Raw genomic sequence first — 44,400 nt, 5'->3', positions numbered from 1 at the left:
GCTGAATATCTATTCATGCAACAACGCTTATGCTGATGTGTTCCAGAATGACTTTGGATAACACCGGCAACTTATGGTCGTGATTTTGCGTATTGCCTCAAGTCGCATGGTGGGGTAAGGGGTATTTATATGTCTTTATGGTGACATTCGATGCACTGTGCCCCCTTTTTACTAACGATGCAGATTATTTTCGCTTCTGTATCATATTAGGCGCGTAGTTGCGGATTTGAGGTTGGAATGCTTCTCACCATTGTGGGAACACGACACTACACTCCAGCCGAAAAGCTTGGAGACTACCTCAAGGAAGTCCCTAATCACAAAATGATGCTTATGGCAGAGCCCTACAACAAAGAGGATCCGGATGCCGTAGCGGTGTTTGACATCGACCGCGCCTGCATTGTGGGGTACATCCGGTGGGAAGACCTGCCGAAGGTGCACCGGCTAATGACACTCCACAGCGGTACCACCATTTTGCTGCACGTCGTAGGCCTCGTACCCCGCCACCACACTTCGCTCATGGCGTACCCAGTGGTAGACGGTATGGAGATTACCGATCTCAGCGGTCCGGAGGCGGCAAGATTCATCAACTCAACTGATGTTTTTGGCTGCTTGGTGCGGTCGCTCCCCTCGATACATCCGAATGTCAAGAAAGTCATTTATGACTGTTTCAGATACTTGCGGGATCGTATCGGCATTAACATTCCGCAGCACATGCTCTCGGCTTTTTGCAGGAGCATAGAGTATGACAAATGTAACAACAATTCCACAACGAAAATCGACCAGCTTATTGCACAAAACACAGGAAAGGTAACTCATGAATAAAGAAAATTCTTTTACGCCCGATCAGCTGATGGACATGGTGAAGAGTATCACGTCGAATGCTCGTATAGGACAGTTCATCGTGGAGAATCACGGTACGGTCAACTACAACGAGAAAGAAGCCGCACCGCCTGACGATCGCCACATGAGACAGGTACTCCAAGAACTGTTAGTGGCGAAGGATGAAAACGGTAACAAGCTGATGGTAGAGCAGCAGCAATGGTTCGCTGTCTTTCGCGTGCTTGTGGAGTATGGCAACTATCCCAGGCAGATGTCCGACTTCGCCCGCGCCATGGCGCAGTTGGGCATGGACCGGGCTACCCCTGCTTGCAAGCACGACAGCCTGCGCAAAGCCAGCCAGACTTTTCCCCGCCTTGCCTGCAAGGTCTCGCAATGGCAGCAATACAGTTCGCTCAGCGAAGCCTATGCCAAGCAGTGCAAGGTCGCCGACTGGCTCATCAAGAGGATGGTATAGATTTTCTATAGCTTCTATAGTATCTATAGCTTCTATAGTTTCTATAGTATCTATAGCATCTATAGCATCTATAGCCCCCCAAAAAAATAATAATCTCTTAAAATCATAAACCATGGAAACGGATTCTCCGCAAAAAGTCTTGAAACAAGTCGTCAATTATAAGACTCTACATTTCTATCAAAAAAGCGATGTGCTCTACCAGCTCACCTGCATCTTCTGCCAACGCTTCCTGCCCCTGTGCGGTGACCGCACGGTGGACCAAATGGTGCAGGCGGCACGGTCCTGCAAACAAAACATTGTGGAGGGCTCTGAAGACGGTGCCACATCCTCCGAGACAGAGATCAAGCTCATCAACGTGGCACGGTCCAGCAACGACGAGCTCCGAGAGGATTATCTCGACTTCATCAAGAAACATAATCTGCCGCTTTGGGCTCCTGGACATAAGCGCTTCAAGCCCATGCAGGAATATACGCGCCAGCACAATGTCTTGGAAGATTATCTCCCTTATACCGAGAAGTGGTTGCCTGGGGAGTTTGCCAATACCTGTCTGACACTATGTTATCAGGTCGATGCGATGATGAACCACTATCTCCAGCGGCTGGAGAAGCAGTTCGTCGAGCAGGGTGGCATCAAGGAGCGCATGTATGCCGCCCGCACCGGCTACCGCAAGCAGCAGGATGAAAAGATGAAGAATCTTGAATCCGAAAACGCCAGCCTCAAAACTGAAAACGCCAGCCTCAAATCCGAAAACGCCAGCCTCAAAGCTGAAGCTGACCAATGGAAGGCCAAATACAACGATCTCCGCATCCGCGCGCTCAACGCTTACAACAAACAACAGGAGGAGATAAAAGAGCTTAAAGACAAGCTGGAAAAGCAACAGACTGCTGGATAGCAGCTATGGCCTCTATAGCTTCTATGGCTTCTATAGCCTCTATAGCCTCTATGGCTTCTATAGTATTCTATCGCTTCTCTCGGCTTTAGTTCTTACCTTTCCTCAAATCGTTCCTTTTTTCCCAAAATTGTTCCCAACCGTGAGAAAACTCCCGGTTGGGATTTTTTTTACCTTAACTTTGCCACAGAAAACAAACCGGAGGTGGCCACCTTCCTATTTCAAAACTTTTTAATAAATACAAGTCTATGAAGAAAGAATTCAAAGTAGTTAAGCTCCTCGCCCTTCGTCAGGGCACTTCGGAGCGCACTGGACAAGAGTGGAAAAGCCGCGAGGTCGTGCTCGAATCAACCGAGGCCGTGATGTATCCCGACCTTATCGTGGCCACCCTGCGCGGCGACTGGGCTGAGAACCCAGGAGTCGAGGAAGGCGACATCGTGGAAGCAGGACTGAGCTTCTTCGCCCACGAGAAGGACGGGAGATGGTACAACAACATTAGAGTAATCAAAATTGAGAAGAAATGAACAATGGATTGATAAACTTTCATCACGAGATGTTCGGTGATATCCGGGCAATAGAAAAAGACGGGGAACCGTGGTTCGTGGGAAAGGACGTGGCTGAGGCACTGGGATATTCTGTTGCAAGAAAAGCTATTCGTGACCACGTAGACGAAGAAGACAAGCAAATCCTAACGTTCCAAAACTGAACCTTTGGAAGCCAGGACATTCCGAACAGAGGGCTTACCATCATCAACGAGTCGGGTCTCTACTCTCTCGTCCTTTCCTCGAAGCTCCCTTCTGCCAAGAAGTTCAAGCACTGGGTCACCGCCGAGGTGCTGCCCTCCATCCGTCGCCACGGTGCCTACGCCACGGCACCGACGATAGAAAAGATCATCGCGTCTCCGGAGTTCGGCATCGCACTGCTGAAGAGTCTCCAACAGGAGCAGAACATGCGACGGGAGGCTGAGCAGCGGGTGAGAAAGCTGCAGCCTTTGGCCGACTACACCGCCCTTATACTGGCCTGCCCCGAAACGGTGAGCGTCTCGCAGGTGGCGCAGGACTACGGCATGTCGGCAGTGGCGTTCAACCGCATCCTCAACCGCGCCGGCATACAGTACAGCGTCGGCGGACAGTGGGTGCTCTACGCGGCCTACAAGGACCGGGGACTGGTGCAGAGCTATACGTTCAACTACCGCCACAACGACGGCACCGACGGCTGTCGGATGTACACACGATGGACGCAGCGCGGACGGCTCTTCCTCTACGACATTTTGAAAAAGATAGGTATCATCCCTATGATTGAAAAAAACAAATGACTATGAAGATTAATTTGATATTATCCGACGACGACTACCGTCGCATCCTTGCCACGCCGAAGCGTGTGCGTGGCACTATCTGCCAAAACTCGCCCGAGGAGTTCTGCTTCCGGGCGTACAGTGAGAGCAATGAGTCTGAGCAGCTGCCCAAGCGGCAGTTCAAGACCAAACACTCCACGACCACGGTCAACAAGAAGCGCATCCGGCTCTATATGAGCATTCCGCGCGAGGAGACCACCGACCCGACAGAGATCATCTACGACGAGGTGGACGACGCCGCCAGCTTCGTGGAACAAGCCCTTCCCCTTTAATCCCCTCCCCAAGGGGAGGGGAGAGAGCCTCACCCCCAACCCCTCTCCAAGGGAGAGGGGAGTGATATGCTTCAAGACACCCATGCATCCACTAACAACGCGTCAGCCCAAACGCCCGCAGAGCATTCTACTCCCCTCTCCTTTGGAGAGGGGCTAGGGGGTGAGGCTGATATTAAATTTTACAATTATGTTTGACTATATTCAAAACATTCGTTCGCACCATACGGTGCCATGCACCGCCGAGATTCTTCACACGGTGATGCGCTCGACGATCGTCGGCCAGACCTGCGCCGAGATTGCCGACTGCCATGAGCAGCTGCTGCGGGGCGAGATGAGCCGCGAGGACTTCGAGACGAAGAAGACCGAGTTGAAGAAGCGGCTCCCTGCCTTCTGCTTCCACGCTCATTTCAAGAACGGACGACGGCTCAATGCTGAGGCTATTGCCTCGGGTCTGTCGATACTTGACATCGACCACATCAAGGGCTCGCCCGAGGTTTTCTTCCATGAGAAAGTCAAGGACCGCGTGAAAGAGTTGGGCATCGTCCTCGCTCATAAGACACCCAGCGGTGAGGGCCTTCGCTTAGTGTTCATTATTCCGCAGGGCATGGGACTTGTGGAGGCGCAGCAGTGGCTGGCGAAGCAGATAGGCTTGGAGGCTTTTGATGAGGCTTGCAAGGATTTGGCGCGCTGCTCGTTTGCAGTGCCGGAGGAGTATGTGCTGTTTCTTGATGAGGAGGAGCTGTTCAAGGAGCCTCAACAGCCTCACCCCCAACCCCTCTCCAAAGGAGAGGGGAGTGATATGCTTCAAGACACCCTTGCTACCACTAACAACGCGGCAGCCATAACGCCCGCAGAACATTCTCAGCCTCACCCCCGCCCCCTTTCCCAAGGAGAGGGGAGTGATATGCTTCAAGACACCACTGCGTCCACTAACAACGCGGCAGCCATAACGCCCGCAGAGCATTCTACGCCCCTCTCCCTCGGAGAGGGGTCGGGGGTGAGGCTTCTTTTCGTCTTCGACCTCTGCCGTGAGCAGGCGGGGCTGAAAGACGTGGACATCAATGCGCGCGGCTCCCGCCACAACTCGCTGCTTGCCATCCTCAGCGTCGGTGCTGCGCGGCTGCTCTCCGAGGCGGAGGCGATGGCAGTGGTGGAGCGGCGGATGCCCGAGTTCTATAAGGAGCCCGACTGCCGCCAGCTCATCCACGACTTCTACGCCAAATATCACGACGACTCGAAGATCATGTCAGCCACCGTGCAGCGCATCAACGCTCGCGCCGAACAGCTTGCACAGAGAGCCAAAGAAAAGCAGGAGGATAGCGAGGAAGAAGAGGAGGATAGTGAGGATAGTGAGAATAGTTTCTATAGCGGCTATAGAAGCTATAGCGCCTATAGCAGCTATAGCAACGATGGCAACGACAAGAGCCATGACAACATTCCCGCCGACATCCCTCCCATCCCCGGCTTGAAGCAGAGTCTCACTGGTGTTCCGGAGCAGATGCGGATGCCGGCCCTCTGTGCCCTGCTGCCGATGGCTGCCGCCTATGCCGACGACGTGACCTTCCGCTATTGCGACGGACGTGAGCAGCGGCTCGGACTGATGAGCATCGTCGTCGGTGAGCAGGCCTCGGGCAAGAGCGTCTGCAAGGACATCATCGACCTGTGGCGACAGCCCATGGACGAGGACGATGAGCAGGGGCGGCGCAAGGAGGACGAGTGGAAGAAGAAGCGCAAGAACCGGCGGGCCAACGAGAAACTCGACCCCGAACCGGAGGTGCTCATCCGCGACGTGCCCATCACCATCTCGTGCTCCACGCTCTTGAAGAGACTCAAGAACGCGCAGGGCCACACGCTCTATTCCTTCTGCTCGGAGCTCGACACATTGCGCAAGACCAACGGTGCGGGCTCATGGTCGTCGAAGTACGACATCTACCGCCTCGCTTTCGACCACGATGAGTGGGGTCAGGACTACAACAGTGACCAGGCCGAGAGCGGAATGGTCAGCGTGGGTTACAACTGGACCATCCTCGGCACCTACGGAGCTCTGGGCAAGTGCTTCAAGGGCGAGAATATCGAGAACGGACTCTCCTCGCGCATCATCGTCAGCGAGATGCCCGACTCGGCTTTCGCTCCGATGCCCACCTTCCAAGACCGCCGGGACCGTGATGCCCAGGCGATTCTCGATGCCGTCGGCACGCTGCGCGCCAAGCACGGCTATGTCGACACGCCTCGGCTGCGCAAGGCCATTGCCCAGTGGGTCGAGGACAAACGTCAGCAGGCGCTCCAGCGCATCGACCGGGTCATGGATACCTACCGCCGCCGTGCAGCCGTCATCGGCATGCGCTGTGGCGTGGTGGCGTGCCTGCTCTCGGGTGAGAAGGAGACGAAGCATGTCATCGACTTCGCGCTGATGATGGCCGAATACGTTCTTCAAGAGCAGTGCCGACTCTTTGGCGACGTCCTCCGCAAGCAGTATGCCGCCGACGCTGACGACACCCGTCGCAACTCGAAGAACCGAGCCGTCTTTGACCGCTTGGCCGACACCTTCACCTCCCACGACATCCTCGCACTGAAAAATGATGTCTCCGATGCCGCTGCCCGGATGATTATCAAGCGATGGCGTGAGGCGGGGTGGGTCGAGACACTGCCAAGACAAAAAGGCGACAAAGGACAAAGATACAAAAAGGTGAAGCGTAACACCGTAACAGCGTAACACCGTAACATTTATAGGTATCGGAAGCCCCTCTCTAACTCTCCCCAAGGGGAGAGAACCGCGATACCCGTCAAAAACCATTCAATTGTTTAACTCATTAAAAAAATCCCTCCCTCCTCTTTGGTAGGGCTATTCTCCTCCCTTTAGGGAGGCCGGGAGGGTCTTGTAATCATGATAGAACTCCATCTGAAACGCATCGCGAAGCGTCCCACCTACACCATCGGCCGCCTCAGTATCCGCCGCCGTGAGCGCGGAACGTTCACTCCTTGGACCTCTTTCTGTGACACCCTTGAGCCCCATTGGGTCGACTTCCACCACGGCGGCCGCAAGACCAAGGGCAAGACCGCCATCCCCGAAGGCCGCTACCCGATAGTGGTGACGATGAGCCCACGGTTCAAGCGCTGGCTTCCGCTGCTCGTCGGCGTGCCCCACTACAGTGGCATCCGCATCCATAGCGGCAACACCGCCGCCGACACCGAGGGCTGCATCCTCGTGGGTCGCAACACCGAAGTCGGCAAGGTCACCGACAGCCGCCGCACCCTCTACCGCCTGATGCAAGTCATCGACCACCGCGACGAGGGCGAGCCCGTGTTCATCGAAATAGAATAAACACAGCCTCACCCCCAACCCCTCTCCAAAGGAGAGGGGAGTGATATGCTTCAAGACACCCCCTTCATCCACTAACAACGCGGCAGCCAAAACGCCCGCAGAGCATTCTACTCCCCTCTCCCTCGGAGAGGGGCAAGGGGGTGAGGCTGTTGGCGTGAGGCTGTTGGGTGATGAGGCTTTTTTTACCACTTTCTGAACAGCTCGAAGCCGAACTTGCAGCCAAAGACGCGGTTGCCCCGTCCGTTGCTGGTGAAGAGTCCCACGGAAAACACTCGAGTCGTGAAGCCGTAGCCCACCTCGATGTAGGGATGGATATGATGGGCGTCGAGTGCCGAGACGTAGAAGCGCTCCATCTCGATGTAGTGGCCAGCCCATGGCACCCAGGAGAGAAAGAGCAGCGGGGACTCGTAGGTGAGGTTCATGCGGAGATAATAGTCAGAACTCTCATAGGTGGAGGAGCGCAACAACTCGAACTGTCCGCTCCAGTCGTCATTCCATCCGCCGGGGATATTGTTTTCCCTAAAGTTTTCATAGCTGAGGAAATAAGCTCTCTTTCCCTTGGAAGAGTAGAAGCCGAGTCCGCCATGGGCTTGCAGCGACTGCAGTCGGTTGAACCGGTAGATGTATTCTCCGTTCATCTCCCAACGCTCATAGGCCGTGTTGGAGCGTAGAATGCCTTTGAAAGACCGGTCATAGTCAATGGTGAAGATGGGGCCGTCCCATCCGCCGGGCCGGTATTGCAGTTGCACGGCAGGGGCAAAGGATCGGTAGGTGTCCGTCCATCCAAACCGTCGGAATTCCAGTTTGTTGACGGCCGTGCGCTGCTGAAAGAGCAATCCCAGCTGTATGCCGAAAATGCTGTTGGCGTCGTAGTTGAGCACCAGTCGTCCGTCGGCTTGCCGGAATTCATGCAGGCGGTCGAGAATCGTGGAGAGTTGGCTGGTGTCGGGCAATTCTTTTTGGATGTCATTCCGCACCTTGTCGCTATGGATGTTGTTGCCGTTTCCTACCTCTAATTTCAAGTAAGCATTTTTGCGTTTATGGAAATAGTAGTAGAGCGGCACGCGCCAATAAAACCGGTGCTGCTTGAAGGCGTAACCGCCTCGGAATCTCAAAGAGATCTCCTTCTGATCAGAGAACTGGTAGTTGCCACGGAGATCAATCTTATAGGTGATGCCGCGGTTGTGGTCGTAGCTCATATAAAGAGGATTGAGCACAGGGTTAAGTCGGATATAGCCTTGGTTGTTGACGCCAAAGTTTGACTTGAAGCGGTTGAGGGCGTTGTTGCCGATGACATCCCACAGCACATCCTTGACAAAGTCGTGTTTCTTGGGCATATTGACCTTTGTGAGCTCCACGGAATCTCTTTTGTATTTCTCGGTGAACATCTGGGTATAGAGCTGCAGCTCTTTGGGTGAGAGCGTGTCGGGTCGCAAGGACGACATGAGCTCATAGTCATCGCGCTTGGGGAAGGAGTCCACGGGAGGCTTCGGTCGTTGATAGCAGGCCAGCGCTTGCGCCCTGAGTTTGTTGCCGAGCAGGGCGAACCGGGTCTCAGCCTCACAATGCTGTGGCAACAGGGTGGTGAAGCCCTTGTCGCCGGGTGTGATGTTGAGCGTGAAGTCGATCATGTCGTATTCGCCTTTCAGCGTGCAGCGGAGGACGCGGCCGGTGTAGTAGTCGACCAGTGCCTCCCCGCTGACCAGTTGCGTGTTGTCGCGGCGTGGGCGAAAGGTGATGCGTGCGGTGCCGTTGAGGAGAAAGGCCACCCGATAGTGATAGAACTTGCGGTTGTCGGCATGGAAAGGCGAGAGGAGATAGTTCTCGATGATGGTCGTGTTGTAGATGTTGGGGTAGAGATAGCTCAGCACCCGGTCCCAGGCCTGGCGTCCGCGCGGTATCGTCGTGGTGTGCAAGAGCACTTGAGTGTCGGATCGTCTGCGCTTGTAGATGTTGTTTGAGAAAGTCTCGCTGATATAGTGGCGGTTATGTCCATGAGCGATGACATAGAGCGATGGCACCAGCATGAGCAGCGGGTTTTTCTTGTCGATGTCTATCGTGAAGCGGTTGTAAGCATAGGTGGCGTAGCCCTGCATGTGTGTGGTGTCCACTGTGGCGGCATAGTGAAACACCCGATGCAGCAGTGCTGTGTCAGCGCGCTCTCTTGCCCTCAATGGCAGTGCCATGAGAGCGAAGGAAGCAAGGATCAGAATCTGATGCCAGCCACGATGAATGTTCATAACCGATTTCTTTTCTCTTTCCGGTCGAAAAATGTTTAGTTATCCAATTCGCTCAGTTCCAGCCATCTCATGCTCTTCTCATCAAGTTCATCTTTAAGCTTAGGCAGACGTTTGCTTTTCTCTGTGAGCTCCTCTACGGAGAGCTGTCCGCTGCAGAGTTGCGTCTCCAGCAGCTTCTGCTCGTTTTCGAGTTGCTCGATGTCGGCGGTGAGCTGCTCAAACTCTCGTTTTTCCTTGTAGCTCATGCGGCGTCGGGTGTCGTGGTGATAGTCTTTCTTTGCGGGAGCTTTGTCGGCCCTGGTCTTCTCTTTGTCGCTGTCCTCTTTTGATTTCAGCGCGCTCCATTCGCGATACTGCGTGTAGTTGCCGGGGAAGTCCTTGACGACGCCCTCTCCCTTGAAGATGAGCAGATGGTCCACGACCTTGTCCATGAAGTAGCGGTCGTGGCTGACCACGATGACGCAGCCTGGGAAGTCTTCGAGATATTGCTCCAGCACCTGCAGGGTCTGGATGTCGAGGTCGTTGGTAGGCTCGTCGAGCACCAGGAAGTTGGGATTGCGCATGAGCACGGTGCAGAGGTAGAGCTTGCGGCGTTCGCCACCGCTGAGCTTGTAGACATAGTTGTGCTGCTGCTCCGGTGTGAACATGAAATAGTTGAGAAACTGCGAGGCCGTCATGTGTCGTCCCCCGCCGAGATCGATGTAGTCGGCAATGTCGGTGATGACATCGATGACCTTCTCGTCATTGTTGAATTGCAGCCCCTCTTGGGAGAAATAGCCGAAGCGCACCGTCTCGCCAATGTCGAACTTTCCGGAATCTGGCGGCACGATGCCCAAGAGCATCTTGATGAAGGTAGACTTGCCGGTGCCGTTGTTGCCGACGATGCCCATTTTCTCGAATCGGGCAAAGTTATAGTAGAAGTTGTCGAGGATGATCTTCTCGTTGCCCTTCGAGTCGGTGAATTTTTTTGAGACATATTGGCACTCAAAGATTTTCGAGCCAATATATACGTTGCTGGCCTTGAGTCTCATCTGGCGTTCCTCGATGCGCTGGTGGGCTTTGGCCTGCAGGTCGTAGAAGGCCTCCTCGCGGTAGCGTGCCTTGTGGCCACGGGCTTGTGGCATACGCCGCATCCACTCCAGTTCGGTGCGATATAGATTCTTTGCTCGTGCTATCTCAGCTGTCTGATTTTCAATGCGTTCCTGCCGCTTCTCTAAATAATAGCTATAATTGCCGTGATAGGAATAGATCGTCTCGTTGTCGAGTTCCAGGATCACTTGACAGACATGGTCGAGGAAATAGCGGTCGTGTGTCACCATCAGCAATGTGAGCGTGGAGCGTGACAGATAGCCCTCCAGCCAAACGATCATCTCAAGGTCGAGATGGTTGGTCGGCTCGTCGAGGATGAGGAAGTCGGGCTCGTTGAGCAGTGCATTGGCAAGCGCCACCCGCTTCTGCTGTCCGCCGCTGAGTTGTCCCATGGGCTGGTCGAGATCGGTGATGTGCAGTTGGGTGAGGATTTGCTTGGCTCTGAGGATCTTGTCGGGATTTCCCTCGTGATTGAAGCAAGCGTCGAGCACGCTCTCCTCAGCGTCGAACTTAGGGGTCTGCTCCAGGAATCCGATGCGTATGTCGTTGCGATAGATGATCTGTCCCTCGTCATAGCCTTCTTTTCCTGCGAGAATCTCCAGGAGCGTAGACTTTCCGGTGCCATTCTTGGCGATGAGTCCTACTTTCTGCCCTTCGCCTACCGAGAAGCAGATATTGCGGAACAGCACCTGCGCGCCGAAGGATTTGGTGAGATTTTGTACGTCTAAATAAGGTGTCATGATTTTTGTGAATTTCAACCTTTGATTTCCTTGAGGATCTCGTCGATGTAGTTGAGGACCTCGTCTTTTCCCGTTTTCTTTTCCGAGCTGGTGATGAAATAGGGTGGGAGCGTCTCCCATGTGTCGAGCAAGGCGTCCATCCACTGCTTGGCATTGCCCTTGGCTTTCACTGGTCCGAGCTTGTCAGCTTTTGTGAAGACGATAGAGAAGGGGATGCCACTCGCGCCGAGCCAGTCGACAAACTCGCGGTCGATCTTCTGCTGCTCGTGGCGGATGTCGATGAGCACAAAGACATTGCAGAGCTGCTCACGCTGAAGGATATAGGAGCGTATCATCTTGTCGAGCTTGTCCTGCACGGTCTTGGAGCGTTTGGCATAGCCGTATCCGGGGAGGTCGACGAGATACCATTCGTTGTTGATGATGAAATGGTTGATGAGCAGTGTCTTACCGGGAGTGGCGGAAGTCTTTGCCAAGCCTTTGTGGTTGCAGAGCATGTTGATGAGACTCGACTTGCCGACATTGCTTCGTCCGATGAAGGCAAACTCCGGCTTGTTGTCTTTGGGGCACAGCGACACTGTGGGTGCTGAGATGACAAATTGGGCTTTCTTGATGTCCATAGCTGAATGTTTTTGTGCAAAGATACTCATTTTTAACTAAAAAGCAATGATAGTTTTGTGGGAAACCTATTTTTTTACTACCTTTGCGCAAGAATATTAATACAAGGTAAAGAAAGAGAATCATTTATGTCTAAGAGATTTGCCGAACATACCGGTCTCGATCTGACGAAGATCAACGACGAGGTGTTGAAGGAATGGGAGAAGAACGACATCTTCCACAAGAGTATTGATGAGAGAGAGGGCTGCCCTCAGTTTATCTTCTTCGAGGGTCCTCCATCGGCCAATGGTCATCCCGGTATCCATCATGTGCTGGCACGCAGCATCAAGGATACCTTTAACCGCTACAAGACCATGCAGGGCTTCCAGGTGAAGCGCAAAGCAGGATGGGACACACACGGACTGCCCGTGGAGCTCGGTGTGGAGAAAGAGCTGGGTATCACCAAAAAAGATATCGACAACAAGAAATCAGATAAGTATATCTCGGTGGAGGACTATAACCACAAATGCCGCGAGAACGTGATGAAGTTTACGGCTGAGTGGCGCGAGCTGACCGAGAAGATGGGATATTTCGTCGATTTGGATCATCCCTATGTCACTTATCACAATAAATACATTGAGACCTTGTGGTGGTTGCTCAAGCAGCTCTACAACAAGGGGCTGCTCTATAAGGGCTACACCATCCAGCCGTATTCCCCCGCTGCCGGTACCGGACTGTCGAGCCATGAGCTCAACCAGCCGGGATGCTACCGCGACGTCAAGGACACCACGGTGACGGCGCAGTTCCTCATCACGGATCCGAAAGAGAAGTGGACAAAGTGGGGCAAGCCTTATTTCATCGCTTGGACCACCACGCCCTGGACACTGCCTTCAAACATCGCACTGTGTGTGGGACCCAACATCGACTATGTCGCTGTGGAGACCTACAACCCCTACGACGGTGAGCCGATGACGCTCGTCATGGCAGAGGCTCGGCTGGGCGCTTACCTCAAGGCTGACCAAGAGTGCAAAGAGGGTGAGCTGCCTGCCTTTGACAAGGAGAAGAAGATCTGCCCTTGGAGAGTCGTTGACCGCATGAAAGGCAGTGAGCTCGTCGGAATGCACTATAGCCAGCTGATGAAATGGGTGAAGCCCTGCGAGAAAGTAGGAGAGTATCAGCCCGAATTCGTCAATGCTTATGCCGAGGCTCATCCCGAGAAAGTCTTTGTCGGCGAGAATGGCAAGGATCATTTCGTGGAGATGGAGAGCGAGGCTTTCCGTGTCATCCCCGGTGACTACGTGACCACAGAAGACGGTACCGGTATCGTGCATATCGCCTCTACCTTTGGTGCCGACGATGCCAAGGTTGCCAAGGACGCCCATGTGCCGGCACTCTACTTGATCAACAAGAAGGGCGAGACACGCCCTATGGTGGATCTACAAGGAAAATACTATGTGCTCGATGAGCTCGACAAGAACTTCATTGAGCACTGTGTCGACACGGAAGCCTACGGCCATCACGCCGGTGACTATGTCAAGAACTCCTACGACCCGAAATTCAATCCCAACGGCGTGTGGGACAAGAAAGCTTCGGAGAAAGCCGATGACCTGAATGTCATCATCTGTATGGAGATGAAGATGGAGGGCACCGCCTACAAGATTGAGAAGCATGTCCACAACTATCCCCACTGCTGGCGTACCGACAAGCCCATCCTCTACTATCCGCTCGACAGCTGGTTCATCCGTGACACTGCCAAGAAGCAGCGCATGGTGGAACTCAACAAGACGATCCACTGGAATCCTGAGTCCACGGGTACCGGCCGCTTCGGCAACTGGCTGGAGAACCTCAACGACTGGAACCTCAGCCGCTCACGTTTCTGGGGCACGCCGCTGCCTATCTGGCGCGACGAGAACCGTGGCGAGAAGTGCATCGGCTCGGTGGAGGAACTCTACAACGAGATCGAGAAATCGGTCGCTGCCGGGGTGATGAAGAGCAATCCGCTCAAGGACAAAGGCTTTGTCGTGGGCGACTACTCTGAGGAGAACTACAACAAGATAGATCTCCACCGCCCCTATATCGACTACATCGTCCTCGTCAACGATGAGGGCAAACCCATGTATCGTGAGAGCGATCTGATCGACGTGTGGTTTGATTCCGGCTCCATGCCGTATGCTCAGCAGCACTATCCCTTTGAGGGAGAGATCAATGCCGAGGGATTGAAGAAGACGGGTAAGAGCGAAAGCCAATACCGCGACGAGCTCATTCACAGCACCTACACGGGAACTCCCGTGCCTCCGGCTTTCTTCCCTGCCGACTTCATCAATGAGGGCGTTGACCAGACACGCGGCTGGTTCTTCACGCTCCACGCCATCGCTACGATGGTCTTTGACTCCGTGGCCTTCAAGAATGTCATCTCCTCAGGCCTCGTCCTCGATGCCAAGGGCAACAAGATGAGCAAGCACGTGGGCAATGTCACCGACCCCTTTGAGATGATCAACAAATACGGTGCTGACCCCGTGCGCTTCTATATGATGACAAACAGCGAGCCGTGGGATAATCTGAAGTTCGACCCGAATGGCGTAGACGAGGTGCGCCGCAAATTCTTCGGCACCTTATATAATACATATAGCTTCTTCGCCCTCTATGCCAATGTCGACGGCTATGATCCTGAGAATACTTCTTTGGAGGCTTCCAAGGAGCATCTCGTGGAAATCGACCGCTGGATCCTCTCCAGCCTCAACACGCTCGTGAAGGGAGTGCGCCGTGAGCTCGACGGTTATGACCCGACACGCGCCGGACGTCTGATCGATGCCTTCGTCAACGACCACCTCAGCAACTGGTATGTGCGCCTCAACCGCAAGCGCTTCTGGGGTAAGGAGATGAGCGACGACAAGCTCGCCGCTTACAACACGCTCTATACCTGCTTGATGACTGTGGCTAAGGTGCTTGCGCCCTTTGCCCCCTTCTCTGCTGACCAGCTCTATCACGATTTGGGCGGAAAGATGGAGAGCGTGCACCTCGAGTCGTTCCCCGTGGTCGACGAGAGCCTCATCGACACGGATTTGGAGCAGCGCATGGACATGGCACAGAAGATCACCTCGATGGTGCTGGCACTGCGCCGTAAGGTCAACATCAAGGTGCGTCAGCCGCTGCAGCAGATCCTGATCCCTGCTGTCGACGACAACCAGCGTAAGCATATCGAGGCTGTCAAAGACTTGATCATGAATGAGGTCAATGTCAAGGAACTCAACTTTGCCGAGGGACAAAGCATCTTGGTGAAGAAGGTGAAGTGCAACTTCCGTGTCATGGGCAAGAAGTTTGGTAAGCTGATGAAGGGTGTCGCTGCCAAGATGAACGGTCTGTCACAAGACGACATTGCGGCATTGGAGCGCGAGGGTAGCTTGAGCTTTGATGTTGACGGACAAAATGTCACTGTCGATGCTGCTGATGTGGAGATCATCTCTGAGGATATCCCTGGATGGCTCGTCAGCAACGAGGGCAATCTGACGGTAGCTTTGGAAGTGGAGTTGACGCCAGAACTTCGCAATGAGGGTATGGCCCGTGAGCTTGTCAACCGCATTCAGAACCTGCGTAAGGAGACGGGCTTGCAGATCACCGACCGCATCAACGTCACCGTAGCCCCCAATGCAGAGGTAGAGACTGCTGTGAAGTCTTTCGCTGACTACATCAAAGGCCAGGTGCTGGCCGACAGCATCACCGTGGCTGACAACGATGGCGTGGAGACAGATTTCGACAGCTTCAAGCTGAATATTAAAGTAGAAAAGGCAAATGCCTGATAATCAGATGATGATTCATCTGTGAATACATCTGACAGTCTATATCATTTTATAATGAATAGCAAAAAGAAAATTCTCACCGACGGCCGTTTGGCGTGGATCATCGTCCTCGCCATTCTGGTCGTCGATCAGTTGATAAAGATCTGGGTGAAGACCCACATGACATTGGGTAGCTCCATCGAGATCACCAACTGGTTCTACATTGCCTTCATCGAGAACAAAGGCATGGCCTTCGGCATGACACTCGGCAGTAAAGTCGTCTTGAGTGTCATTCGCATCGTGGCTGTTTCGGCGATTGGCTGGTTTATTTGGCAAACCGTCAGACAACACGGCCGCACACGCTATGTCGTCTTGCTCTCGCTGATCGCTGCCGGTGCCGCCGGAAATATCTTCGACTCCATGTTCTATGGGCTCATTTTTAGCAACTCTTCACCCGACTATGTCTCTTATTTCGTGCCCTTTGGCACAGGCTATGCAAGTTTTCTGATGGGACGCGTGGTGGATATGTTCTATTTCCCTTTGATACATGGCACTTTCCCGATGTGGTTCCCACTTTGGGGTGGTGAGTCTTTTACCTTCTTCTCTCCGGTTTTCAACTTTGCCGATGCCAGCATCACGGTGGGGGTCATCGCCATGTTGATTTTCTGCCGTAAGGACTTGGAGTCTTTCAACGCTACTGTAGACAAGGGGGTACACCATAAGCAGTCCGCATCCCCTTCGTCAACTGATGACGGGAAAGGAGGAAAACAATGAGGGGGCTGCGTCTGCTGTTGGTATTCTGCAGCATGGTCATGGTGCTGGCGATTACGGTGGGCTGCAAGCCCTCGGTACCCAGTACATTCATCTCACCGGGCGACATGGAGGATTTGCTCTATGATTATCATATGGCAGATGCTATGGCAGAGCAAGCGAAGGGCAACTATGCTGAGAATGTCATCGCTTATCGCACTGCTGTCTTGAAAAAATACGGTGTCACGCAGGAGAAGTTTGACACTTCGATGGTATACTATATGCGTCATGCCGATCAGCTTCACACTATTTATGAGCATGTTGCGCAGCGCTTGCAAGACAAGGCACAAGAGCTTGGCTCTTCGGTAGGAACGGCTGGAACCTTTACGGCCAACAGCGACACCACTGACATTTGGAAAGAGAGCAGCTCTGTGGTGCTCATCCCGAATGAGCCCTACAACCTTTACTCCTTCTCGGTAAAGGCCGACAGTTCATACCATAAAGGTGACTCTTTCGTCTTAAATTTCCAAAGTGATTTCATCTATCAGGATGGTACAAGAGATGGCGTCGTGGTGCTCTCACTGGTCTATCGCAATGACAGCGTAGCACAGCGCGTCATGCATTTCTCCAGCTCTTCAAAATATGACCTATCCATCGATGATCCCAATTCTTTGGGAATCAAAGAGGTGAAGGGCTTCTTCCTCTTGGCAAGAAACAATGACATGAACAGTTCGATGACTACACTGAAAATGGCTTGCGTCAGCCACATCCATCTCTTTAGAGTGCACGCTAAGAAGAGTGCTGACGAAAATTCTGCGGCAGGAGCTACAGGCCCCAATGGCCCCGATGGCTCTCCACAGCCTTTGCCGGCAAATGCGCAAATGCAGATGGCTCCGGATACAATGCGAAGGCAGTGATGCTTCTGAATTCATCATTCATCACTCAACATTCATCATTCATCATTCATCATTTTAATAATTCAACATTCAATATCATGTTATCAGTAGATCAATTAGAAGACAAACTCATCGACTTGGCTTTTGCTGAGGATATCGGTGATGGAGACCATACCACTTTGTGCTGTATTCCAGCGGATGCCATGGGCAAGAGCCATCTGCTTATCAAGGAAGACGGTATACTTGCCGGTGTCGAGGTAGCAAAGAAAGTGTTTGACCGTTTCGATCCTACGCTGAAGGTGGAGGTGCTCATTGGCGATGGGCAGCCGGTGAAGAAGGGCGACATTGCCATGATCGTTTCGGGTAAGACGCGTTCACTCTTGCAGACTGAGCGTCTGATGCTCAACATCATGCAGCGCATGAGCGGTATCGCCACGATGACACATAAGTATGTGGAACGTATCGCCGGCACCGGCTGTCATGTTCTCGACACGCGCAAGACTACACCGGGTATGCGTATGCTGGAGAAGCAGGCTGTAAAGTTGGGTGGGGGCATGAACCATCGCATCGGACTTTTTGATATGATTCTGTTGAAAGATAACCATATTGATTTTGCCGGAGGAATTGCCAACGCCATCGACCGTTGTCATCAATATTTGGCAGACAAACATCTTGATCTGAAGATTGAGATTGAGGTGCGCGACTTCAATGAGTTGCAGCAGGTGCTGGACAAGGGTGGGGTGAACCGCATCATGCTTGACAACTTCTCTGTTCCTGACACAAGGAAAGCCGTGGACATCATCAACCATCGCTTTGAGACTGAGTCCTCCGGTGGCATCACTTATGACACGATTCGGGACTATGCCGAGCAGGGAGTAGACTTTATCAGTGTAGGTGCGCTTACACACAGCGTCAAAGGCCTTGACATGAGCTTTAAGGCTTGTTGAAAATAAATAATCAGACTATGAAAATCAAATCTCGTATTTGCGGCATCACCGTGGCAGCACTTGCTATGTGCGCTACACAGGGTGAGGCTTGTACTAATTTTATTGTAGGAAAGAAAGCATCTGTCGATGGCTCTGTCATCTGCAGCTACAATGCCGACGACTACGGCATGTTCATAGGATTGGCGCATTATGCTGCCGGGACACATAAAAAAGGAGAGATGCGCGACATCGTAGATTGGGACACGCATAAATATATTGGTAAGATTCCTGAGGCTCCCGTCACCTATAATGTCATTGGCAACATCAATGAGTTTCAAGTAACCATTGGCGAGACTACCTATGGCGGCCGTGAGGAGATGGTCAATCCCGACGGAGGTATTGACTATGGCTCGCTGATCTATCTCGGCTTGCAACGCTCTCGGACCGCGCGCGAAGCCATCAAGGTGATGACAACGCTGGCTCAAACCTATGGCTACTGCTCCGAAGGTGAGACATTCACCATCTGCGACCCTAACGAAGCATGGATCATGGAAATGCAGGGCAAAGGAAAAGGAGAGAAGGGCGTCGTTTGGGTGGCACAGCGTATTCCCGACGATGCTATCTGTGGCCATGCCAATCAAAGTCGCATTGGTAAGTTCAACATGAAGGACAAAAACAATGTGATGTATGCCAAAGACGTTGTCGCCTTCGCCCGTAAAAAAGGATGGTTCAAGGGTAAAGATGCAGACTTCAACTGGAAGATGACTTACGCTAAGCCTGACTTCAGTGGCCGCCGCATCTGCGATGCCCGCGTTTGGTCGTTCTTCAACCGCTATGCCAAGGGCATGGACAAATATCTGCCTTGGGCTCTTGGCAAAGACTCCACAGCTGAGGATATGCCCTTGTGGGTGAAACCAGCTCGAAAGCTGAGTGTACAAGATGTGCAGGTGGCTATGCGTGACCATTACGAGGGGACGCCGATGGCTATTGACTCTACTGACATTGGTGGAGGTATTTGGCAGATGCCTTATCGCCCTACACCTCTTTTCTATGAGGTGAACGGAAAGAAATACTTTAACGAGCGACCGACAAGCACGCAGCAGACTGGCTTCACTTTCGTCGCTCAGATGCGTGCATGGCTTCCCCGTAAAGTGGGTGGCGTGCTGTGGTTTGGCAACGATGATGGCAATATGGTGGCTTACACCCCGATATATTGCGGAAATACTGTGCAACCCGAATGTTACAACACACCAGGTGCCGACGCGCTGACTTTCTCCATGAAGAACGCTTATTGGGTATGCAATTGGGTGAGCAATATGGTGTATCCACGCTACTCACAGATGTTTCCCAGTCTGAAAGCAGTCCGAGACTCTTTGGAGCAGAGCTATTTTGCCCGTCAAAAAGAAGTGGAGGACAAAGCTGTGGCAATGGCTGCTACCAACGAAGATGCTGCCGCACGTTATCTCAACGACTATAGCAACACAGTGGCTCAGCAGATGCTGGCCCGATGGAAGCAACTTGCTTTCTATCTGATTGTGAAATACAATGATATGACGGTGAAGCCGGAGAAAGACGGCAAGTTCCTGCGTACGCCGGAAGGCATCGGAGTAGCTGTGAAGCGTCCCGGCTATCCTGAAACTTATCGCAAGCAAATCGTTAAGCAAACCGGCGACCGTTATGAGGTCCCCAATAAGTAAAGGGGTTTTCTAAGGGAACAGACGAAATCTTTAGAATGTCAGTTCTCCCACATAAAAACAAACGTCTGAGATGTATTCCTTATAAGGAAATATCTCAGACGTTTGTTTGTTGGGTTGTTATGTATTGTTACAACTCAAAGTTTTCTTTGACAATTGAAGTTTTTAATTATTTCTCAGGAGCCAAAGGGATCTTATTGACGCGGCGCTCGTGGCGGCCTCCTTCAAATTCTGTAGAAAAGAACTCATCCATGATTTTCTTTGCCATGTCATTGTCGATGAAACGGCCGGGCATGACAAGGACATTTGCATTGTTGTGCTGGCGGATCAGGTGAGCCACTTCAGGAATCCAGCAAAGTCCGGCGCGAATGCCCTGATGCTTGTTGAGCGTCATGGCAATGCCCTCGCCGGAGCCACAGATGCCGATGCCCGGATAGACTTCGCCAGACTCTATGCCTTGTGCAAGCGCATGGCCAAAGTCGGGGTAGTCGCAACTCTCCTCGGTGAAAGTACCATAGTCTTTATAAGCCATGTTGTGCTCATCAAGATATTTCTTGACGTACTGCTTCAAGGCAAAGCCGGCATGATCACTTGCCAGTCCTACTGTTTTAATTTCCATCTCGCGTGTTTTTTTATCATTTAGAATTAACGAGTATATAACGTCAGATGAGCAATGGTATTGTCTACCATTGCTCATCTTTTATTTATATACAGCAGTTCATTACTTGCCCAAGAAAGCTTTCACCTGCTTGTAGACATTCTCACCGGTATATCCGAGCTTCTCATCAAGCACCTTGTAGGGTGCAGAGAAGCCGAAGCTCTTCATGCCATAGATACGGCTGTTGGGACCGATACCTACTAAGCCTTCGAGTGTGACAGGCAGTCCAGCTGTCATACCAAACTTCTTGACGTCGTAGGGGAGAACGCTCTCCTGATACTCTTTAGACTGACGACGGAAGAGGCCTTCAGAAGGAGCACTGACCACACGTACCTTGATGCCGTCAGCACGAAGGGCAGCACAGCCTGCTTCAAGCGTGGAAACCTCGGAACCGCTGGCAACGAGGATGACATCAGGATTCTCGTCTGAGCCTGCAACGATATAGGCACCCTTGCGAGCCTGCTGATAATCATTGCCCTCAGGCAGTTTGGCGATACCCTGACGGGAGAAAATCAGTGCAGTCGGAGTGTCCATGTTCTCCATTGCCATCTCCCAGCAAACGGTAGTCTCATCAGCATCGGCGGGGCGGAACACACGCACGCTGTCTTGTCCCTTATGGTTTTGCAGCTTCTCCATCAAGCGAATTTGTGCTTCCTGTTCGACGGGCTCATGGGTAGGGCCATCCTCACCAACACGGAAGGCATCGTGAGTCCAAATGAACTTCACGGGTACGCCCATCAGTGCTGCCAAACGAACAGCCGGCTTCATGTAGTCAGAGAATACGAAGAAGGTACCGCAAGCAGCGATGACACCGCCATGGAGCATCATACCAATGCACATATCGGCCATCGTCAACTCTGCCACACCAGCCTGGAAGAAGGCACCTGAGAAGTCGCCTTTCTTCAGCGAGTGGGTCTGCTTCAAGAAGCCGTCAGTCTTGTCAGAGTTTGACAAGTCGGCAGAAGCACAGATCATATTAGGTACTTGCTTAGCAAGCTCTGCCAAGCAAGCAGAAGATGCGGCACGTGTCGCGGAGCCTTCCTTTTGCTGTACCTTGCTCCAGTCAATCTTCGGAGCCTTGCCGGAGAACCATGTGTCCATCAAGGCTTTCTTCTCAGGATTGGCCTTTGCCCACTCTGCTTCTTCTGCACGGCGTGCTGCTACGATCTTCTTTAACTCCTCACGACGGTCGGCATAGAGCTTCTTTACATCATCAAAGATGACAAAAGGATTCTCGGGATCACCGCCTAAGTGCTTGATCGTGTTGATGTAAGCGCCATCGCCTAAAGGAGCGCCGTGGGTCTTCACGTTGTGCTCATAGCTTGTGCCGTCAGCTTTCACGGCGCCACGCCCCATGATTGTCTTGCCAATGATGAGTGTAGGACGCTCTTTCTCTGTCAGGGCTGCGTCCAATGCCTTGCGGATCTCTGCGACATCGTTACCATTGATCTCGATGACATTCCAATTCCATGCACGGTATTTGGCTGCGGTGTCCTCGTTCATGACATCTTTGGTCTCTGTAGACAGCTGGATATCGTTGGAGTCATAGAACATGATGAGATTGTTGAGACCTAAGGTGCCGGCAATTCGGCCTACACCTTGTGAGATCTCCTCCTCAACGGCACCGTCGGAGATATAGCAATAGATATGGTGTTGCATCATCACGCTGCCCAGACGGGCTTCGAGAAATTTCTCGGCAACGGCGGAGCCTGCTGCGATAGCATGGCCTTGGCCCAAAGGACCGGAGGAATTCTCAATGCCATGCATCACATCGAGTTCGGGGTGACCCGGGCAGGGAGAGCCCCACTGACGGAACTGCTTGATGTCTTCGAGTGAGAATTTGCCCTGGAGCGTCAGTGCGCTATAGAGCATGGGGCTCATATGGCCAGGATCCAAATAGAAGCGGTCGCGGCCTGTCCATGTGGGATCCTCGGGATCATAGATCAAGTACTCGCTGAAAAGTACATTGATAAAGTCTGCACCTCCCATAGCGCCACCGGGGTGGCCAGAGTTAGCTTTTTCAACCATCGAAGCAGCCAGAATACGAATGTTGTCGGCTGCGCGATTCATCAATTCAATGTCGTTCATAATATAATATAGTAAGTGATAAGATCTTGTTTTCTATTTTGCTGCCTTATACTTGACAGCTGCTTTTTCTATTTCAAGTCCTTGCTTGTAAGCTTTGATATACGCGTCGAATCCTGCCACATCCTCAGGTGTTGGGCTGATCTCCGTACCCGTGTTGCCGGCGAAGACGCGCTCATCAAGGAAGTCGGGCAGACTCTGACCCTGCTGGCGGTGGATGCAATAAGAGGCCAACAGCGCTATGCCCCAAGCACCTCCCTCACCGGCAGTCTCCATGACAGAGATCGGCGAGTTGAGAGCTGCTGCTAAAATGCGCTGGCCTACGCCTTTCGTGGTGAAATAACCGCCATGGCCTGTGATGCGGTCTACTGTGATCTTTTCATCTTTAAACAAAATGTCGTTGCCAATCTTCAGCACACCGACAGCGGCATAGAGTTGTGTGCGCATGAAGTTGGCAAGTGTAAACTTGTCGTTGGCGGCACGCACAAAGAGTGGACGGCCGTCAGCAAGTCCTGCAACGGGCTCCCCTGATACATAGTTGTAGGAGAGCAGACCACCGCAGTCAGCGTCGCCTTCAAGTGCTACGTTGAACAGACGGGTGTAGAGCTCATTGGTATTTTGCTTGATGCCTAACATCTTTGCGTATTCATCGAAGACATTCACCCAAGCGTTGATCTCGGATGTGCAGTTGTTGCAATGTACCATAGCCACGGGAAGCCCGTCAGGAGTGGTGACAATGTCGATGACAGAATAGGGCTTGGAAAGATTCTTCTCCAACACGATCATGGAGAAAGAGGATGTGCCGGCGGATACATTTCCTGTACGCACCTTGACAGCATTGGTGGCTGCCATACCGGTTCCAGCGTCACCTTCCGGTGGACAGAGGGGGGTGCCTGCCTGCAGGTGACCGGAGACATCCAGGAGCTTGGCACCTTCTTCGGTGAGTGTTCCGGCATCTTCGCCAGCTAACAACACCTTTGGCAAAATGTCAGTGAGATGCCAGGAAAGATGTTTAGGAGCAATAAGCTTTTCAAACTTCTCGATCATCGATGCATCGAATTGCTTAGTTTCCGGGTCGATAGGAATCATACCGGAAGCATCACCGATGCCAAGTACTTTCTTGCCTGTGAGTTGCCAATGGATATATCCGGCAAGTGTCGTAAGATATTTGATGCTGTTGACATGGCTCTCGCCATTGAGGATAGCCTGATAAAGATGAGAGATGCTCCAGCGAAGAGGAATGTTGAAGTTGAACAGTTTGGAGAGTTCCTCAGCAGCCTGTCCTGTGTTGGTGTTGCGCCAAGTACGGAAAGGTACGAGTATCTTGTCGTCCTCACCAAAGGGCATGTAGCCATGCATCATGGCGCTAATGCCAATGGCAGCGAGCTTTGTGATCTCTATGCCATATTGCTCTTTGACATTTTGGCGAAGAGAGGCATAGCAGTCTTGAAGTCCTTCCCAAATAGCCTGAATGCTATACGTCCAAAGTCCGTCGACAAGTTGGTTCTCCCACGTGTGACTGCCTTGTGCGATTGGCTTGTTCTCCTCGTCAATCAGCACAGCCTTGATGCGTGTGGATCCGAATTCGATACCAAGGACGGCACGACCGGATTCTATGATTGTTTGAGCGTTCATTTGTTTCTGATTAATGTCATATCCGACAATGCTCTATGACGGGCATTGCCGGATTTTATAGGTTTCAATTAGCGGAGAGCCTTGTTCAGCATATAGTACATCTCGTTCCAGCGGAGCTCTTTGCGGAACTGCTCGTAGTCGGTGTCCTTGTTGATGATACAAGCCTCCATGTCGGCGATCTCAGCAAAGTCACGCCAATACTCGTCGGTCAGACCGAAACTGAAGCAGGAGTGGTGTGTTCCGCCGGCATTCATCCAGCAGCCTACACCCACCTCAAATGTGGGCTCAGGAATCCACAGAGCAGATGCTACTGGAAGCTTCGGCAGTGGCTGGCTCTTGATGAGGTTGACATCGTTGGCGATCAGGCGGAAGCGGTTGCCCATATCTACGACAGTGGCTGTGACGCCATGACCTTGCTTGGCTGTGAAGACAAGACGGGCTGTAGGAGTCTTGCGCACACCGATGCCGAGGAAGTGAACCTCCAGCCGTGGCTTCTCCTCTGCGATATCCGGATTGACCTCGAGCATGTGAGACTCCAGGATAGAGGTGTTGTCACCATCGAAGTTGAGTGTGTAGTCCTCCAGGAATGAGGTGCCACCTTCCAAACCTTGGCTCATGAACCATGTGGTGCGATAGAGACAGGCACTCTTCCAGTCACCCTCTGCGCCGAAGCCATAGCCGTCGTGCATCAGACGCTGAGAAGCCAAGCCCGGAATCTGGTCGAAGCCACGACCGGTCTCTTCCACGTTGACATCGCCTAAGTCGTCGAAGTTGGTGGTGAAGCCCTTGGCGCCATAAGCCTTCAATACGGCACGAAGTGTCAATTCTGCCTTGGCAGAGTTCCAGATCTTCTTGTACTCGACACTCTTCTCGTCCTTCAGGGCATCTGCCACAGCATATTCCTTGAAGTAGACATCATGTACAAGGGCATCGACATCTTCGTCTTTTACCTTGTCGAAATACTCCATGACTGTAGAGAACTGCACGTAGTCGACGTGATAGCCCAGTACCTGCTCAAAAGCAACCTTGTCACCGTCGGTCACAGCGACGTTGTTCATCTGGTCACCGAAACGGATGATGAGGCAATCCTGAGCATCAGCAACTCCGGCGCAGACACGCTCCCAAACAGCGATATGCTTGAGTGTCTTCTCGTCTTTCCAGTAGCCGATGACAGTCTTACGAGGCTTGCGCAGACGAGAAAGGATATGAGCGAACTCGCGGTCGCCGTGAGCACTCTGATTGAGGTTCATAAAATCCATGTCGATGGTATTCCATGGAATCTTTTCGTTGTACTGAGTATGTAAGTGGAGGAGGGGCTTGCGAAGGATCTGCATGCCCTTGATCCACATCTTTGCGGGAGAGAAGGTGTGCATCCAGCAGATGACACCAATACATTTGTTGTCAACGTTGGCGCGGGCCATGACATCTGCCACTTCTTTTGAGCTGTTGGCAGTACCAGCATATACAACCTTGACGGGTAGCAGGCCTGAGTTGTTCATTCCTTCTACCATCTCTTTAGAGTGTCCGTCTACTTGTTTGACAGCGTCGCCTCCGTAAAGAAGCTGTGCACCTGTGACAAACCAGATCTCGAAATCATTAAATGCTTTTTCCATGATGATTGTTTGGTTGATATGTTTTTAATATAATTTGAATGTGGATATACTCATTATTTCTTTTTCTGTCCATAGTAGGCGTTGGGACCGTGCTTACGGGAGAAATGCTTCTCCACGAGCAATGGATTCATCTTGGTCTGTGGATTCACAGAGAAAGAGACGAAAGCCATCTTGGCAACTTGCTCAGCAACGACGGCATGATAGACAGCCTCGTCAGGATCCTTGCCCCAGGTGAAGGGGCCATGGTTCTTGACAAGAACGCCCGGAGTATGCACATAGTTGATATGGTCTTTCTTGAACTTATCTACGATTACAACACCCGTGTTGTACTCATATTCATCCATCTGATCCTTTGTCATGTCATCCGTACATGGGATGGCATCGTGGAAATAATCAGCGTGTGTCGTACCGATATTGGGAATGTCGCATCCTGCCTGTGCCCAAGCCGTAGCGTAGGTGGAGTGGGTGTGTACCACACCACCGATCTCTGGGAAGTTGCGATAGAGGACGAGATGAGTGGGAGTATCCGATGATGGATTCAGATCGCCTTCCACTACTTTTCCGGTCTGCAAGTCCACGACAACCATATCGCTGGCTTTCATGGTGTCGTAGCTGACACCGGACGGTTTGATGACGACGAGACCTTTCTCGCGGTCAATACCAGAGACATTGCCCCAGGTGAAGAGTACCAACTGATGCTTTACCAAATCGAGGTTGGCACGATATACTTTTTCTTTTAATTCTTCTAACATGATAGTTATAACTTAAATTCTGGATCTTCGTCATACGCTTTGCTGTTGAACCGATAGAGTGCAGCGCCGCGTTTGGAGGTCAGTTTGTCTATTTTGTCGGTTTTCTCAATGAAATCGATTTGTTTGATACGCTTGCGGAAGTTGCGCTTGTCGATTTCTGTGCCCAAGATGGCTTCATAGACATGCTGCAACTGTGTCAAGGTAAACAACTCCGGCAGGAGGTTGAAACTCAGTGGCTCTGTGTTGATGTGACGCCGCAGCATCGCCAGGGCATCCCTTACCATGATATTATGGTCGGAATAGAGCCTCGGCATATTTTCCACCGGCACCCATTCGAGCCCATATCTCTCACGGAGAGAATCATCATAGTCCTTCACGTTGATCAGTGCGCAATAGGCTACGGAAATGACACGTTCTCCCGGATCACGGTCTATGGCTCCGAAGGCTCCTACCTGCCGCATATAGAGTTCTTGTAAGCCTGTGAGATCTTGCAGAACTCTCTGGGCAGCTTCGGTCAGACTTTCCTGAGGTCCGACGAAGCCGCCGTAGAGTGACCATTCGCCTCGGCCTGGATCCATCTGTCGCTTGCCGATAAGCAACTTCAGCTTGTCTTCCTCGAAACCGAAGACAATGCAGTCGACCGAGACCCAAACTTTGGAGTGTTCACTATAAAATCCTGTCATGGGTATTGGGGATTAGAAGAAATACCAATAGAAGGCACCGCAGAGTGCAATCACGCCCAAAGTGGCAATGATATCTCCTGTGCTCCAACTGTCACGGATCTGCTTGCGGTATTCCGGTGTGAATGTGATAGCGGCAATTTGCTCCTGAGAGGGTGCCTTGGTGAACATGGAGATGACAAACATCATCACAATGATGAACACCAGCAACCAGCACTCAAAGATCAGCCAGTTGGTCTGCCAGAACCATGCGGTGTTCTCCCAGAAAGCACCTGTCATTGCGGCATCGCCGTTATGAGTAATGACATTGGTGACGAGACGGAGCATACCGATCACGAAACCACCGATAAGTCCCCACTGTCCTGCCATAGGAGTGATCTTCTTGGAGAAAATACCGAGAGAGAACACGGCTACCATGGCTGGTGCCAGCAATGACTGGATGTTCTGCAGATAGCTGTAGAGAGTATCCATACTCATCATGATTGGCATCCAAGCCAAGCCCAGGAGTACGACAGCGACGGTAGCCAAACGACCGACGAGCACATAGTGAGCCTCGCTCTTGCCGGCACGCAACGGCTTATAGAAGTCCTCGGTGAACAAAGTCGCACAAGAGTTGAAGAAGGCAGCAAGTGAAGTAACCAAAGCACTGATGAAGCCGATGGTCACGATGCCTTTCACTCCAGCAGGAAGCACATCTTTTACCATCAGGGCAAAGGCAGCGTCGGTGTTGTTCATTACTAAACCATATTTAGCAGGATTAGCAGCCAGAGCGGCAGCAATCATACCAGGTATCAAGAACATGAAGACAGGCAGAAGCTTGAAGTAGCCTGCACAAATAGTACCACGACGCGCACGCTTCATCACGACGGTGTTGTCCTCACCTTTGGTCTGTCCCAGCACACGTTGTACGATATGCTGGTCGGTGCACCAATACCAGAATCCGATGATGGATGCTCCAATGAAGACGACGAAACCAGGATATTCGTGATACATAGGATCGCCCTCACTCCAGTGGAACATGTGTGTGGTGCCGTAGCCATTGTGAAGATGGCTGCAATAGGTCATCATGTTGCTCCAACCCTGAGTGATGCTTCCGTCGCCCAGTGTAGCCAAGCCAAGGAAGAGTACAAGGAAAGAACCGATGATTAGGATTGGAGTCTGGATGGCAGACATTGTCATCACGCCCTTCATGCCACCGAAGATGGTAAAGACGGCTGTGATAAAGATCAGTCCCAGGGCACCATACCAGAAGGGAATGCCAAGCAAGTACTCAAAGAAAATACCACCTGTGAAGGCTGTTACACTCACTTTGGTGAGCACGTATGCCACCAGTGTGATGATGCTCAGCCAAGAGCCGGTAGCCTTGGTATAGCGGAATTTAAGGAATTCCGGCATCGTAATGATTCTTCCCAATTTGTTGTTGAGCAACTGATAGAAAGGTACGAAGAGCCAGCCCAGGATGAGGATCATCCAGCCTTGCATCTCCCAGTGGGCCATGCCCACACCATCCTTTGCACCGGTACCTGCCAAACCGACAAGGTGCTCCGAGCCGATGTTCGCAGCGAAGATAGCTGCACCGATTACCCACCAGGGCTCGCCTTTGCCGAAGAGGTAGTCCTGGCTGTCAGCACCCTTCATCTTGCGCTTGTCTTTGATGATACTTCTGTAGACGGCGATTGCCACTAAGCCTATACCAATGGCAAGAACCACCCAGTCAAGCCAAATAAATTCTTTTGCGTTCCAGTTCATAGTTTTGTTTTTAGTATTGTTTGTTATGAGAATCGGTTATTTCTTCACAGAAAATTTATATACGAGGTGACTGTAGTAAGTCTGTCCCGGTTTGAGGAATGGATTAGAAATCTCCCAGCCTTTGGTCTTTTGGTTGATCTTGGTAGGACTGTCGGGATATTTCTGGCTTTCAAAGCAGACGCTGACATGCTTCGGATACTTGATACCGTGTTTGCAAGGAATGCCTGTACCCTGGAAATTACCGGTGTAGACTTGCAGTCCCGGCTCATTGGTAAACACCTCAAGCAGAATGCCGGTCTTGGGTGAGAAGAGGCTTGCAGCTACCTGCGTATCATCGCCTTTACCATTTTTGAAAGTATTCAGGCACCAGTTATGATCGTAGCCTGTGGCATTGTGGATTTGGTCGAAAGTAGTATCGGTGATGGTCTCCTGAATAGCGTGGGGCTTACGGAAGTCCATCGGGGTACCGGTCACATCGCGGATCTCACCCGTCGGGATGTATTTAGCGTCAGAAGGGGTGAACTTGTCGGCATTGATGTACATAACCTCATCTGTGCCAACCTTAGAAGGATCGCCATTAAGATTGAAATAGGAGTGGTTGGTCATGTTGATGACCGTCTCCTTGTCAGTAGTTGCCTTGAAAGTGATGTCGAGTGTGTTGTTACTCTTCACAAGGTAGGTGGCAGTTGCTTTCACAGTTCCGGGGAAGCCATTCTCACCGTCAGGGGCCGTGATGGCGAAGGTCACACTGCTGTCGGTCTTTGCCTGCACATTATATATTTGATGGAGCCATCCGGTGTTGCCACCACCATGGAGTGTGTTCTCATTGTCGTTGGCACGAAGCTTATAGACTTTGCCGCCTACAGTGATTTGTGCATTCTTGATGCGGTTGGCATAGCGGCCAACACTGGAACCATAGTCGGAGGGACTGTTCAATGTATCAGCATACTGGCGGATATTGTCATAGCCGAGCACTACGTCTGTAGGCTTGCCTTCTTTATCCGGGACACAGAGAGAAACGACACGACCTCCGTAGTTGGTCAGGCAAACTTCCATGCCGTTGTTGTTCTTCAAAGTGATGAGTTCTACCTTCTTTCCATTCAATGTGGTGTCAAAGGCTGCCGGATCAAGACCGGATACGGTACGGCTGGCGGTTTGGTTGCCGGCACATGATGCAAGTGCCAGCAGGCAACCTCCTGCGATACCTAAGTAGTTTTTGATATTTCCCATGTTTGTCTATAGTTATTTGGTTTTATTGGTGGTAAAGTTACAACATTTTTTTGTAAGTCGTATCACATTCAATGTGAAATTTCTGAAAAATAGTACTTTTTACACTTTTAAAGCGAGATTGGGGCGTATTTACTCCATTATCAGTGTGATTTAAACTCGATTTCTGCTTACTTGCGTATCTTTTTTGTGGTAGGTGTGTACTACTCATAAGTTTACTATTGTGTCTATGATGTTGTTGTATTAAAGAGCTACTCGGCTCATCAGATAAGCACCTATGAGGATGATTACCTGTATTATATTGCATCGAACTTTAGGAAAAAGTCATGTATTGTCGGGTAAACTGTCAATTTTGCGTGCCAATGTTCGCGATTTTCCAAACAAACTTGTCCTTGACGCCAAATTTACGAGTTTTTGATGATTTTTTATAATATGTTGATTATCAATATTATATATAAGTCGCTACATTTTTACCCCTTCCATTTCAGTAGTTTTGTCTCGACATCTCAGTTGTTTTACCTTGTCATCTCAGTTGTTTTACCTTGTCATCTCAGTGTTCTGATCATATAAAACAACTATTTTCTTACTGTCAACTCACTGTTTTCATCAGGAGCAACTGCAAAAATGGGGCTTCCGATGTGGTTCTTGTTCTCTTGCTTCACAGTGTTTGCTCTATAAGCGGTCGTCTTTGTGAAGTTGTTTTGTAAGAGAGTTTGATAAATTAAGAGTAAAATGACAAAAAAAAGCCTTCTGCCGAAAATGGCAGAAGGCTCGATATTGTGTTGATGATGAACTTAGCAAATCTTGCGTGAGCCGTCGCCGATCACTACATCAATGACGACGGGCTCGTGGCCGTATGCAGCTTTGAAGTTCTCCTTGGCTGTAGCGATGAATTTGTCATAGACCTCGTCTTTGACAAGATTGATCGTGCAGCCACCAAAGCCACCACCCATGATACGGCTGCCGGTGACACCACACTTTTTGGCAACGTTGTTGAGGAAGTCAAGCTCTTCGCACGACACTTCATACTCTTTGCTGAGCCCGTAGTGGGTCTCGTACATTTTCTGTCCGACGGTCTCATAGTCGCCTGCTTGCAGGGCATCGCAGACAGCCAGCACACGGTCTTTCTCGCCCAATACGAAATGAGCGCGCTTGTAGTCCTCTGCACTAACCTTGTCCTTCACAGCCTCCAGTTCATCCCAATTGGCATCGCGCAGAGTCTCGAACTTCTTGTCGGGGAACTGCTGTCCGAGGGCCTTGACAACATTCTCACAGGAGTTGCGACGGTCGTTGTAGGGGGATCCTTTCAGCTCGTGCTTTACTTTGGAATTGAGAAGTACAAGCTTGTAGCCCTTAGGTTCCCAAGGGAAGTACTCAAACTCACGGCTGCGGCAGTCCAGGCGCATGAGCTTGCCTTTCTTTCCGAAGACAGAAGCAAATTGGTCCATGATACCGCAGTTTACACCTATATATTTGTGCTCTGTAGCCTGACCAGCCAAGACGAGGTCCCATTTAGAAACCTTGTTGTCTCCGAAGAGGTCGTTGAGTGCAAAGGCAAAGCAACTCTCCAGAGCTGCACTGGAAGACATGCCTGCGCCCAATGGCACATCGCCTGCAAAAGCTGCATTGAAAGGTTTTACGTCTACACCCAATGCTCGCATCTCCTGCACGATACCGTAGATGTAGCGCGCCCATGTTGCTGACGGACCTTTAGGATCGTCAATGGTGAAATGAACCATATCCTTCAGGTCAATAGAATACACGTTGCAGGTCTTCTGGCCGTTAGGACGAATCTCAGCCATGATGCCCTGCTCAACAGCACCGGGGAAAACAAAGCCCCCGTTATAGTCGGTATGTTCGCCGATGAGGTTGATACGACCCGGGGAAGCATAGATGTTACCGGTCTTGCCATCGAAATGCTTCACGAAACGGCTTCTTACGAATTCTATATCCATATGATTCTTAAATTTAATAGTTATTGGATGAAATGATATTTGTTTTTGATTTTTTTGAAATCTCAAATCTTTATCTTATGCCTATTTGCTTAGTCCTATCTTGGAACCCAAGTTGCAGAACCAGAAAATATAAGCATAGAAAACAAACAGACAGCAAGTGGCGATGATCACACCGGCGGCGTCAACGATAGATCCCATCAACGGCATGAGCAGGGCTGCACCAATAACACCTGTGTTGATGACTCCGGTAGCGGCTTTGGTATGTGGTCCAAGCTCTTGAAGTCCAAGGTTGAAGATCAACGGCCACATGACGGAGTGGAACAATCCGGCAGCAAGCATAGCGTAGATGCCCACCATGCCTGGAAGAACAATCGACAGAGCAATGCAGAGAGCACCCAAACAGAGACATGCGCTCAGCAGTTTGCGAGGCTGGAACTTGGCCAAGATAGCTGCACCGACAAAACGTCCTACCATCATGCCTCCCCAATAGAATGCAAGGAAGGAGGTGGCTACAGATGCATAGTTGGATGCATATTCCGGCATGGCCTTGAACTTGTAGGGAAGCATAGAGGGTACACCGATTTCTACGCCCATATACATGAAGATGGCTAAAGCGCCCAGCCATACGTGAGGATACTTGAACACGCTGCTCTTATATTCGCGATGAACGCCGGCGTCTTCGGCCTGCTTTGCCTCATCAATGCGTGGCAATTTCAAAAATACCAAAATAAGGCAGATCACCAATGTGAAAATACCAAGACCCAGAAATGGACCCGGTACAGCGGATGGGGTAGGAGCTTGTCCACGTATGATCACATAAGTGATGAAAAGAGGAGCGAGTGTTGTTGCTACTGAGTTCAGAGCCTGGCTTAAAGTCATTCTGAATGCGCCTTTCTCTGGACTTCCAAGTACCATCACATAAGGGTTGGCAACATTCTGGAGCATAACTACGCCACAGGCTACAAGGCACATGCTTGCCAAGAAGACAACATAAACATTGGCTTGCGCTGCGATGGCTGATTGGATTCCAAAGGAGTTGATGACGAATCCGATACCTGCTACAGCTAAGCCGAGGATCAGTGTACCTTTGTATCCAATTTTGCTCATCAGCATGGCAAAAGGAATACTTAATAAGTAAGCACCGTAAAAGGCTGTATTGACATATTGGCCTTGCTGGGCAGTCAGGTCAAAAGCTTTGGAGCAAAAGGCGATCATCGAGTTGTTCATCGTTGTGATGAATCCAATGAGGAAGCACACGATGAAGACTACAATGAGTGCAAATGTATAGTTAGGATGTTGAGAAGTTGGTGTGTTGGTCATGATTTTAACTAATCAGATAATGGTTGATTCATTTCAAAAAGGATAGTAGAAAAGTTGCACAGTCTCATATTATTATAGTATGATATTCAGACATGTGCAACTTTTTACTGTCTCAAAATTTATTCTTCAATACCGAAGTGATAAATAGTGTGTTGTTTGTACTGCTCTCCTGCGTCAAGAACTACTGACGGGAAATAAGGATGGTTTGGCGTGTCGGGGAAGTGCTGGCATTCCAGACATACGGCAGAGCGACGAGGATAGGTGGCTCCATGGGTTCCCTTGATGCCTGCAAGGAAGTTGCCAGTATAGAGCTGCAATCCGGGCTCTGTGGTATACACTTCCATGGTACGGCCGCTAACAGGCTCTATGAGTCGGGCTGCAAAACTCATCTCGCCTTCCTCGTGCTTGTTGAGGACATAGTTGTGGTCAAAGCCGCTGCCATTCTTGATCTGTTCGTTGTCGGCATTGATGTCCTGACCGAAGGGCTTAGGTTTGCGGAAATCAAATGGTGTGCCTTCTACGAGGCGGATCTCACCTGTGGGAATAGATGTCTTGTCAATTGGCAAATAGTAATTTGCATTGATCTGGCAGATGACGTTGTCGATAGAAGGAGTTGGATTGGCAATACCGGCTAAAGCAAAGAAACCATGATTTGTTAAGTTGATAATAGTTTTCTTATTGGTGCATGCCAAGTAGTCGATGTGGAGAGAGTTGTCATCGTCCCAAGTGTAAACGACTGTAGTCTTCAACTCTCCGGTATAACCTTCCTCACCGTAGGCAGATACATAGTGGAGCACAAGTGTGTGGTCATTCATCAACTCTGGATCCCATACCTTGACATTGAAGCCTTCCTTGCCTCCGTGGAGTGAGTTGGGACCATCATTGACGGGTACCTCGTAGACTTTGCCGTGGAGTGTAAACTCACCCTTAGCGATGCGGTTGCCATATCGTCCGATGATACGGGAGAGATAAGGTTCCGGTGAGTTGATGACGTCATTGATGTTGTCGTGTCCCATGATGACATTGGCGCGGTTACCATTTTTGTCTGGAACCATGATGGCCACGATAGCACCTCCAAAATTGGTGATAGCAACCTCATTGCCTTGGGCGTTCTTTAACACGAAGAGATCTGTCTTCTTCCCGTTCACAGTGGTCTGAAAGTCTTCACGCTTCAGGCCACAGATATTTTCCGTTGCTGTGTTTGTCATATCAACAAGTTTTTAGTTACGTTCTAATATTGTCTTATTTCTTTTTTGCAAAGTAACTAAAAATATGCGATAAAAGCAAGACAAACGACGATAAAATACCATTATTATTGTGTTAAAAATGCTTTATCGACAAGAAATCGGCCACAATATAGCTTGATCCGCCTACGAAAATGAAGTCGTCTTCTGATGCGTCAGCCATCGCATGGCGAAAGGCGTTGGACACAGAACCGTAGTCCTTTCCATGCAGTTGGTGCTGATAGCCAAGATCTTTCACTTTGAAAGAAGGAATAGCGCGTCGTGAAGTGGCCTGAGCCCAATAGTATTCCGCGTTTTTCGGAAGTAGCGTCATCACGGAGGAAATATCCTTGTCATCAACCATACCGAAGACAATTCTTAGCTGTTTGCATGGAATGCTCTTGATTTGAGGAGCAAGATATTGCCATCCACCTACATTGTGTCCTGTGTCGCAAACGACTAAGGGGCGCTGGTTGATAATTTGCCATCTGCCTGTCAGACCAGTTGTCTCAGACACCGTGGAAAAACCTTTGTGGATTGCCTCAAAGGTGACACGAGTATCGTTTAGCTCACGTAGTGCACATAAAATGGTATTGGTGTTCTTCGTCTGATAGTCTCCGCCAAGTTCTCCGTGGAAAGATCCGAAGTTGCGGGTAACATAATTGCGTCCGCTTTTTGCGTCATGACATGGCTCAGAGGAGATGACTTCTGGTAGATCTTCTGCAAAAGTGATAGGAGCATCTTCCTCCTTTGCTTTTGCTTCAAAGACAGGACGTGTCTCTGCACAGGTTTCTCCTATGACAACAGGAGTATGGGGCTTGATAATACCGGCTTTCTCTCCGGCAATCTTGGCCAAAGTGTTACCAAGAAATTGTGTGTGGTCGAAACTGATATTCGTGATGATGGACAATTCTGGTTGAATGATATTGGTACAATCAAGACGTCCGCCAAGTCCTACTTCAATAACGGCGATGTCGACTTTCTGCTCTTGGAAATAGAGAAAAGCCAAAGCTGTCGTCAACTCAAAGAACGAAGGGTGAAGGGGCTCGAAAAAGTGTCGTTCACTCTCTACGAAATTTATGACGCGTTGCTCGCTGATGGGTTTGCCGTTGACTCGAATGCGTTCACGGAAATCAACCAAGTGTGGAGACGTATAAAGACCGACGCGATAGCCAGCCTGCTGAAGAATAGATGCTAAAGTATGCGAGCATGATCCTTTGCCATTTGTGCCGGCAACATGGATCGTGCGGTAAGCTCTGTGGGGATGACCAAAGTGTTCATCCAATGCCAGAGAGTTCTCCAAACCTGCTTTATAGGCTGATGCTCCTACGTGCTCAAAGACAGGTGTACTATTAAATAGGTATTCAACGCATTCTTGATAAGTCATCGTCAAGGGATATAAAATAATCCCTCCCGTTGCCAGGAGGGATTGTTATGGATTAATTGAAATAACTTTTGAATTTCTCGAAGATGTTTTTCTTTGTTGACGTGTCGCCTTTGAAGTTCTCGCTGTCGCGTAATTCTTCAATAGCCTTACGCTCATCTTTCGATAACGTCTTAGGCACGTAGACACTCATGTTCACCACCAAGTCTCCGGTACCGGTACCATAGCCTTTCAAAGCGGGGAGTCCTTTACCTCTCAGTCGTGTACTCATGCCAGGCTGGGTGCCCGGGGCAATTTTCATCTTAATCTTGCTTCCACTGATTGTCGGAACTTCCACGTCGCCTCCCAGGGCTGCTGTTGGAAAGTCAAGAAGCAGATTATAGATAATGTCTTGCTTGTCTCTGATGAAAGTGCTGTCCTTCTCTTCCTCGATGAAAACTTGTATGTCACCATTGATGCCGTTGTGCGGAGCCGCATTACCCTTGCCATGGGCATTGAGAACCATACCGTCTTCAATGCCTGCCGGGATGTTGATTTCAACAACTTCCTCACCTTTGACGACACCGGATCCGTTGCATTCCTTACACTTGTCTTTGATGACAGTGCCTTCGCCATGACAAGTCGGACATTCACTCTGCGTGGTCATCATGCCAAACATGGAGCGCATGGTACGTTCGACAACACCGGAACCGTGACAAGTAGGACATGTCTCTGGCTTTGCGCCGTTGGCTGCACCTGTTCCATGACAAGCTGTACAAGTCACATCTTTCTTGACCTTGAACTTCTTCGTTACTCCGCTTGCAATATCTTGAAGAGAGAGTTTGACTTTTAGTCTCAGATCAGAGCCTCGGTAAACGCGTTGTTGCTGTCGCTGGCCGCCTCCACCGAAGCCGCCAAAACCTCCAAAGCCGGAATGGCCGCCAAAGATATCGCCGAACATAGAGAAGATGTCATCCATGTCCATGCCGCCGCCACTAAAGCCGCCAAAGCCGCCACCTTGTGGGCCGTCGAAACCAAACTGATCGTATTGTTGTCTTTTCTGAGGATCGTGCAATACCTCGTAGGCCTCGGCAGCTTCTTTGAATTTCTCTTCAGCTTCTTTGTTACCAGGATTACGGTCGGGATGATATTTGATGGCCAATTTGCGATAGGCCATCTTGATTTCATCTTCCGATGCGTCGCGGCTTACGCCAAGTACTTCGTAGTAATCTCTTTTTTCCATTGTCTTGTGTCTTGTCGATACCTCAACAAATTATTGTCCTACTGCTACTTTGGCGTGACGAATGACTTTGTCGTTCATGGTGTAGCCTGTCTGTACGCAGTCGATCACTTTGCCCTTCTTGTCATCTCCCATACCAGGGACCATAGCCACAGCCTCGTGGTAGTCGGTATTGAAGTCTTGGTCTTTGGTGTCGATTTTCTTCACACCGAGACTCTCCAGTGTCTTAACAAATTTGTTGAAGATCATCTGTACGCCTTCCTTTATGACTTTCGGGTCTTCACTCTTGTCCGCAATGGCTCGCTCAAAGTCATCGAGAACGGGCAGAATAGCAGTCACTGTCTTCACGCCACCATTAAGAATGAGATCGGCTTTCTCACGCAGCGTGCGTTTCTTATAATTGTCGAACTCTGCAGCTGTGCGGAGGTAGCGGTCTTTGAGCTCCTCTATTTCTTTTTGAGCCTCAGCCAAGGGATCTTTTTCTTCCTCTTTAGCTTGTGTGGTCTCCTTATTGTTATCGTGCTCGTTCTTGTCCTTATGATCTTCGGGAGTGCTATTCTCTTGCTCGTTTGAGTCAGCAGCAGCTGTTTTCTGCTTTTCGCTGTTGTGGCTCTCTTTGGCGACTTTGCTCTCAGCACCTTCTACTTTTATGTCTCTTTCGAGTTGATCTTTTTTCTTTTCTTCCATGGTAAAATGTTTTTTAATGAAAGCTTTGCAAAAAATGTGCCGAATGGACATATACTGCCATTTTAAGCGTTTCCGCCGTACATTTTTGCCTTCTGCTCTTTGATGGCATCGTCGTGGATGTACTCATCGTATGGCATCAGCTTGTCGATCGTTCCACTTGGCGTGAGCTCGATGATACGGTTGGCTACCGTCTCGATAAACTCATGGTCGTGGCTGGAGAAAAGTACATTACCCTTGAACGAGACAAGGTTATTGTTGAAAGCCTGGATGCTCTCAAGGTCGAGGTGGTTGGTGGGCGTGTCGAGGATAAGACAGTTGGCGTTTTGTAGTTGCATTCTCGCAATCATGCAACGCATCTTCTCGCCTCCGGAGAGCACATTGACTTTCTTCTCGACTTCTTCCTGACGGAAAAGCATACGACCCAAGTAGGCTTTCATCGTCACCTCATTGCCAGTACCGTATTGGCTGAGCCAGTCGACAAGATTCAAATCTGACTGGAAGAATTTCGTATTGTCAAGTGGGAGATAGGCTGTGGTGATGGTCACACCCCACTTGTAGCTGCCTCCATCAGCTTGTCTGTTGCCATTGATGATCTCGAAGAGAGCGGTCATGGCTTTAGGATTGTGACTCAGGAAGACAACTTTCTGACCCTTCTCGATATTGAAGTTGACATTGTCAAAGAGAACGGTACCGTCTGCGTCTACTGCCTTCAGATTCTCTACTTCGAGGATCTGGTTACCGGGCTCACGGTCCATTTGGAAGATGATGCCAGGATATTTACGGCTGGATGGACGGATCTCCTCTACATTGAGTTTCTCCAACATCTTCTTACGCGAGGTCGTCTGCTTGCTCTTTGCCACATTGGCAGAGAAGCGGCGGATGAACTCTTCCAACTGCTTCTTCTTCTCTTCAGCCTTCATGCGTTGGTTCTGAGCCTGACGAAGAGCAAGCTGAGAGCTTTCGTACCAGAAACTGTAGTTGCCGGCGAAGACAGTTACTTTGCCGTAGTCGATGTCGATGGTCTGAGTGCTCACTGCGTCGAGGAAGTGACGGTCGTGGCTGACAACGAGCACCGTCTGATTCTCGTCGATATCGCCTAAGTAGTCTTCCAGCCACTCTACAGTGTCAAGGTCCAAGTCGTTGGTGGGCTCATCGAGGAGAAGGTTGTCCGGTTTGCCAAAGAGTGCCTTGGCCAACATGACGCGGACTTTCTCATTGTTGGATAGCTCTGACATCTGCTTTTGGTGAAGGCTTTCGTTGACGCCCAAGTTCTGAAGCAGTTGGGCTGCATTGCTTTCGGCCTCCCAGCCATTCATCTCTGCGAACTTTTCCTCAAGCTCTGCTGCGCGGTTACCGTCTTCGTCGGTCATCTCTGGCTTGGAATAGAGAGCCTCACGCTCTTTCATATTGTTCCAAAGAGCTTCATAACCCATCAGGACGGTGTTCATGACACTGAAGGCATCATATTTGAAGTGATCCTGCTCCAAAATAGAAAGGCGCTCGCCGGCTCCAAACTCTACAGAACCTTTATTGGGCTCAAGATCGCCACTGATAGCGCGAAGCAATGTTGACTTTCCTGCACCGTTGGCACCGATGACGCCATAAATATTACCACGGGTGAACTTGATGTTTACATCTTTATAAAGAACTCTCTTGCCAAACTGTATGGCAAGGTTTGTCAGTGTAATCATTTTATCTTTCGATTATTATTGTGGATGATCTATTATTCCTTGCAAAGATACAAAAATAATGTGACTTACTTGCTGATAATACGGAATTTAACAATTAGTCAGAAATGTGGTCACACAACGAAAACCTGTCTTTTTGTAAAATGATGCTTATGTATTTGCCAATGAAGAGGGGGATGATATATAAAAAAGAAGCTATCACCTTAAAGATGATAGCTTCTGTATGTTTACTATATGTATATACGCTGCTATTCCAATATCTTTGTCATCGACATGGATGAGATCAAGCCGTCTGGTCCAATGGTGGCCTTGATATTGAAGCGGGTGTTCACGGATGATCCATCTACTTTATCTACTTTTTGCACAGCAGAGAACGTAGCGTTATACTGGTATTCCTCGTCTCCTACTTCCTTCTTGCTAATTTTATAGTCGTTGTTGATATGCCAATTCATATTGGAGATATCATTTTTATAGATTTTGCTCAGGAAGACGGCAACATCAGCTCTTGTAGCGTCGGTCTTACCCAGGAAGTTGGACATGAGCGGTGCCACGGTGGCCGTCAAACCATCTTCATTCTTAGCGTTGATAGCCTGGAAGAAATGACGGAAGACAGCACGGACCATCGTCTTCTCCTCTGGCTGCACGGTCTTGGCCTTGAGTGCTTTGAGTGCATTATTGGCCTGGTCTACGTACTCTCCATTGGCATGCTCACTGAGATAGGTAGAATAGGATTGTTCGGAATTGCCGTTTGTGGCGTCAATCCAGTCCAATGAGTCGATCTTGTGAAGTGCGTCTGCCTTGTGTTCAGAGTTGGGATGCTTAGTGAGATAATCCTCCAGGGCTGTACGTGACCCGCTAACTACAGCATTGGTCCAGTCAATGTCGGTCTGTTTTAAGCTCTCAAGTCGGGCCTCTACAGAGTCCCGATGGGCTTCCGGAGCATCTGGGTTGGTATCAAGGTAGGTCTGAAGCACCGTAGGGTCATCACTGTTCATGGCAAATTCGTAGGCTTCCTCTTCTTTAGAGTTCTTACTACTGTTATAGAAGTAGAAACAGATACCGCATGCAAGGACTGCGAGTACAAACGCAATAATGAGCGCACTGTGACTTTTTGGGGCTGCTTCTGGCTTTTGGCGATCAGAGGGCTTAGGAGACATTGTGTGCTGTGCATTTCTATCTTGTGTTTTTTGATAGCTGTTGCCTGTTCTTGGTGGAGTAGGAGGCTGTGACATCCGCCTTTCTGGCTGTGAACTTTCCGTTCTCTGTGCAGCCTCAATGCCCGATGATTGAGGTGCACCGTTGCTGTTTAGAGAAGTATTGCCAACATTTCCTTTTACCAGCGTCTCTCCCCGTGGAGTGAGATGATGGCAGTTGGGGCACATCTCCTGATCTTTGAAATAGATCTCCCCACATTGTGGGCATTTCACGATTTTACCAGCGATGGGTACGCCGCAGTTGGGACATGCCGGAGCTTTGTCGCTGATTTGCCGTCCACATTCGGGACATTTTATGATAGCCATAATAAAAGTATATTTAGTTTTAACGTTAAAATTCAGTCAGATGCTCGGTTATCGGTGTCGGAACCTGATTTCCCGGAGCTTGTGCTTTCCCATGAACCGGCTCTTGTCGACATATCCGTTGATGCCATTGAGATGTCCTTTACCAGTGTACTGCCACATGATATAGTCGAGATCGTCTTGGAGCACCGGAGTCCTCTTTGTGTATTGGGCGATCATCACTTTGTAGTCTCTCAGCCGTCCAAGGAGGTTGTGGTCATAGAAATTGGCTCCTGTGTAAATAAGAGGCTTTTGTTTATAGGCCTTTTCCATTAGATGGAGAAAGAGAAAGAGAGAGTCTTGAAATGCCTTTACGGAGAGTCCACTTCTCGTTTCTACATCCACCATAGGTATGAGATCTTGATCTCCTGGTCGACATTGCGTCTTGAAGTTCTCAAGCTGTGTTTGCTGGGGAATGTTAGGACGATAGAAATGATACGATCCAACTTTCAGTCCGTAGCGGTGGGCGAGGTCTATGTTTTGCTTGTATTTGCTGTCAATACGGCTTCCACCTTCTGTGGCTTTAAGATATACATAAGCCATTTTAGAAGTACCGATGGTCTCCCAAAACACGTTGCCTTGATAGTGACTCAAGTCAATACCGTGGATGTGACTGCATGTGTCTTCGCATTCCACATAGTTCTGAGCATGTAAGCTTATGGAAGCTAACAAAGTTATGATGCAAAGTATGAATCGATTCATATTTGCAAAATTAGCGAAAAGTTTCCTTATCGCGTATGACCTTATTTAATAATTATAAATAATTAAGAGCAACGATATGTTGTGGCATGTTCCTTCACGGTATTTCTGCTTGTCTATTCTTCTATTTCCTGCAGTGAGCGGACAAAATTATGGAAGAAGTTACTGACCGTCTCCAGTGGTGCATAGACAATATAGCAGAGGCTGCGTCGCAAGTTGCGTCGCAACAAAGAGGAGTTGTTTTGTAAAAATCCGGCTTTTCCTTGTCTGAAATGCCACTCTTCGGCAGTGTCGTTGACAGTGTGGTGTACTGAGCGCATGACGAGTTTATAAGCCGATGATTCCACGTGCTTCACAAAAGGCAATTCGGCTTGCTCGAATTGGAAGGCAGCCATGAGCATACTTCCCTGTAGCTGAGCCATACGCCGGATATGGAGTTTGCTGAGCCATTGCTCCAACTTCACGAAGTCCACTTTGTCTCCTTTTGTTCTCAAATAGCTGCCAAGTTGTATCAATCCACCGAGCATAATACCTTTATTGAGCATTAATGATACGTTGTTTACAATGATCTTCAACAGCTCCACAGCCTCAATGTTGGTGTTGATAGCGTGGCGCTCGTTGAAGATGATTTTTTTGAGGCGATAGTTGAGAAAAGGATTGCTCAACTGTGCTTGTTGTAATGGTAGCGTATATGCTGCCAGATCTTCTGTGAGCTCCTGGGGAATATTCATCATCTCGTCTTCCCGATATCTCGCTATACCCTTTGAAGCCGAAGCCTCCACATGTTGCGTATGAACCATCTGGAAGAGTCTTTGCCATTTGAAGGCCGACATCGGCTCTATAGGATCTTGCTCTTCGAGATAATCTGAAAGGATCAGCCGAAAGAAATTACGTGTGATGACATCCATTTCGCAAACATTTTAAGAGTACTGCTTGGGGAAACGAAAAGCGATGGAAAGAATACCCGCCACACCTAATGCCATTGGATAATAGAGATAGGGGAGTATCTGCATTGGACTGCAGTCGGCGAGTCCGGCTGCCAGAAGTATCTGTACGCCATAAGGCAGTAGTCCCTGTATGGTGCAAGAGAATGTGTCAAGAATGCTGGCATTCTTTCTGCTGTCGACACCGAAGCGGTCTCCTAATTTCTTCGCAATGTCGCCGATAGTCAGTATGGCAATCGTATTATTGGCAGTGCAGATGTTGACAAAGCTTACCAGGGCGGCCGTTGCAAACTCTGCACCTCGTTTAGTATGCACGCGAGAGGTGAACTTGTTGATGATGAAGTCTATGCCGCCGTTCTCTCTGATAATCTCCAACATTCCGCCAGCCATCATGGCCACGATGATCAGCTCTCCCATTCCGCTTATACCTTTTCCCATGGCGATGAGCCAGGCAAAAAAGTCATAGCTGCCGTCGATCATACCGATGAGACCACAGGCGAGAGAGCCGATGACGAGCACGGCCATCACATTCATACCTGTGATGGCCAATATGATGACCAATAGATAAGGTATTACTTTGATAATATTGACAGACGCAGTATGCGACGGTGCCGCGATTCCTTGTCCCAGGAATGTATAGATGATCAGCATGAGTATGGCGGCTGGTGTAGCGATGAGCACGTTGACACGGAACTTATCACTCATCTTGCAGCCTTGGGTTTGGGTGGCAACGACGGTGGTGTCTGAGATAAACGAGAGATTATCACCAAAGTATGCGCCGCCGACGATAACGGCGGTCAGCAAAGGCAGGCTGCTGCCAGTCTGTTGGGCAACACCGGCTGCTATTGGTACTAGTGCAACTACAGTGCCGACGCTTGTTCCTATTGCGGTAGAGATAAAGCATGCGGCCACAAACAAACCGGGAAGAACCAAGCTATGAGGTAAGACGCTCAGCGTAGCGCCCACCGTTGCATCAATGGCTCCCATACTCTTGGCCGAAGAGGCAAAAGCACCGGCTAGAACATATATCCAAAGCATCAGCATCAAGTTGTCGCTGCTGGCTCCACGGCTGAATATGCCGATGCGCTTCCGCAAAGGAAAGCCTCCGGAAATAGCGATAGCATAGATGCTGGCGATCATAAAGACCACAGTCATAGGCACTTTGTAGAAATCACCTGCAACAATGCTTAATACAAGATAGAGCAAGATGAAGACGATAAGTGGTGATAGGGCCAGCAATCCTTTTGCGTTTGTTTTGTTAATCATGCTCATAAATATTATATGAACGTTCGTTTTCTTATTTCAAAGTTGTGTGCGTCTATAAAAGTCCACGTTCTCCTTGCTAAGCAACTCTATCGGCATATAATTGACTCAAGTTTCGCAAGTAGATGATTATACTTAAAATTTAACAATTATTGCCAATAAAAAAGGCTTTAAGATTTGCCCAATTCGTTAAGAATTAGTAACTTAGTAATCGCCAAACAACTAAG

The 44,400-nt window shown here is 50.0% G+C and carries 35 protein-coding genes and 1 pseudogene; 14 read left to right on the top strand and 22 right to left on the bottom strand.

Annotated elements, in window-relative coordinates; all coding sequences use genetic code 11:
• Positions 1–330 precede the first annotated feature (330 nt).
• The 9 genes and pseudogenes from NG346_RS11235 to NG346_RS11195 all read left to right on the top strand — a co-directional run bounded on the left by NG346_RS11235 (position 331) and on the right by NG346_RS11195 (position 7,131).
• Positions 331–822: a hypothetical protein gene (locus NG346_RS11235; protein WP_262280557.1), complete on the top strand. Its 492-nt coding sequence runs from the start codon at positions 331–333 to the stop codon at positions 820–822.
• Positions 815–1,294 carry a hypothetical protein gene (locus tag NG346_RS11230; RefSeq protein WP_262280558.1) on the top strand — a complete coding sequence of 160 codons (480 nt, stop codon included), beginning with the start codon at positions 815–817 and terminating at the stop codon, positions 1,292–1,294. The genes NG346_RS11235 and NG346_RS11230 overlap by 8 nt, the downstream gene beginning before the upstream one ends.
• A gap of 112 nt (positions 1,295–1,406) precedes the next feature.
• Complete coding sequence (locus NG346_RS11225) at positions 1,407–2,186, top strand: four helix bundle suffix domain-containing protein (protein ID WP_262280559.1); 780 nt, start codon at positions 1,407–1,409, stop codon at positions 2,184–2,186.
• Between the two features lie 245 nt (positions 2,187–2,431).
• Complete coding sequence (locus NG346_RS11220) at positions 2,432–2,707, top strand: DUF3127 domain-containing protein (protein WP_262280560.1); 276 nt, start codon at positions 2,432–2,434, stop codon at positions 2,705–2,707.
• Positions 2,704–3,012: pseudogene (locus NG346_RS11215) on the top strand (BRO-N domain-containing protein); the annotation flags it as partial. The gene NG346_RS11220 and the pseudogene NG346_RS11215, both read left to right, overlap by 4 nt.
• A 3-nt stretch (positions 3,013–3,015) precedes the next feature.
• Positions 3,016–3,498: a phage antirepressor KilAC domain-containing protein gene (locus NG346_RS11210; protein WP_262280602.1), complete on the top strand. Its 483-nt coding sequence runs from the start codon at positions 3,016–3,018 to the stop codon at positions 3,496–3,498.
• Between the two features lie 2 nt (positions 3,499–3,500).
• Positions 3,501–3,809 carry a hypothetical protein gene (locus tag NG346_RS11205; protein ID WP_262280561.1) on the top strand — a complete coding sequence of 103 codons (309 nt, stop codon included), beginning with the start codon at positions 3,501–3,503 and terminating at the stop codon, positions 3,807–3,809.
• A gap of 187 nt (positions 3,810–3,996) precedes the next feature.
• Positions 3,997–6,522, top strand: a complete 2,526-nt coding sequence (locus tag NG346_RS11200) for a BT4734/BF3469 family protein (RefSeq protein ID WP_262280562.1) — start codon at positions 3,997–3,999, stop codon at positions 6,520–6,522.
• Between the two features lie 171 nt (positions 6,523–6,693).
• Positions 6,694–7,131 (top strand): DUF5675 family protein, encoded by a 438-nt coding sequence (locus NG346_RS11195; RefSeq protein ID WP_263010698.1) that lies wholly within the window; start codon positions 6,694–6,696, stop codon positions 7,129–7,131.
• A gap of 182 nt (positions 7,132–7,313) precedes the next feature.
• Here the strand turns inward: NG346_RS11195 and NG346_RS11190 are convergent, their stop codons facing one another.
• The 3 genes from NG346_RS11190 to yihA are packed head-to-tail and all read right to left on the bottom strand — an operon-like array spanning position 7,314 to position 11,817.
• Complete coding sequence (locus NG346_RS11190) at positions 7,314–9,371, bottom strand: DUF5686 family protein (RefSeq protein WP_262280563.1); 2,058 nt, start codon at positions 9,369–9,371, stop codon at positions 7,314–7,316.
• A 35-nt stretch (positions 9,372–9,406) separates the two neighbouring features.
• Entirely contained in the window at positions 9,407–11,200 is a 1,794-nt protein-coding gene (abc-f, locus tag NG346_RS11185) for a ribosomal protection-like ABC-F family protein (protein WP_262280564.1), read from the bottom strand.
• 14 nt (positions 11,201–11,214) lie between these two features.
• Positions 11,215–11,817, bottom strand: a complete 603-nt coding sequence (gene yihA, locus NG346_RS11180; protein ID WP_262280565.1) for a ribosome biogenesis GTP-binding protein YihA/YsxC — start codon at positions 11,815–11,817, stop codon at positions 11,215–11,217.
• Positions 11,818–11,943: 126 nt separating this feature from the next.
• Here yihA and ileS point away from each other — a divergent pair, with 126 nt between their 5' ends.
• From ileS to NG346_RS11155, 5 genes are all read left to right on the top strand, one after another.
• On the top strand, positions 11,944–15,591 hold the full coding sequence (gene ileS / locus NG346_RS11175) for an isoleucine--tRNA ligase (protein WP_262280566.1): 3,648 nt from the start codon (positions 11,944–11,946) through the stop codon (positions 15,589–15,591).
• A 54-nt stretch (positions 15,592–15,645) separates the two neighbouring features.
• The gene (locus tag NG346_RS11170) at positions 15,646–16,344 is read left to right on the top strand and encodes a lipoprotein signal peptidase (protein ID WP_262280567.1); all 699 of its coding nucleotides are present in this window, start codon (positions 15,646–15,648) and stop codon (positions 16,342–16,344) included.
• Positions 16,341–17,237: a DUF4296 domain-containing protein gene (locus tag NG346_RS11165; RefSeq protein ID WP_262280568.1), complete on the top strand. Its 897-nt coding sequence runs from the start codon at positions 16,341–16,343 to the stop codon at positions 17,235–17,237. Before NG346_RS11170 ends, NG346_RS11165 begins: the two co-directional genes overlap by 4 nt.
• 77 nt (positions 17,238–17,314) lie before the next feature.
• Complete coding sequence (gene nadC, locus NG346_RS11160) at positions 17,315–18,163, top strand: carboxylating nicotinate-nucleotide diphosphorylase (RefSeq protein WP_262280569.1); 849 nt, start codon at positions 17,315–17,317, stop codon at positions 18,161–18,163.
• A 65-nt stretch (positions 18,164–18,228) separates the two neighbouring features.
• On the top strand, positions 18,229–19,839 hold the full coding sequence (locus tag NG346_RS11155; RefSeq protein WP_262280604.1) for a dipeptidase: 1,611 nt from the start codon (positions 18,229–18,231) through the stop codon (positions 19,837–19,839).
• Positions 19,840–20,005: 166 nt separating this feature from the next.
• Here the strand turns inward: NG346_RS11155 and rpiB are convergent, their stop codons facing one another.
• The 19 genes from rpiB to NG346_RS11060 all read right to left on the bottom strand — a co-directional run bounded on the left by rpiB (position 20,006) and on the right by NG346_RS11060 (position 44,176).
• A complete protein-coding gene (gene rpiB, locus NG346_RS11150; RefSeq protein ID WP_262280570.1) occupies positions 20,006–20,455 on the bottom strand; it encodes a ribose 5-phosphate isomerase B in 450 nt (149 codons plus the stop codon).
• Between the two features lie 102 nt (positions 20,456–20,557).
• The gene (locus NG346_RS11145; protein ID WP_154534687.1) at positions 20,558–22,582 is read right to left on the bottom strand and encodes a transketolase family protein; all 2,025 of its coding nucleotides are present in this window, start codon (positions 22,580–22,582) and stop codon (positions 20,558–20,560) included.
• 33 nt (positions 22,583–22,615) lie between these two features.
• A complete protein-coding gene (locus NG346_RS11140; protein WP_262280571.1) occupies positions 22,616–24,214 on the bottom strand; it encodes a xylulokinase in 1,599 nt (532 codons plus the stop codon).
• A gap of 68 nt (positions 24,215–24,282) precedes the next feature.
• The gene (araA, locus tag NG346_RS11135) at positions 24,283–25,827 is read right to left on the bottom strand and encodes an L-arabinose isomerase (protein WP_154534689.1); all 1,545 of its coding nucleotides are present in this window, start codon (positions 25,825–25,827) and stop codon (positions 24,283–24,285) included.
• Positions 25,828–25,880: 53 nt separating this feature from the next.
• On the bottom strand, positions 25,881–26,579 hold the full coding sequence (locus tag NG346_RS11130; protein WP_262280572.1) for an L-ribulose-5-phosphate 4-epimerase: 699 nt from the start codon (positions 26,577–26,579) through the stop codon (positions 25,881–25,883).
• 5 nt (positions 26,580–26,584) lie between these two features.
• Complete coding sequence (locus NG346_RS11125; protein ID WP_262280573.1) at positions 26,585–27,262, bottom strand: NUDIX hydrolase; 678 nt, start codon at positions 27,260–27,262, stop codon at positions 26,585–26,587.
• A 12-nt stretch (positions 27,263–27,274) separates the two neighbouring features.
• Positions 27,275–29,008 (bottom strand): sodium:solute symporter, encoded by a 1,734-nt coding sequence (locus tag NG346_RS11120; protein WP_154534692.1) that lies wholly within the window; start codon positions 29,006–29,008, stop codon positions 27,275–27,277.
• A gap of 36 nt (positions 29,009–29,044) precedes the next feature.
• Complete coding sequence (locus tag NG346_RS11115; RefSeq protein WP_262280574.1) at positions 29,045–30,238, bottom strand: aldose epimerase family protein; 1,194 nt, start codon at positions 30,236–30,238, stop codon at positions 29,045–29,047.
• A gap of 791 nt (positions 30,239–31,029) precedes the next feature.
• Entirely contained in the window at positions 31,030–32,190 is a 1,161-nt protein-coding gene (gene galK / locus NG346_RS11110) for a galactokinase (RefSeq protein ID WP_262280575.1), read from the bottom strand.
• An 81-nt stretch (positions 32,191–32,271) separates the two neighbouring features.
• On the bottom strand, positions 32,272–33,510 hold the full coding sequence (locus NG346_RS11105) for an MFS transporter (RefSeq protein WP_262280576.1): 1,239 nt from the start codon (positions 33,508–33,510) through the stop codon (positions 32,272–32,274).
• A gap of 119 nt (positions 33,511–33,629) precedes the next feature.
• Positions 33,630–34,718 carry an aldose epimerase family protein gene (locus NG346_RS11100; RefSeq protein ID WP_262280577.1) on the bottom strand — a complete coding sequence of 363 codons (1,089 nt, stop codon included), beginning with the start codon at positions 34,716–34,718 and terminating at the stop codon, positions 33,630–33,632.
• Between the two features lie 112 nt (positions 34,719–34,830).
• On the bottom strand, positions 34,831–36,120 hold the full coding sequence (locus tag NG346_RS11095) for a bifunctional folylpolyglutamate synthase/dihydrofolate synthase (RefSeq protein ID WP_262280578.1): 1,290 nt from the start codon (positions 36,118–36,120) through the stop codon (positions 34,831–34,833).
• 52 nt (positions 36,121–36,172) lie between these two features.
• Positions 36,173–37,339 carry a molecular chaperone DnaJ gene (dnaJ, locus tag NG346_RS11090; protein WP_262280579.1) on the bottom strand — a complete coding sequence of 389 codons (1,167 nt, stop codon included), beginning with the start codon at positions 37,337–37,339 and terminating at the stop codon, positions 36,173–36,175.
• A 30-nt stretch (positions 37,340–37,369) separates the two neighbouring features.
• Positions 37,370–38,023: a nucleotide exchange factor GrpE gene (locus NG346_RS11085; protein WP_262280580.1), complete on the bottom strand. Its 654-nt coding sequence runs from the start codon at positions 38,021–38,023 to the stop codon at positions 37,370–37,372.
• 62 nt (positions 38,024–38,085) lie between these two features.
• Positions 38,086–39,714 (bottom strand): ABC-F family ATP-binding cassette domain-containing protein, encoded by a 1,629-nt coding sequence (locus NG346_RS11080; RefSeq protein WP_262280581.1) that lies wholly within the window; start codon positions 39,712–39,714, stop codon positions 38,086–38,088.
• 245 nt (positions 39,715–39,959) lie between these two features.
• Complete coding sequence (locus NG346_RS11075; protein WP_262280582.1) at positions 39,960–41,231, bottom strand: zinc ribbon domain-containing protein; 1,272 nt, start codon at positions 41,229–41,231, stop codon at positions 39,960–39,962.
• 48 nt (positions 41,232–41,279) lie between these two features.
• The gene (locus NG346_RS11070) at positions 41,280–41,969 is read right to left on the bottom strand and encodes a glycoside hydrolase family 25 protein (RefSeq protein ID WP_262280583.1); all 690 of its coding nucleotides are present in this window, start codon (positions 41,967–41,969) and stop codon (positions 41,280–41,282) included.
• A gap of 113 nt (positions 41,970–42,082) precedes the next feature.
• Entirely contained in the window at positions 42,083–42,874 is a 792-nt protein-coding gene (locus tag NG346_RS11065; RefSeq protein ID WP_262280584.1) for a hypothetical protein, read from the bottom strand.
• A 12-nt stretch (positions 42,875–42,886) separates the two neighbouring features.
• Complete coding sequence (locus NG346_RS11060; RefSeq protein WP_396266819.1) at positions 42,887–44,176, bottom strand: Na+/H+ antiporter NhaC family protein; 1,290 nt, start codon at positions 44,174–44,176, stop codon at positions 42,887–42,889.
• Between the last annotated feature and the right edge of the window lie 224 nt (positions 44,177–44,400).

Source organism: Hallella absiana (assembly GCF_025457485.1).
Classification (GTDB): domain Bacteria; phylum Bacteroidota; class Bacteroidia; order Bacteroidales; family Bacteroidaceae; genus Prevotella; species Prevotella absiana.
The sequence above is the reverse complement of the archived record's forward strand: the minus strand, read 5'-3'. Positions and strand labels throughout refer to the sequence as shown.

What these genes read in the sequence shown, in the direction of transcription:
- NG346_RS11235 (WP_262280557.1), top strand. Translation starts at nt 331, where the DNA reads ATGGCAGAGCCCTACAACAAAGAGGATCCGGATGCCGTAGCGGTGTTT.
- NG346_RS11230 (WP_262280558.1), top strand. Translation starts at nt 815, where the DNA reads ATGAATAAAGAAAATTCTTTTACGCCCGATCAGCTGATGGACATGGTG.
- NG346_RS11225 (WP_262280559.1), top strand. Translation starts at nt 1,407, where the DNA reads ATGGAAACGGATTCTCCGCAAAAAGTCTTGAAACAAGTCGTCAATTAT.
- NG346_RS11220 (WP_262280560.1), top strand. Translation starts at nt 2,432, where the DNA reads ATGAAGAAAGAATTCAAAGTAGTTAAGCTCCTCGCCCTTCGTCAGGGC.
- NG346_RS11205 (WP_262280561.1), top strand. Translation starts at nt 3,501, where the DNA reads ATGAAGATTAATTTGATATTATCCGACGACGACTACCGTCGCATCCTT.
- NG346_RS11200 (WP_262280562.1), top strand. Translation starts at nt 3,997, where the DNA reads ATGTTTGACTATATTCAAAACATTCGTTCGCACCATACGGTGCCATGC.
- NG346_RS11195 (WP_263010698.1), top strand. Translation starts at nt 6,694, where the DNA reads ATGATAGAACTCCATCTGAAACGCATCGCGAAGCGTCCCACCTACACC.
- NG346_RS11190 (WP_262280563.1), bottom strand. Translation starts at nt 9,371, where the DNA reads ATGAACATTCATCGTGGCTGGCATCAGATTCTGATCCTTGCTTCCTTC.
- abc-f (WP_262280564.1), bottom strand. Translation starts at nt 11,200, where the DNA reads ATGACACCTTATTTAGACGTACAAAATCTCACCAAATCCTTCGGCGCG.
- yihA (WP_262280565.1), bottom strand. Translation starts at nt 11,817, where the DNA reads ATGGACATCAAGAAAGCCCAATTTGTCATCTCAGCACCCACAGTGTCG.
- ileS (WP_262280566.1), top strand. Translation starts at nt 11,944, where the DNA reads ATGTCTAAGAGATTTGCCGAACATACCGGTCTCGATCTGACGAAGATC.
- NG346_RS11170 (WP_262280567.1), top strand. Translation starts at nt 15,646, where the DNA reads ATGAATAGCAAAAAGAAAATTCTCACCGACGGCCGTTTGGCGTGGATC.
- NG346_RS11165 (WP_262280568.1), top strand. Translation starts at nt 16,341, where the DNA reads ATGAGGGGGCTGCGTCTGCTGTTGGTATTCTGCAGCATGGTCATGGTG.
- nadC (WP_262280569.1), top strand. Translation starts at nt 17,315, where the DNA reads ATGTTATCAGTAGATCAATTAGAAGACAAACTCATCGACTTGGCTTTT.
- NG346_RS11155 (WP_262280604.1), top strand. Translation starts at nt 18,229, where the DNA reads ATGTGCGCTACACAGGGTGAGGCTTGTACTAATTTTATTGTAGGAAAG.
- rpiB (WP_262280570.1), bottom strand. Translation starts at nt 20,455, where the DNA reads ATGGAAATTAAAACAGTAGGACTGGCAAGTGATCATGCCGGCTTTGCC.
- NG346_RS11145 (WP_154534687.1), bottom strand. Translation starts at nt 22,582, where the DNA reads ATGAACGACATTGAATTGATGAATCGCGCAGCCGACAACATTCGTATT.
- NG346_RS11140 (WP_262280571.1), bottom strand. Translation starts at nt 24,214, where the DNA reads ATGAACGCTCAAACAATCATAGAATCCGGTCGTGCCGTCCTTGGTATC.
- araA (WP_154534689.1), bottom strand. Translation starts at nt 25,827, where the DNA reads ATGGAAAAAGCATTTAATGATTTCGAGATCTGGTTTGTCACAGGTGCA.
- NG346_RS11130 (WP_262280572.1), bottom strand. Translation starts at nt 26,579, where the DNA reads ATGTTAGAAGAATTAAAAGAAAAAGTATATCGTGCCAACCTCGATTTG.
- NG346_RS11125 (WP_262280573.1), bottom strand. Translation starts at nt 27,262, where the DNA reads ATGACAGGATTTTATAGTGAACACTCCAAAGTTTGGGTCTCGGTCGAC.
- NG346_RS11120 (WP_154534692.1), bottom strand. Translation starts at nt 29,008, where the DNA reads ATGAACTGGAACGCAAAAGAATTTATTTGGCTTGACTGGGTGGTTCTT.
- NG346_RS11115 (WP_262280574.1), bottom strand. Translation starts at nt 30,238, where the DNA reads ATGGGAAATATCAAAAACTACTTAGGTATCGCAGGAGGTTGCCTGCTG.
- galK (WP_262280575.1), bottom strand. Translation starts at nt 32,190, where the DNA reads ATGGATATAGAATTCGTAAGAAGCCGTTTCGTGAAGCATTTCGATGGC.
- NG346_RS11105 (WP_262280576.1), bottom strand. Translation starts at nt 33,510, where the DNA reads ATGACCAACACACCAACTTCTCAACATCCTAACTATACATTTGCACTC.
- NG346_RS11100 (WP_262280577.1), bottom strand. Translation starts at nt 34,718, where the DNA reads ATGACAAACACAGCAACGGAAAATATCTGTGGCCTGAAGCGTGAAGAC.
- NG346_RS11095 (WP_262280578.1), bottom strand. Translation starts at nt 36,120, where the DNA reads ATGACTTATCAAGAATGCGTTGAATACCTATTTAATAGTACACCTGTC.
- dnaJ (WP_262280579.1), bottom strand. Translation starts at nt 37,339, where the DNA reads ATGGAAAAAAGAGATTACTACGAAGTACTTGGCGTAAGCCGCGACGCA.
- NG346_RS11085 (WP_262280580.1), bottom strand. Translation starts at nt 38,023, where the DNA reads ATGGAAGAAAAGAAAAAAGATCAACTCGAAAGAGACATAAAAGTAGAA.
- NG346_RS11080 (WP_262280581.1), bottom strand. Translation starts at nt 39,714, where the DNA reads ATGATTACACTGACAAACCTTGCCATACAGTTTGGCAAGAGAGTTCTT.
- NG346_RS11075 (WP_262280582.1), bottom strand. Translation starts at nt 41,231, where the DNA reads ATGGCTATCATAAAATGTCCCGAATGTGGACGGCAAATCAGCGACAAA.
- NG346_RS11070 (WP_262280583.1), bottom strand. Translation starts at nt 41,969, where the DNA reads ATGAATCGATTCATACTTTGCATCATAACTTTGTTAGCTTCCATAAGC.
- NG346_RS11065 (WP_262280584.1), bottom strand. Translation starts at nt 42,874, where the DNA reads ATGGATGTCATCACACGTAATTTCTTTCGGCTGATCCTTTCAGATTAT.
- NG346_RS11060 (WP_396266819.1), bottom strand. Translation starts at nt 44,176, where the DNA reads ATGATTAACAAAACAAACGCAAAAGGATTGCTGGCCCTATCACCACTT.